Raw genomic sequence first — 54,994 nt, 5'->3', positions numbered from 1 at the left:
GATCAAGGCCTTGCGACGCACCACGATCAAGGGGAGGAAGCCGACGATCCGCCGGGAGCGCGACACGACGGAGAGGCGTCCACGGTGAGGTGAGGCCGTCGTCGTCGGTGGCGTGAGCGTCTTTTCCCCGGCCGGGCGGACGAGAGCCGGCCGGGCGCGGAAAGCGGAAGCCGGTTGCGGTTGATACCCATGTGACCGCCATCCGCGCTAAGGAAAGGCACCACATGACAGGGGACCCTCCGCCACACCCGGCCGAGTGTTTCGACGAGGTCTTCGACGCCTACTTCGCCGAGATCCACCGGTATGCGGCCAAGCGGCTCGGCCCGGACGCCGCCGCCGACATCGCGGCGCAGACGTTCCTGGAGGCGTTCCGGCAACGTCGTCGTTACGACCCGGAACGCGCGGGCGTACGCACCTGGCTGTACGGCATCGCGACCAAAGTGGTCGGCAGGCACCAGCGGACCGAGACACGCGCGCTGCGGGCGCGCTCCCGGCTCGGTCCGGGCCGGGGCGCCGAGGAGCACACCGAACGGGTCGACGCGCGGGTCAGCGCCGAGGGCCTGCGAGGTGAGCTCACCGGGGCGATCGCGGCGCTGCCGCGCGGGCAACGCGACGTGCTGTTGCTCGTGGCCCTGGCCGACCTCAGCCACGACGAGGTCGCGGCGGCGCTGGGGATCTCCTATGGCACGGTCGGCTCCCGGCTGAGCCGTGCCCGAACCACACTGCGCAAGGCGCTCGGCGGGACCAATCCGATGCTCACTTTGGAGGAACAACATGGATGAGGTCCGGATGGTCCGGGACTCCTACCCCGAGCCCGCCCCACCCACCGCCCGGGAGATCGCCCGGGCGAAGGCACTGCTGAACGACCCGCCGCGCCGCCCGCGGCCCCGGTTGCTGTGGGGGCTGGGCGGTGTGGTCGCCGCGGCCGCGGCGGCGGCCGTGGCGCTCACGCTCGTCGGCGGGAACACGACCGCCCCGTCGCGGCCGTCCGGCCCGGTGCACCTGGACGACAAGGGACTCGTCCTCGCGGCGGCGGAGAAGGCGGAACAGCAACCGGCCGGCAAATACTGGCACACCGACGTGGTCCAGGGGCAGGCCTTCATCGTCCGCGCGGAGACCGGGACCTATGCGATCACCGGTGCGCTCGATGAGACGTTCGGCTGGTGGGGCGCCAAGTCCGGCATGGGCGAGGCGCACTACGGCCGCGACCTCCCGGCCCACCCGGTGACCGCGCGGGACGAGGCGCTGTGGCGCAAGGCCGGATCGCCGTCGACCTTCCGCGTCTGGGCCGGCGACCACTACGACACCTACACCACCAAGGCGCAGAAGTGGCAGATGAACGGCGTGAACAAGGGCACGGACCCGCATGGCGGCGGAGAGTTCGTGGGTGCCCTGGGGATGTCGGTGGAGGACCTGCAGAACCTGCCGAACGATTCCGCCAAGCTCACCGAGATGTTCCTGAGCGACAGCGCCGTTAGCAAGAGGATGGCCCCGGCGGGTGTACGCGCCCGATGGTCGAAGCAGGTCCCGCCCGCCTTCAAGCTCCACCTGGCGGGGGCCCTGGCGGAGAACCCGATCCCGCCGAAGGTGCGGGCGGGCCTGATGCGGGCGGCGACCGCCCAGCCCGGCATCCACGCGATCGGCCGCGACACCGACCCGCTCGGCCGCCCGGGCGTCGCCCTGGCCGCCGATGACACCGCCACGACGTGGACCGGGGAATACGGCGGGGAGAAGGCCGCCCGGGGGACCTACCGCTCCCGCACGGTGATCGTCTTCGACCAGCGCACCGGAGCGATGCTGTCCGAACAGGAGGAACTGACCAAGCCCGGTGGCCCGTACGCGGAGATGAAGCCCGGGTTCATCATCAACTACACCGCCTATCGATCGGCGGGCTGGACCGACACCAAGCCCAGCCCGCAGGCCGAGCTGCCCTTCCGCTGACCGGTGCCTCGCCGCCCTCGCCCGGACCGCACGGGCGGGGGCGGCGAGGCGATTCTGCGGGCGTCCGGGGCTCGTCCCCCGATGGTCGAGGCGATCAGCCGGCGGGTGCAGGCCCGCCGGTCGAGGCGTCGTCGACGCGGTAGCCCACTCCCGGCTTGGTGATGATGACGGGTGGTTCGCCGAGTTTGCGGCGTAGCCGGCCGATGGTCACGGTGACCGTGTTGGTGAAGGGGTCGGCGTGCTCGTCCCAGACCTGTTCGAGCAGGTCCTCGGCGCGGAGAAAGGCGGGACGGGCCCGCAGGAGCGCCTCCAGGACGCCGAACTCCTTGACCGACAGGTCGAGCCGGCGTCCGTCGCGGGTGACGGTGCGCAGCAGCGGGTTCAGCTCGATCCCGGCCGCGCACAGGGTGCGGGCCCGCGCGGCCGGCCGGCGGCGGGCGAGGGAGCGGATGCGCAGGACGAGCTCGGGAAAGTGGAACGGCTTGGCGAGATAGTCGTCGGCGCCCAGGCTCAGCCCGCTGACCCGGTCGCCCGGCGCGCCGGCCGCGGTCAGCATCAGGACCATGACCCGGTGGTGGCGTTCGGCGATCATCTCGCAGAGGGTGTCGCCGTGGATTCCCGGCAGGTCGCGGTCGAGGACGACCACGTCGTAGGCGTTGAGGTCGAGCTTGGCCGCGGCCTCCAGCCCGTCGTGGGCGGCGTCCACGGCCATCCCCTGGTCCCGTAGGCCCTCGACCAGGACGTCGGCGAGGGACCGGGCGTCCTCGACCACCAGGACCCTCACGACGGCACGCCCGCCGGCGCGGAGTCCGCCGTATGTGCCGGCAGGGAGACGCCGACCCGCAGGCCGCCCTCGGGACGGGCCCGCAGGTCCAGTTCGCCGCCGTGCGCCGCGGCGATGGCCGCCACGATCGAAAGCCCGAGCCCGGCCCCGGTTCCGGTACGGTCGGCGCCGAGCCGCCGGAACGGCTGGGCCAGCTCCGCGACCTCCCCCGGGTCGAGCACCGGCCCCCCGGTCTCGACGACCAGATGCACGGTCGCGCCGTCGGTCGCGGTGGCGAGGCGGATCCAGCCTCCGTCGTGGTTGTGCGCGATCGCGTTGTCCACGACGTTGTCGATCATGCGGCGCAGGAGCGTACGGCTGCCGCGCACTCGCGCGTCGTCGCGGTCGATCGTCTCGTGCACGGTCAGGCCCTTGGCGGCGATGTCCGCGGCGCGGGCGGACAGGGCCGCGGACACGACGGGACCGAACGGAAGCGGCGTGCGGTCGGGCGGTTCACCATGCCGGGTGCGGGCCAGGACGAGGAACCCGTCCAGCAGCTCGTCGATCTGGTCGAGCTCGGCGCGCAGCCGGCCCGCCAGCGCGGTCGTCTGCGCCGGGACCGGCCCGGGCTTGGCCACCGCCACGTCCAGCGACGCTCGCATGGTGGCCAGCGGCGTGCGTAGCTCGTGGGAGGCGTCGGCGACGAAACGGCGCTGGGCCGCGAAGGCGTTCTCGAGCCGTTCCAGCAGCTCGTCGATGGTGTCGGCGAGGTCCTTCACCTCGTCGGCGGGGCCGGGCACGGCCAGCCGTTCGTGCAGGTTGTCCGCGGAGATCCGCCGGGTCGCCGTGGTCATCGTCCGCAGCGGGCGCAGCACCCGGCCCGCGATGAGGCGACCCAGCACGACCGACACCGCCGCCATGACGCCCAGCGCGATCAACGACGCCAGCAGAAGCTGACGCGCCTGGTCCGTGTGCATCTGGGCCAGCTCGTCCTGTAGCTGGTGGACGCGCGCCTGGGACTCCGGGATCGGCCCGTTCGCCGGCGCGGACTCGCTCACCCGCGACCCGCCCGAGGCCACGATGGCGACGATGGCCAGCAGCCCGGCACCGGACAGCAGGAACACGACGCCGTACAGCGCGGTGAAGCGCGACCGTACGGTACGGAGCGACGGCCTCGGCCGCATTCTCATCGGTCCTCCCCGCGCTGTCCGGCCCTGACGTCCCAGGATGCCCGGAGTGACCTAACAACGGTATGACGGCCTCCGTTCGGCCGGCGTTATGGCCTCCGGCGCATCGTTCGGCGTCATGACGACCAGAGCAGCCATCGAGGTCAACGGTCTACGCAAACGCTTCGGACCGGCCGTCGCGCTGGACGGGATGTCCTTCGCCGTGGCACCGGGGCGGATCACCGGCTTCGTCGGGCCCAACGGCGCCGGAAAGTCCACGACGATGCGCGTGATCCTCGGCCTGGACGCGGCCGACGAGGGTCACGCGCTGGTCGGCGGGCGGCCCTACGCGAGCCTGCGCCGTCCGCTGAGCCACGTCGGAGCGCTGCTGGACGCGGCGGCGCTCCAGCCGAGCCGTAGGGCCCGCAACCATCTCCTGTGGCTGGCCCACTCCCAGGGGCTGACCGCCAGGCGGGTCGACGAGGTGGTCGAGCAGGCCGGGCTGGGGTCCGTGATCCGCCGGAAGGCGGGCGGCTACTCCCTGGGCATGCGGCAGCGGCTCGGGATCGCCGCGGCCCTGCTCGGCGACCCCCCGGTGCTCATGCTCGACGAGCCGTTCAACGGCCTGGACCCCGAGGGCATCGTGTGGATACGCGGTTTCCTGCGGTCGCTGGCCGCCGAGGGGCGCGCCGTCCTCGTGTCCAGCCATCTGATGAGCGAGCTTCAGGACACCGCCCACCATCTGGTGGTGGTCGGCCGCGGCAAGGTCATCGCCGACGCCGGCGTGGCGGAGCTGCTGTCCGCCACCGCCGGCGACCGGGTGACGCTGCGCACCACGGCGGGCTCGGCGGCCGCGAGCGTGCTGGAGCCCGCGGGCGCCACCGTCACCGCCACCGGAGGGGACACGCTGACGGTCTCCGGGCTGGCGACGGAGCGGGTCGTGGCCCTCCTCAGCGCGCGGGCGGTGCCGTTCTCGGAGGTCTCGCCGCACCGCGCGACGCTGGAGGAGGCCTACATGGAGCTCACCCGCGACGCGGTCCAGTTCCGCGCCGCCACCGGCCGGGGGGAGGCACGATGACGAGCGGAACCGCCACACCGGACCGGCCGGGCGTGCGGGCCGGGCGAGACGGCTTCGTCCGGCTGCTGCACGCGGAGTGGACCAAGTTCCGTACGGTCCGCGGCTGGGTGATCGCCCTGGTGGCCGCGGCGCTGGTCACCGCGCTCCTCGGGCTGTTCTCCGCGCAGGGCAGCCACTCTTCGTGCAGCAACGGCCCGGACGAGATCGCCTGCCCCGCCGTCCCGGTGGGACCGGGCGGCGAGGCCGTGGACGACCGCTTCTCCTTCGTCCACCGGTCGCTCACCGGAGATGGGAGCATCACCGTTCGGCTGACCTCGCTGACCGGCATCATCACCTATCCCCCGCCGGACCACGACGAGATCGTCCCCGGCGTCGTGCCGTGGGCGAAGGCCGGAGTCATCGTCAAGGACGGCACCCGGCCGGGATCGGCCTACGCGGCGCTGGTGCTCACCGGCGAGCACGGGGTGCGGATGCAGCACGACTTCACGGAGGACACGGCGGGTCGCCCGGGTGGCGCCTCCACGGCGTCCCCCCGCTGGCTGCGGCTGACCCGCTCCGGTGACACGCTCACCGGCGACGAGTCCTCCGACGGCACGCACTGGACCAGGGTCGGCACGGCTCGCCTGGCCGGGCTCCGGTCCACGGTGCAGGTCGGGCTCCTCGTCACCTCCCCGGGCGACCTCACGGTGAAGCAGGGCACCCTCGGCGGCAGCGTCGAACAGGTGCGCTTCACCCAGGCCACCGGCGTGTTCGACCACGTCCGGGTGCAGGGCGACACACCCGGTGGCGCATGGAGTCACGGGGAGGTGGGGGCCACCGACATGAAGACCGACTGGGAGCGGTACCACCGTCCGGCCGGCGTCGACGAGTCCGGCGGTACGTTCACCGTCACCGGGAGCGGCGACATCGCGCCGCGCGGCCCCGGTGAGGGACTGCGCATCGAGAACACCCTCACCGGCACGTTCGCCGGGATGATCGTGCTGGTCATCGTGGCGGTGCTGTTCATCACGGCCGAATACCGGCGGGGCCTGATCCGTACCACCCTGCTCGCCGTCCCGCGGCGTGGCCGCGTACTGGGGGCGAAGGCCGTCGTGATCGGCCTGGTCACCTTCGTCGCCGGGCTGACCGCCGCCGTGGTCGCCGTCCCGGCGTGCACGCACATCCTGCGCGCCAACGGCAACTACATCCTTCCGGTGACCCGGCTCACCGAGCTCCGGGTGATGGCCGGCACCGCGGCGCTGCTCGCCGTCGCCGCCGTCTTCGCCCTGGCCCTCGGCGCTCTGTTCCGGCGCAGCGTCGCGGCGGTGACCGCCGCCGTCGTGGCGCTCGTCCTGCCCCACGTCCTGGCGACCGCCTCGGTCCTGCCCGAAGGCGCGGCGCAGTGGCTGCTGCGGCTCACCCCGGCCGCCGCGTTCGCGATCCAGCAGAGCATCCCGGAGTACCCGCAGGTGGCGGGCCACTATGTGCCGCAGGACGGCTACTATCCGCTGGCGCCGTGGGCCGGCCTCGCCGTGTTCTGCGGCTATGCCGCGCTCGCCCTCGGCCTGGCCGTCTTCCGGTTGCGGCGGAGGGACGCATGAGAGTCCACCTGCGCGCGGAGTGGACGAAACTGCGCACGGTGCCGGGCACCGCCTGGCTGCTGTTCGCCGTCGCCGGCCTGACGGTGGCGCTGAGCGCCCTGGCGACCGCCGCCGTGACCTGCCCGCCGGACGGCTGCGCCGTGGACAACACCAAGCTGAGCCTCACCGGAGTCGAGCTCGGCCAGGCGGCCGTCGCCCTGCTGGCCGTCCTGGCGATCAGCGGTGAGTACAGCACCGGAATGATCCGCACCACCCTGACCGCGATGCCGGGCCGGGTCACCGTCCTCACCGCCAAGGCGGCCGTCCTCGCCGGCCTGACGATGGCCGCGGGGACCGTCGCCGTCCTCGGGTCGCTGCTGGCCGCACGGCTCATCCTGCCCGGCAGCGGCCAGCCCCACCCGCCGCCGTCGCTGGCCGACGGAGCGACGCTGCGCGCGGCGGCCGGCTCGGTGCTCTACCTCATGTTGGTCGCCCTGCTCAGCGTCGGCGTCGCCACCGCGGTACGAGACTCCGCGGCCGCCATCGGGACCGTGCTCGGCCTGCTCTATCTCTTCCCGGTCATCGCCCACGTGATCTCCGACCCGCAGTGGCAGCGGCGCCTGTGGCAGATCTCGCCGATGGACGCGGGGCTGGCCGTCCAAGCCACCACCGATCTTCGGAGCCTGCCCCTCGGCCCGTGGGCCGGGCTCGGCGTCCTCGCCACCTGGACCGCCGCGGCCCTCCTGTGCGGCGGGCTACTGCTCCGCCTACGCGACGCGTGAACCCGCGATCGGCTAGCCCGGCTGCGGGCGCGGGGTTCGCTCGACGATCAGCCGCAGCGCCTCGACGTGTTCGAGGAAGCGGGTACGCCCCTGGTCGGTGGCTCGCACCGTGGTCTTGGGCACCCGGCCGAGATACGTCCGGCGCTGCTCGGCGTATCCGTCCTTCCTCAGTGTGGCCAGCTGCTTGGACAGTGCGGAGTCCGACAGGGACACCTCGTCGCGCAGGAAGGCGAAGTCACACCACTCCGCCGCACAGAGCACCGACATGATCGCCAGCCGGGTCGGGTCCGACAGCAGGCGGTCCAGTCCCGGTGCCCCGCCCGACGGAGATGTCATTGGTTCGTTCGCCGCTGTGAGACCGCGGTCAGCAGCCGGCCCAGCCCGAACAGCGCGGTGAACGCGACGCCGTAAAGCACCCCGTCGACCGTGTTGGGGTAGTGGCGCAGGCCGACCGCGTCGGCGACGTGGCCGGTGAGATCGGTGCCGTAGCGGGAGACCAGCCACGTGCCGAGGGCCGCGACGATGAGGACTGTTCCGAAGACCCGCGGGTCGAACGACTGCCGACGCTCCACTCCGCGCATCCTACCCAGCAGCGACGACCGGCCGGCGAAGGTGGTCACGAGCACGACGACCAGCGCGACCAGGACCACGATGGCGATCAGCTTGGCGCCGCCGAGACCGGCGAAGTCGTTGGCCGCCGTACCCCCGGCGGTCAGCACGAAGACCGCCGCGTAGACCCACCACGGGAGGCGGGCCGCCCGTCGGGTCCGCTCCTGATGCGTGTGGACCATCGCCAACGCCTCCGCCGCCTGCCGCTCGTCCCGTTCGTTCATGACAGCCTCCTTTGACTACTTGCCTATATGGAAACTACTCACTCCTTTCCGGATAGGCAAGTAGCCACGGGGGGTGCTGCCGCCCCGGGTCACTCACGGCTCAGCGCGTCGATGCACGCCAGGGCGTCGGAGACCGAGCCGGCCGGGTCGGAGATCGGGTACAGGACCGAGCGGATCGTACGGGCGCGGTCGATGACCAGGCTGAGCCGTTTGAGCCGGTCGACGCCGGCGGCGCGGAAGGTGGGCAGTCGCAGCGCCGTGGCCAGTTCCAGGTCCTGGTCGGACAGCAGCGGGAACGGGATGCGGTGATGGGCGGCGAACTCGTCGAGCTGGTCGGGCCGCTGCGTGCTCACTCCTTGCACGGTCGCGCCGCGGGCGGCGAAGTCGGGCAGCCGGTCGCGGAAGGTGCTCGATTCGAGCGTGCAGCCGGGCGCGCCGGGGATGGCGCCCCAGCCGGGCGGGTTCCCGGGGGTCCGCGGCGCCCAGGCACCGGGAAGGCAGTAGAGCACCGTCCACTCGGTACCGGCGACCGGGTCGGTGCGGCCGTTCCGGCGGTCGGCCAGCCGATGCGGCGGAACGCGATGACCGACGAGGCCGTGCACGCGCGCGGCCTCGGTCGACCCCGGCGTGGTGGTCGCGGTCAGGGACCCGTCGCCGAGCAGGAACCGGCCGCCCCAGTCCTGCAGCGCGACGAGAACGGGCAGCAGGCCACGCCCCTTCTCGGTGAGGTGGTACTCATAGCGGGGCGGACGGTCGTGGTACGGACGGCGTTCGACCACCTCGTGCTCGACCAGCGCGTTGAGCCGCTCGGCCAGAACCTTGCGGCTGATGCCGAGCTCGTCGGCCAGGTCGGAGAAGCGGGTGATGCCGCCGGCGAGGTCGCGGAGCACCAGCAGCGTCCACCAGTCTCCGACCACGCCGAGGGCCTGGGCTATCGCGCAGTCGCCGTCGGCGACATCGGGGTACCGCATCCGACCCGGCCTTCCGTGATGAGATCGACGTCATATAGTCAGTTCCGATTCGGAACTGACTATTTCACGGGGACGAGACCAGCGCCGGGGAACGACCCGGCCGGAGGCGGACTCGTTTCTCTTCCCACCGACCACCCGAACGGGAGACCTCTGTGAGCGGACCGATCGCCGGCGACTTCGACTACGAGACCCACGGCGCCGGCTACGCCGTGCAGCGACGCACCGATCCTCGTATCGCCGCGTACGTCCACGACGCGCTCGGCGACGCGCGCACCGTGGTCAACGTCGGCGCCGGCGCCGGGTCGTACGAGCCGGCGGACCGCCGGGTGACGCCGGTCGAGCCCTCCGCGTCGATGCGCTCGCAGCGTCCCGGCCGCCTGGCCCCCGCGGTCGACGCCGTCGCGGAGGACCTGCCCTTTCCCGACGACGGCTTCGACGCCGCCATGGCCACCGTGACCATCCACCAGTGGTCCGACACCGACGCGGGCCTGCGCGAACTGCGCCGCGTCAGCCGCGGGCCGGTCGTCATCCTGACCTTCGACGGCGACGCTCTGGACCTTCTGTGGCTGGCGGAGTACGCCCCCGAGCTGATCGCCGCCGAACGGCTCCGCTATCCGGACATCGAGCACGTACGACAGGTGCTCGGCGGCACCACCACCGTCACCACCGTCCCGATCCCGATCGACTGCGTCGACGGGTTCACCGAGGCCTACTACGCCCGGCCGGAGCGCTTCCTCGACCCTCTCGTCCGAAAGTCGCAATCCGCCTGGGGGTTCGTCGACCAGGCGGCGATCGACCGCACCGTCGAGCGGCTGCGGACCGACCTCGCCGACGGCGAGTGGGATCGCCGTCACGGTCACCTGCGCCGGCAGCCGCGCTTTCTCGGCTCCCTGCGCCTCATCACCGCACTGCCGGACTGATGGCCGCCGAAAGACCTGATCCGGTCGGTGCCGATCGCGTACTGTGCTCAAATTCCTGCCTTTCAACATCCTTTGTGGTGGAATATCGGACAGAACTTTTGATGATCGTTTCGGGGAGAAGCATTGCCGGGTGAGCTGAGCCTGGAGGCTGGGCTGGTGCTGGCCCAGCGGTATCGGCTGGACGCTCCCATCGGCGCGGGCGGCATGGGTCAGGTGTGGCGCGGGGTCGATCTCGGGCTGAACCGGCCGGTCGCGATCAAGATCCTCCCGGAGCGGATGGCGCAGGACCCGACCGGGGTCGCGCGGTTCCGCCGGGAGGCCGAGTCCGCCGCCGGCCTGCAACATCCGGGCATCTGTTCGGTCTTCGACATCGACACCGACGGTTCCGTGATGTTCCTGGTGATGGAGCTCCTCCAGGGCACCGATCTGGCCAGGCTCGTCGCGGCGAATCCGGGTGGGCTGCCGATCGACCAGGCGGTCGGGCTGGCGGAACAGATCACCGACGCGCTCGCGGCGGCCCACGCACGCGGGGTCGTGCACCGCGACATCAAGCCGGCCAACCTCTTCCTGCAGCAGGACGGCCGGGTGAAGGTCTGTGACTTCGGCATCGCCCGGCTGGTCGACCGTACGGCGCTGACCGCCACCGGCGGGATGCTCGGCACCCCTCGCTACATGGCTCCGGAGGAGTTCCGCGGTCAGCCGGTCGACCACAGCGTCGACCTCTACGCCCTCGGCGGGGTGCTGTACGAGCTGTTCACCGGGGCGCCCGCGTTCGACGCGGACGACCCGGGACTCGCCGCGATCATGTACAAGCACCTCAACGAGACGCCCCTGCCGCCCCGTTCACACCGTCCGGACATCCCCGCTCATCTCGAACGGCTGGTGCTGGACCTGCTGGCCAAGGCACCCGGCCGAAGGCCCGTCAGCGCCGCCGCCGTACGGGACTTCCTGCGCCGGTCCGGGCACACCGCCACTCCGCCCACCGGCCCGCCGCCGTACCTGCGCCCCGTGGAGCGGTCCCAGGAGGCGACGACGGTCACCGCGTCCGCCGTCGTCGAGGCGCCGAAGAGCCGGAGGCGCGTCGTCCTCGCCGCCGTCGGTGGTGTGGTCGCGGTGGCGCTGGCCGGTGCCGGGGCCTTCGCGCTGCTGAACGGCTCCGGCGGAGACACCCCGAAGGCGAAGACCACGCCGCACGCGTCCCCCACCGGAGTGCCGACGCTCCAGCCGGTCGGTGAGAGCGTGCCCGGTCAGGCCCGGCGCGGTCAGCAGTACCCGATCGGCCGGATGGCCATCGTGCCCGTCACCCATGGGGCGCGGACGGATGCGGTGGGGGTGACCGTGACCTCGATCGACAAGGGGTCCAAGGCCGACCTCGCCGACCTGGCGCTGCCGGGTTCGGGTAAGCGCGACACCCCGTACTACGTCCATTTCTCGCTGACCAATCTCGGCCCCGATGACCCGTACATCGACTTCTATCCCGCCAACAAGATGGTCGGGATCGACTCCGCGGGCCACTCGGTCACCAGCACCATCACGTTGGACGATCCGAAGGCGTACCCCAGCCGGTGTCGCCCGGTCGCCATCAACGACGGCGGGTTTCGTCACGGAGCCCGGTACGACACGTGCACGGTCATCCTGGAACCCGGGTCCCGGGACATCACCGCCGTGCAGTGGTGGGAGAAACCCTACGACCTTGGCACCGACCAGGGCGTCTACTGGAAACGATGAGGGACGATCGTGCACAGCACCCTCGGGCGGATACTGGCCGGGCGATACCGTCTCGACGCGGCCATCGGCACGCTCGGCGCCGGAGCCGGTGAGGTATGGCGCGGGCACGACCTCCGGTTGAACCGGGTCGTCACCGTCAAGACCTTCGCCGCGCCGGACGCCGCCGACCAGGCGGGCGTCACGGCGTTCCGGCAGGGGGCCGAGAAGGCGGCGGCCGTACGGCACCCCGCGGTCGAGGCGGTGCTGGACATCGGGACCGCCGAGTCCCCCGTGTTCCTGGTGACCGAACACCTCGAAGGACAGGACCTGAGAACGGTCCTGGCCACGCAGGGCGGCGGACTGCCCGTCGGCCAGGTCACCGATGTGGCCGTGCGTGTCCTCGACGCGATGACGGCCGCGCATGCCCAGGGCGTCGTCCACGGTGACCTCACATCCGCCGACCTGTTCCTGCTTCCCAGCGGGGACGTGAAGCTCTGCAACCTGGGCGTCGGTACGACGCACGCCGATCCCCAAGCGGATCTGCACTCCCTCGGGCGCGTCCTCTATGAACTGCTGACCGGCGCACCGCCGGCGGGATCGCCGCCGGAACCGCTCACGTCCCGCCGGGCCGATGTGCCGCCGTACCTGGAGCGCCTGGTGCTGGGCCTCCTCGCCGACGGACCGGCCGGACGGCCGCAGAGCGCAGCCGCCGCCCTCGCGGCTCTCCGCGGCTCGATGGGACCCGCCCCTCGGCCCACGACCGACTGGCCGTCGGCGACCGCCTCATCGACGGGCTCGACCGTCGATGACCACGTGCCGGGCGGCACCGCGAAGAAGAGCGGCCGAGGGCGCCTGGCGGCGGAGATCGCGGGCGCCGCCGTACTCGTGGTGGCCGCGGCGACCGCCGGTTACCTCGTGCACGGCGACAAGACGGCCAAGCCGCCGTCGCGCCCGGTGGCCGGCAAGCCCACCGCGGGCACGACGGCGTCGGCGCCGCCCGGTGTCGGCCCGAAGTCGCCACCGGTGGTCCCGGGCTGGCAGGTCGTGGTCTCCCCCGACTTCGGCGTGGTGTACGACGTCCCGCCGGGTTGGAAGGTGGAGGCCCCCGGCACGGGTGTGGGCCTCACCGACGCCAGCGGGAACGTCGCCGTCGGTTCCAACGGCGTCGCCGACATCAGCCGGGACGGCACCGACGGCAACACCTGCGCGATCGTCCAGTCGGGGCTGTTCGGTGGCACGGGCATCACCTCGGCCTCCTCCGGTCAGCTGGAGTCCCTCGACACGACCGCCACTCACAACGCGCTCCAGTGGGCGAACTTCGGTTACCAACTCGGCGGCGTGCTTCCCCGCACGGTGCTGAAGCCCGGGGGACATCGCACGATCGGCGGCCTCAAGGCCGCGGTCCAGGCGGTCGTCACGAAGACGAAGGGCGGCAAGGGGACCGCGTGCGAGCCGGACGGGGGCACGCTGTACATGGTGGAGTTCGCCTCACGGCAGGGCGCGCCCGTCAGCTTCTACGTCTATTCCAACAGCACCGGTCCGGGGAACGTGGACGACGCGACGCTGCGGCGGATCGTCGGCACGATTCGCCCCCTGGCCTGAGCCGGGGACCCATCACGTCCGTCGGTCACCAGGGCACCACCCCGGCATCGTCGAAGAAACCGCCGGTCGGGCCGTCGTCGGGCAGGGTCGCGAGCCGGATCGCGATCGCCGCGCCCTGCTCGGGGGTACGGACGCCGCGAAAGCCGTTGAGGTCGGTCGCGCAGTAGCCGGGGCAGCCGGCGTTGATCAGGATGTTCGTGTCGCTCAACTCCTTGGCGTACTGGACGGTGACGGCGTTGAGGAACGTCTTCGACGGCGCGTACGCGGCGGAGATCGGGCCCGTCTCGGCGGTGGGAGTGCTCTGCCGGGTGAGGGAGCCGACGGTGCTGGACATGTTCACGATCCGCGGCGACGCCGAGCGGCGCAGCAGCGGCAGCATCGCGTTGGTGACGCGGATGACACCGATCACGTTGGTCTCCACGGCCGTCCGTACGGTCGCGGGGTCGACCGCGGTGGGCTCCTGCGGCAGGCCGCCGGTCACTCCGGCGTTGTTGACGAGCACGTCGAGGTGTCCGGCGCGCTCCTCGAGCAGCCCGGCGGCGGCGGCCACGCTCGCGTCGTCGGTCACGTCGAGCGGCACGCCGAACGCGTCGACGCCGGCCGCGCGCAGCTTCGCCACGGCTGCCTCTCCGCGCCTCTCGTCCCGTGCGCCGACGCCGACGCTCCAGCCGAGGGCCCCCAAGCCGACCGCGATCTCACGGCCGATCCCCTTGTTCGCCCCGGTGACCAGCGCGATCGTCTGTTCGCTCATGCATTTGATCCTGTCCGCGCTTCGGCCGGGTCGCCAACATCGTCTGGGTGCGCGGCGATACCTCCCCGGTATCGGTCCGGGGTCATTTCCCGTACCGTGGCGGCATGGAGACGCGGGAGCTGCGGTACTTCGTCGCCGTGGCCGAGGAGCTGCACTTCGGCCGGGCCGCGCAACGGCTCGGGATCGCGCAGCCGCCGCTGTCGCGGGCGATCCAGCAGCTCGAACGCCGGCTCGGAGTGGCGCTGCTGAAACGCACCAGCCGCACCGTCACGCTGACCGAGGCCGGGTCGGTGCTGCTGCGCGAGGGCCGGGCGGCCCTCGACGCCGTGGACGCCGCCGACCGCCGTACCCGCCGCGCCGCGACCGGCCGGCCCGGCCTGGTCCTCGTGACGAAGGCCGGAGCGTCCGGCGACCTGCTGCGGAAGCTGCTCGACGCGTACGCCGCCGAACCCGGCGCGGTCACCGTCGACGTGCTCCTGTGCGGACCCGCCGAGCAGGAACCGCTGCTGCGCGACGGACGGGCCGACGTGGCGCTGCTGCACCGGCCGTTCGACTCGACGGCCGGGTTCGACACCGAGGAGCTGTGCGCGGAGGGGCAGGTCGCGATCCTGCCGGCCGGACATCCCCTCACCGCCCGGTCCCACCTGCGGATGGCCGACCTCACCGCGCTGCCCGGCCTGCCGATGCCGCGCTGGCCCGCCTCGGACGGCACGTACCCGGACGGCCCGGGCCCGCAGGTTCGGGACAGCGCGCAGCTGTACCAGCTGATCGCGCTCGGCCGTGCCTGCGCGGTCCTGCCGGATTCGTGCCGGACCCATCTGCGCGACGACCTCGCCGCCGTGCCGGTACTCGACGCACCGACGGTGACGACGGTGATCGCGTGGCCACCGCACAGCCGCTCCCGCACCGTCGCCGGCCTGGTACGGGCGGCGACCCGCCTCTAGGCGTGCTGTCCGGGAACGCTGGCGGCAGGCGACACGCCCTGGGTGGTCCTTGAACGAGGAGAGGGCCTTTTGCGGGCATCTGCACCGACTGTCCAGGTGGCCCTCATGCCCCGCCGTAATGCCCCGCTGACCCCGACCGGCCGCCTGCGCCTGACCCACTGTGTCCTCGAGGACGGCTGGCCGCTACGCCGGGCGCTTCGGCGTCCGCCACACCACTCTCGCCCGGCCGCATCGGCGGCCGACCGACCATTCCGGACAGCACACCTAGCGCTCGTCCGCCGTTCGGCATTAGCGTGCCGCAGTGGATCTCTTCTCGCGTTCTTGGGCGGCGTTGCGCGCGGCGGTCGCCGAGACTTCGGACGGCGACTTCGAACGCCCGTCCGGCTGCGTCGGCTGGCTCGTACGGGACCTGGTGTGTCACCTGGTCATCGACGCCCAGGACGTCCTGATCACTCTGGTCACGCCCGCCGAGGCGGAACCGACCGTGGACGCGGTCACCTACTGGCGGCTCGTCGACCCACCGACGGGTGAGGACCCGCTCGACGCGCTGATCCCCCGGCTGGCCGCCGCGTACGGTGAGCCGCGGCTGCTCAAGTTCCACCTCGACGACGTCGGTTCCGCCGCGGGCCGCGCCGCCGGACTCGCCGATCCCGCCGTCCGCGTCGGCACCCGCGACGAGGTGCTCACCGTCGGCGACTACCTGTCCGCGTACGTGCTCGAATGGACCTTGCACCACCTCGACCTGATCGCGCATCTGCCGTCGGCCGCCGGGCCGCCCGCCGAGACACTCGCGGCGGCACGCGCGTCGCTGGAGAGGATCGCCGGGGCGCCGTTTCCCGCTTCGTTCTCCGACCAGGACGCGCTCCTGATCGGCACCGGACGTCGCACACCGGCCGACGCGGAGAGGGCGGCGCTGGGCGATCTCGCCGGAAGGCTCCCCTTCATCCTCGGCTGAGATCTCCGCCGCGGGCAACCATCGGGCGGCTCTCGCCGGTAGTACCGGGCAGAGAGACGAACGGAAGGTTGGCCTATGCGAGATCGGGCGGAGTTCACCGCCTACGTCGAGGCGCGGTCGCCCAGGCTCCTGCGCACCGCGTACCTGCTCTGCCGTGACTGGGCGCAGGCGGAGGACCTGCTGCAGACGGCGCTGGTCAAGGTCTGGCGGGCCTGGCGGCGGATCGGCGACGATCCCGACCCCTATGTCTACCGGGCCCTGGTCAACACACACGCGTCGTGGTGGCGGCGCCGGTGGCGCGGCGAGATCCCGACGTCCGCGCCGCCGGAGACCATCGACGTCCGCGACGCGATGGGGGCCGCGGACAGCCGCGCCCTGCTGTGGGAGGCCCTCGGGAGACTCCCGCGCGGGCAGCGTGCCGTGCTCGTGCTGCGGTTCTTCGAGGATCTCAGCGAGGCGCGGGTCGCCGAGATCCTCAACTGCTCGGTGGGCACCGTCAAATCCCAGGCCAGCAAGGCGCTGGCCAAGCTGCGCGTCGATCCACAGATCGTGACGGTCACCGGAGACCTGAGGAGGAGCTGAGATGCCGACGATTGAAGAGCTGCGCCAGGTGCTGTATCGGGCGAGCGCGGGCGCCCCGGACAGGGGCGGCCGGGCGGCCGAGGTCCGACGGCGGATCCGCCGGGGCAACCGGCTGCGGCTGGCGGGCGGAGCGGTCGCGGGGGTCGCCGTGCTGGGGGTCGCCGCACTGCTGGTGCCGGACTCGGGTGCCGGCCCCGGCGACACCGGCCCCACGACGACCAGGGTGGCCGCGGTCATGTCGGCGTCGAGCGGAACGGCGCTGCCCGAAGACCACCTGGGGATGCCGCGCGTCACGGCCCAGCGGTTCTCGGTGAGTGGCAAGAAGATGCGGATCACATTCACCCCCACCGGACCCAACACCGAGATCACGGTCCAGTGCCGTCCCGGCTCCATCGCCGTCACCTGGCATAACGGTCGGCTCTCGGATAGTGGGGACTGCAACAGGCGGGGCAGTCTCCTGGGCGACACGACGATCAGCGCCCCGGGCGCGGGGTTCCTCCCCGTGGGGAGGCCGGTCGTGTTGGACGTGGCGGTGCTGCCCGCGGCGGTACGAAAGACGGTGGCCATCGTTCCCGGCGGCCTCAGCGCCGAGAAGATGCGAATCGAGGGTTATGCGGGCAAGAAAACCATCGGCCAGTACATGAAGGACGCACCGGTGAAGAAGGCCATCTGGTCGCTCGCCGTTTACAGCGGGACCTGCAAGGGCGCCGCCTGCCCTCCGGTCCTGTCGCCATCGGGCCGGCCGACGGGGTAACGCCGGACGCTATCCCTGGTAGGCCCCGCCGGCGGCCAGCCGCTTGCGTTCCCTCCACAGCGCGGGCAGGCCGGTCACCTCGTAGGTCTCGACGTGGCGCCCGTTGCGGATCAGGTCGAGCCGGTAGGAGACCGCGCCGACCAAGCGCAGCACCATGGCCACCGGGGCGAAGAGCAGGCGCAGAACGAGCTCCACCAGCCACAGGGCCAGGACGACGAGGAAGACGACCAGACCCGGCAGGCCGATGATCGCGGAGATCGGGTCATCACCGAGCCCACTGGGGATCATGCCGGCGGCCGACTCCAAAGGCATCTTCGCGGACCAGGCAAGCCGTTGCTGCCGGATCCGCCATTTGTCGCCATTACCGTCGCGCCATCGCATCGCCGCGAAAACTATCAGACCGGTTCAATCGGACGGCGAGCCGCCGTGCCCGGCAGAGTGGGCACGGCGGCTCGCGGGATCACCGCGGTGAGGTGTTCGTCCACTCGGCCACCGCGAACAGCTGGTACGAGGACACCTCGCCCGGCCGGTGGAAGCGGTCCGGCATGTGGTCGGCCTCCAGGCGGCGGGGCTTGCCGTCGTCTCCCGACGGGAGCGGCCGGCTGCCGTGCGGTGGCGTGGCCACCAGGTCGCGGATGGCCAGGAGGTGCCCGCCGGCCGGATCGATGATCCACTGCCGCTGGTAGGTGCCCAGCTGCTTGGGCGCGGTGTACAGGCCGAGCGGGACGGTCGTCGTCAACGGCAGGGAGATCACCCTTCCCGTACGGCCCATCGGGTCGGCCGCCGTGCCGCCGGCCTTGACCCCGGGCAGGGTGGCGAGCATCCGGAACGCCGCCGCCCGTACCCGCGGCGGGGCGGGTGCCTGCGACAGCAGGGTTCCGGCGACGTCGCTCAGCGCCCGGGTCCGTTCCGCACCCCGCAGGGCCCGGATGGGCTCCTTCCCGGGCTTGGACGTGTAGGCGTGCCAGTCGCCCTTGAGGGTCAGCAGGGCGTTCTCGAGCGCCTTGGCGTCCGTGGGCAGCTTGGCCACCTGCGCGGCCGTCAGGCCGTAGTAGTCGCCGCCGTACGAGCGGAAGGCGCGCCGGCCGTTGGAGAGCGCCTGCATGTCCAAGGACACGCTCCCGGGGCCCTCGGGGTTGGGCACCTTCACCATCTTGGGGGAACCCGCCTGCCGCCACTTGGCCATGTCCTGGGGCGTCATCGGATGACCGCCCTCGTCCACGATCGCGATGCGCCGCTTGCCGTCCGGGCCGACCCAGCTGATGCTCCGCTGCCTGAGGTCGACCGTGTAGTGGTCCGCCGCGCTCTTCCCGACGTCCTGAACCGTCCCCGTGACGGTCTCGGTGTGCCAGTACCGGCCGGTCGGCGTCTTCTCCGCGTTCGACGCGGCCACCAGCAGCACGTTGCCGGCGGTGACGGTCCGGCGGGGTACGACGCGGTCGCCCGAACCACCGGGCACGAGCAGGGCGATGGCGGTCCCGGCGGCGGCCGTCGCCGCCACGCTCACCAGCGGGATCGTGAAACCACGCCGACGACGACGTGGCGTGCCGTCGGACCGCCAGTCGGTGCGTAGGGCGAGCCGGTCCGGGTGCTCCTCCTCGGCCAGCGCGGTCCGCATCTGCCGCAGGGCGTCGATCTCATCCATCGTTTCGCTCCTTCGGAAGGGCCTTGCGGAGCTTGATCCGGGCCCGGTGGATTTTGGCCTTGACGGTGCCGATGGGCAGGTCGAGGGTCGCCGCGATCTCGGAGTAGGACATCTCGCCCCAGGCGAGCAGCAGGACGGCGTTGCGATCCTGGGCGCCCAGGGAGGCCAGCGCCTTGGCCAGGCGGGGACCGAGCGCCGCGGCCGACGCCCGGTCGCTGGCCCGCTCGGCGACGCCGTCCTCGGCCGGGTCCACGCCGGTCCGGGCCAGCGCCCGGTACATGCGGGTCTCCTGGCGATGGTGCTTGGCGATCAGGTTGGCGGCGATGCCCCACAGCCACGCGCCGAAGTCCGCCCGGCCATCGAACCGGTCCCGTTGCCGGAACGCGGTCGCGAACGTCTCCGACACCAGATCGTCGGCGAGGGTGAGTCCCAGGCGTCGCTTGATGTAGGCGTGAAGCCGTGGCGCGTGGCGGCGGAACAACTCACCGAACGCCTCGGCGTCCTCGAGAGAAGCGGCGACGATTCCCCGGTCGTCGCGGTCATCCCTGGTATGGGTCACCATGGCCATGGGCCGGGATATTCCTTCATGGGCGAATGTCCTTCGCGTCTAGGGGTGCTGACACCCTCCTCTATCCCGAAGCCCGCCGGCCGGTTGCCGAGATATCGCGGCGGGGCCGGCACCCGGTCATGCATGCCGGGCCCGGACGTCGCCGGTCCGTTTCCCCGGGACGGGCAGAAACGCATTCGTACTGCCTCTCGTCCTCGGCGGGAAGTAGGGTTGCGCGATGATCGAATCAACGGGGTTTGACGCCGCGGTCGAGGTGGGGATCGCCGCGTTCTGTGCGGGTGAGGAGCCGCCGGGTGACGAGGAGGTCTGGGACCGGCTGACCAAGGCCGGCGTCGAGCCATGGCTGGCCGAGCGGCTGCTGGTCTTCCTGCCGATGGCGTACACGCGGCGGTTGCTGCCGGACGTCTCGTACCAGGACGCACTGATGGCCCCCGGCGGACGGCTGAGCCTTTCGGCCGAACCGGTGTTCGTGGCCGCGTTGGACCGCGCGCAGCACGCCGGCCGCAGCGAGGTCGGACGGATCGCGGTGCGCAGCGCCGAGTTCAACGCGATCAACAGCGCGCTGCACTCCGGGTCGCAGCTGTCGGACCTGGTGCTCAGCGAGTCCACCCTGATCTCCGACCTTCCGCCGGTCGAGCAGGGCGACGGCGGCGTACCCTCGCCGCGAGCCATATTCGAGGACTTCCTTCGCGGGCACGGCGTGCGGCTCGACGGCGAGACGCGGGTCGACGCGAAGCTGTTCGTCCACCCCGCCCCGCCCGGTTTGGTGATGGCTCAGGTCGACTTCGCCGTGTCGCACCCGGCGCTGGCCAGGCCATGGCTGGTGGAGAGCTTCGCCGGGCACGGCACCACCTGGCGTGACGCGATCGGCGAGGCGGTGAACAAGCTCAAGCTCGGCGCGCTGCACCCGATCGTCGACGGGCTCCTGAACCCCGCCGCCTCCGGCCAGGTCGAGCGAGAGCGTTACCAGCACCCGAACGGCGCGTTCGAACTGGTGCTGGGCACCCAGATCAACCTGTTCGCCGACCGGCCGGTGCCCTCCGCCGGGCCCCTGCTCGACCGGCTGCTGGAGGCGTTGCGCGCGGAGCCGCTCACCCGGAAGGTGCACGGGTTGCGCCTGTTCGTCGTGTACGGCGACGGCCGGCTGCAGACCAACGAGGTGCTGCTGGACAGCGAGGAGTGGCCCGGCGGCGAGGCGGCGATCGCCGGCGGCCGGGCGCCGCTGCCCGACGGGAGGGTCGCGATGCGGATCTTCGGCCTGCTCGTGCCGGCCGGCGACGCGTAGCCGCCCAGGCGCCCACGCGGGCGAGGTCCGGGCCGGGGAACCGCCAGGTCAGGCCTTCATCAGACGATGCCGCGCGAGTCGAGTGAGGCCTCGACGATGCGCAGGTTCCCCAGGCCCGGCAGTTTCCGAAGGTGCGCGTCGATTCCGCGGGCCGCCCGGCGGCCGTCGGGTCCGCTCATGAGGTGTCGCAGCATGTGTCGCACGGCCACCTCGGGCATGACGCCCGCTCCGACCGGAGCCCAGAACCTTCGCAGGGCGAACCGCGCCAGCTTCCGGGCCTTCTCGCTGCGCGCCAGCCGATCACGCGCCTGCGTCGCGTAGAAGGCGACATGGCGGGCCTCCTGCCGGACGATCCGCTCCAGCAGCGCCGACAGGACCGGGTGGTTCTCGAGTGCGGCAAGGCGTTTGTACGCGGCGATCGCCGACCATTCATTGACCGCGCCCCACGCCATATGGACGGCGACGAAGTCGTCGCCGACGATATTGGCGATGAGCGACTGCTTGATCGGGTCCAGCCGGTCACGCCAGCCCCCCTTGCGGCGAACGGCCATGAGGTGCTCATGGCCGACGCGGACGGCATGCAGGTCGAGAACCGCCGCAAGGGCCTCACCGTGCCAGTATTCCTCGACGTTCCACATGGTCATGAACGCCGTCACAGCGGGATCCCGGTGTGAGGGCGTGACGAGCATGTCGCGCAGGTAACAGACCGTGTGGTACTCGACGTCGCACATGTACCGCAGGCTCAACACCGCCCGTGGCGACAGGGGACGATCGCGAAAGTCGTTCAGCGGAAGGTCGTCCCAAGTGATGCCCCGAGACGTGCGGGTGTAGTCCTCAATGTCGAAAGCCATGCGATTGCCGGGGCCCGCTCGACGTGGGCCCCTACCTCCCCACTTTCGGTCACCGCGATACGTGTCATCCGTCGGCCATGCGTAATGCCGGTCGTCGACCACCCTCACGCACGGACTTGCCGTTTGCCTTACGCATTAATTTGCTTTCCTAATGAGCTGATCGTCCCATATATCAAACCAGGCCGGTAGGGAGGCGTGACCTTGACAATCGGGAAATGACCGTGCCACCGGGGCCGGTGAGACCGGGCGGACATCGGGCCGGCGGCGAGGCCACCAGAACGTCCAGGGACCTCCGCTGTTCGCATCGCGTGCCCCGGCACAATCGTCGTTTTGTCCAGGCGAGCCGTTCCTTCAGACATGTCGGGCCGGCGAAACCGTCCTTATGCTCTGGATCACATCGGCCGGATCAACACCATTGACGAGACGGGAAAACGCCGGTCCGGCCGTGCCTCCGCGGTGATCAACATTCTGGAAGCCTCAGACTCCCGAGAGGAGCAAAGGTGATCCGCCCGACCCGCCACACCTCTCTCACCTCGCTCATCGCCCTCGTCGCGGTGCTGCTGACCACACTGGCGCTCGCGAGCCCCGCGTCCGCCCGCCCGCTCGGCCACCCGCCCCGAGCCGCCACCCCCGCCCCCGTGGCCGCCACGCCCCCGATGGGCTGGAACGACTGGTACACGTTCTTCTGCGACGTCAACGAACAGCTCGTCGAGCAGACCGCCGACGCGATGGTCAGTTCGGGAATGCGCGACGCCGGCTACCGCTACGTCAACCTCGACGACTGCTGGGCGGCCTCCACCCGCGACGCGAACGGGCAGCTGCGGGCCGACCCCACGAAGTTCCCGCACGGGATGAAGGCCGTGGCCGACTACGTGCACGCCCGGGGCCTGAAGCTCGGCATCTACGAGGACGTCGGCACGAAGACCTGCGCCGGCTACCCCGGGAGCTACGGCCACGTCCAGGACGACGCCGACACCTTCGCGTCCTGGGGCGTCGACTTCGTCAAGGTCGACTGGTGCAACGTGCCGTTCAATGACTTCCCCGGCCTGTCGCAACAGCAGGTCGCGGTCAAGCTGTACACCGCCTACAGCCAGGCGCTGAAGGCGACCGGCCGGCCGATGTTCTTCAGCATCTGCGAGTGGGACCCCAAGCTGCAGCCGTGGACCTGGGCGCCCGCCATCAGCAACATGTGGCGCACCAGCAACGACTACGGCTCCCAGTGGAGCCAGACCCTCGCCAACATCGACCAGGAGGCGCCGCTGGCCCCGTACGCCGGGCCCGGGCACTGGAACGACCCGGACATCCTCATGGTCGGCAAGATGGCGAGCGACGCCGAGAGCCAGGCGCACTTCAGCGCTTGGGCGATGCTCGCCGCTCCCCTGCTCGCCGGCAACGACCTGCGGAACATGTCCGCGGCCACCAAGGCGATCCTCACCAACCGCGAGGTGATCGCCATCGACCAGGACCGGCTGGGCGCTCAGGCGACACGCCTGACGCACACCGACGCCGCCGACGTCTGGATCCGCACCCTCGCGAACGGCGACCGCGCCGTGATGCTCCTCAACCGGGGCGACACCACGGCGAGGATCTCCACCACCGCCCAGGCCGCCGGCCTGCGCTCCGTCGGCGCCTACGCCGTCCGCGACCTGTGGGCGCACCGGACCGCCGAGTCGGCCGGAGTGATCGCGGCCTCCGTGCCGGCCCACAGCGCCGCGCTGTACCGGGTCTCGCCGCTGAAGGGCGAGGTCGATCGCTACCCGCCGGTCACCGAGGTCTCCGTCGACCCGCAGGTGCCGCCGGCCTACCCCGGCTCCGACCTGCACGTCGCCAAGGCCGGCGAGAAGATCACCACGACGGCGACCTTCGGCGACGACGGGAGGACGGCGGTCACGAACGCGACGCTGAACCTGACCGGCCCGTCCGGCTGGAAGATCGACGGCGGACCGGTCGGCGCGCCCGCCGTGCCCACGGGCAAGCGGCTGTCCGGCACCTGGCAGGTGACGGTGCCCCCGGATGTGGGCCCCGGCTCGTACACCCTGACCGGGACGGCCACCTACCGGTGGGGCGACCGCGCGCACACGTCGACGGCGAAGAGCGACACCACCGTACGGGTGCTCGTGGGGCCGTCCGGGTCGCCGTACCTGAGTGACCTGTCCTGGCTGTCGGCGACGAACGGGTACGGGCCGGTGCTCGTCGACAAGAGCTACTTCGGCGGTCCGCTGACCATTCACGGGACGACGTACCAGCACGGGCTCTGGACCAACGCGGTCGCCTCGATCGACTACTACCTCGGCGGGCGGTGCTCGCGGCTCACCGCGGACCTCGGCCTGGACGACTCGGTCCAGGGACAGGGCTCCGTCACGTACCGCATCAGCGCCGACGGCCAGTCGATCTACGACAGCGGCGTCGTGACCAACAGCACGCCGACCGTGCACGTCGACGTGCCGCTGACCGGCGCGCAGGTCGTGCGGATCGACGTCGGCGACGCCGGTAACGGCGTCACCTACGACAACGCCGACATCGCCCAGCCGCAGCTCACCTGCGCGGACTCGTAGCGGTCCGGCCTACGCGGCCCCGGCGGGCGACCGCCGGGGCCGCGTCACGCGCGCGCGGACGTTCCACGGCGATGATCGGGTAGGTCCTCTCCAGAGCACTCCTTCGCGATGCACGGTCTGCTGCCATCGGCCGTCGAGACCATCGATGAGCAGGCCCGCAGGGTGTACGCGCAGTACGGGGCGCAGTCGACCGATCTGCTGAAGAACATCTACCTGGAGGCTCTGCGCGACCGCGCGGTCTACACCGCCGCTGCCGGGGTCGACCCGGCCCGGGCCGTCCCGGTGGCGCTGGATGTCGGCACGGACAACGAGGCCCTTCTGAACGACCCGGGCTACGTCGGCAACCGGCACGCGCGCGTGCGCGGTCAGCGCTATGACGCGTTCATCGACGCCTATGTGACCGCGGCCACCCGTATGTTCCCGCACGCCATGCTGCACTGGGAGGACTTCGGCCCCTCCAACGCGCGGCGGATCCTGGAGAGATACACCCCGCACATCCCCACCTTCAACGACGACACGCAGGGCACCGGCGCGATCGTGCTGGCCGCGATGCTGTCGGCCGTACAGGTGTCCGGCACACCGATGCGGGACCAGCGGATCGTCGTCTTCGGCGCCGGGACCGCGGGCGTCGGAATCGCCGACCGGTTGCGTACCACGATGATCCGGGACGGGCTCGACGAGGAGATCGCCACCCGGCGGATCTGGCCGGTCGACCGGCAGGGCCTGCTGCTGGACGACATGACCGGCCTGCGGGACTTCCAGCGGCCCTACGCCCGTCCCTCCGCCGAGGTCGCCGGCTGGAAGAGGGACGACGGCGGCATCGGCCTGCTCGAGGTGGTCCAGCGAGTCGAGCCGACGATGCTGCTGGGCACCTCGACGGTCCACGGTGCCTTCACCGAGCCGATCGTCCGCGCGATGGCCGCCGCCGTGAACCGCCCCGTCATCTTCCCGATCTCCAACCCCACCTCGCGGATCGAGGCGATGCCCGATGACCTGTTGCGCTGGACCGACGGCCGGGCCCTGGTCGCCACCGGCATCCCGGTCGACCCGATCACCCGTGACGACGTGACGTACCGCATCGCGCAGGCCAACAACGCGCTGGTCTATCCCGGGATCGGGCTGGGCGCGATCGTGTCTCGGGCCCGCCGGATCAGCGATGGCATGCTGCACGCCGCGGCCGAGGCCGTCGGTGGCATGGTCGACGTGACCGCCCCGGGCGCGTCGCTGCTTCCCCGGGTGGAGGATCTGCGGGAGGTCTCGGCGACCGTCGCGGTAGCAGTCGCCGGGCAGGCCACGCGCGAGAACCTGGCCCGCGTGAACCTCAAGGAACCGGTCGAGGCCGTGCGGGCCACGATGTGGCAGCCGGCCTACCGCCCGGTCAGGGCACGGCGTCCATGACCGCCGACGACGGCCCGCGGGTCGACGAAGGCCAAGCCTCCTGCGACGCGCCGAGACCAGTGGGCGGCGACCGGTGCAGATCACTTCATTTACGGGCGTCCCGCGAGAAGGTCGGCGATCGCCTTTCCGATGGGCTGGCCGGTGGCCTGCTCGACGTACGCCCACTGGCCGTTCGGGTTGTTCTCCAAAAACCAGTACTCCCCCGCGCTGTCCACGAGTAGGTCGATCGCGCCGAAGCCGAGTCCCAGTTCCTTGAGCAGGCGGACGCACTTCCCGGCCAGGTCCGCCGGGAAATCGTGCGCCTCGGTGATCGTCATCCCTCCCTCGTAGTGGCCGATGCGAGAGTCATAGACCTGGGAAAGGCCGTCCGACCTGCTGGTGGTGACGTCGGCGGGGAACACCTTCTCGCCGACGACGGTGACGCGGAGGTCCCGTACGACGTCGGGCGCCACCTGGAAGATGGACGGCGCCAGGTGCAGGTTGGACAGGTCCGGGAGCCGGTCCTCGTCGAGAAGAGTGGTGAAGAGAACCTTCTTCTCGCCGTTCACCGTCGGATGCACGATCCCGATGGGCTTGCTGACGACACGCCGATGGGCGCCGATGAACTCGGCCGCTCTCTTCGGCTCGGAGGTGAAAATCGTCGGCGGTGTCCGGAGCCCGATGCGGTCGGCGACCGAGAGTTGGTAGAGCTTGTTACTCGCCCGGAGGATCGCGAAATAGTCGGAGACCCACTGCGCGCCGGGAAACTCGGTGAGCAGCTGGGAGTACTGCTCGCGCATGGCGCTGGCCGAATAGGGCGCGACCTCCTGGTCGACGGGCAGGTCGGCGGGTGAGACGTTGAGCGGCTTGCGGAACCACACGCCCGCCACATCCGTCAGGACCTGCCCGTCGACGATGACGACGGTCCCCGCGCTCCCCGGCCGGTAGGTCAGCTCGCCCCCGTTCAGCAGGGTCCGCGGATCGGCGACCACGATGGGATCGTCCAGATGCCGCTGGACGAACGGCAGGTGAGCGTCGCGGCGATCGGTCAGCGCAAGGACGGTGGGTCGCATCGACGATGACCTCTCGGATCAGGCCAGGCCGGTGATGTCGGCGGCGGAGTCACCGGGGACGAAATGGGGCTCGGCGGCGCAGTTGTCGATGGCACCGGCCGTGTCGACGCATCCGGGAGAGTGCACACCGCCGACGACCGAGGCCAGGTGATCGGGCGCCTGGACCGAGGTCGAATGGGCGAGCAGGTCGATACCGAACGGCACAACGGCCGCGACGAACAGACCCGCCAATTTGACGTAGACCCGACTGAGCATCTTTCTCCCTCTCGTTGGACGATGACTTTCGAGAGTCCCTCGGAAGAGTCGGCCCAACGATAGGAAGCGCCGGTACAGGTCGGGTACACGCACCGGCCCGCCGGCTCAGCCGGCGGATCCTCGTGCCTTGGGCGGTGGGCTGCCCGGCGCCGGGACGTCCGTCGGCCGTTCGCCCGGTTTGCTCGCCGATGGCCGCTTCGGCCTGGCGGTCCGGCCGGCCGATGCCGGCGGCGTCGTCCTGGCCGGTGTGGGCTGCGACGGGGCGGCCGGCGGCGGAGACGGCGGGACGAAGTTCTGCGTCGACCCGACCCAGGCGGGCGGCGGGAAGGGACGGGAAGGCGGGCTCGGCTCGGCGTTCTCGGTGACCGCCTGCCAGATCTCCGCCGGTACGTCCGCGCTGCTCCGCCGGGGTGCGTCACCGACGTTGACCACCGGCCGGTTGCTGGCCCGGTACACGACGACGGCCGTGGCGGTGTCCGGCGTGTAGCCGCAGAACCAGCCCGCCGCGTTGTGGTCCGTGGTGCCGATGGTGCCCGCCGCCGGCCGGACCCGGGCCGAACGGCCCGCCTTCGCCTCGTGGGTCGCCTTCTCCTTCTCCCCTGCCCGGAACGCCCTCTGCAGGGCGAAGGTCACGTCCGCCGCGACCTCCGGGGAGAACGCCGCACGCGTGCGCGGCCGGACGTCGAGCAGCACCTTGCCCGATCGATCCGTCACCCTCGCGAGGATGTGCGGTGCGGCGTAGGTCCCGTTCACCAGCGCGCCGTACGCCGCCGCCTGGTCGACGGCGTGCACACCCGAGGGCGGCAGGCGGCCGGGCAGACCCACCCGCGCCGCCGCGGACGCCCCCACCTTCGCGCCGAGCCGGGAGAACACCGTGGCGTACGGGCGGGCGGTCGCGGTGAGCAGGTCCGCCGACGTGGCCTGGGCGTCATCGTCGTTGACGACCGGTCCGTCCGGCGTGGCGGCGAACGTGCTGCGCAGGCCGATCCCGGCGCGCAGGCCCGTCGCCAGCACGAAGGGAGAGAAGGACGAGCCCGGCGGCAGCGCGGCGAGGAAGGCGTTGTCGTACTGGTGGGTCAGGTAGTCGCGGCCTCCGTAGGCGGCCAGGATCTCACCGGTTCCCGGCCGTACGGAGGCCAGCCCGACCTCCAGGTCGTGGTCGCGGCCGGTGGCGCGGTCGACCTCCCCCGGCAGCGCCGCCTGCATCCGCTGGTCGATCGTGCTGGTCACGCGCAGGCCGCGCCGGTAGATCTGGTCGTCGTCGAGGCCGTGATCGTGCAGCTCGCCGATGATCCGCTCGATGAGGTACCCCCGCTGCCCGGCGTAGGTCGACTCGGTGTGCGCCGGAGCGACCCGGGGGAACGCCGGCAGCGGGCCCTTGGGCAGTGCGCCGGTGCTCATCATCCCGTCGATCACGTATCGCCATCGTGCCTGGGTCTGCGCGGTGTGCCCGAGCGCGGGGTCGAGGTAGGAGGGCGCCTGGATGAGCCCGGCCAGCAGCGCGCCCTCGGCGGGGGTCAGCGCTCCCACGTTCTTGTGAAAGTACGCCTGCGAGGCGGCCTGGACGCCGTACGCGCCCCGGCCGAAGTAGACCGTGTTGAGGTACTGCTCGAAGATCCAGTCCTTGGATCGCGAACGGCTGAGCTTGACCGCGATGAACAGCTCCTTCACCTTGCGCGACAGCGTCTGTTCCGGGCTGAGGTAGGCCACCTTGACGTACTGCTGGGCGATGCCGGAGCCGCCCTGGCGCGACCCGCCCGACACCGCCGCCCAGATCGCACGCGTCAGCCCGGACGGCGAGACGACGGGGTCGCGGTAGTAGCCGCGGTCCTCGGCCGCGAGCACGGCGCCGCGCACGTACGGGGGCACGTCCCGCAGCGGCACGGCCACCCGGTTCAGCCTCCCGACCTCGGCCAGCGTGGTGCCGTCGCGGTAGGTGAACGTGCTCGACTGGGCCCGCGCGGCGGCGTTCACCGGCGGCACCCTGGTCCGCGCGTACATGATGCCGACCGCCACGCACAGGGCCCCGGCGCCGACGGCCAGGACGTACAGGGTGCGCCGGACCAGCCGCCACCGCCGGCCGCCCTTCCGTGTTCGTGCCATGTTGATCAAGCCTCGGCGCGGGACGTCCGGCTGGTGTCGCGGCGCCGTCACACTTTCCGGGTAATGTCCGGATTCTGTGACGTAGCGTCGAGGGCCTGATGCCCGGCCCGATAATGGGGCGATGTCCGCGATTCTGCTCGTCGAGGACGATCCCTCGGTCCGTACGGGGCTGGAGCTCGCCCTCACCCGCCAGGGGCACTCGGTCACCGCCTGCGCGACCGGCGAGGCAGGGCTGGAACACGCGCGCGCACGGCGGCCGGAGATCGTCATCCTCGACGTGATGCTGCCCGGCATCGACGGGTTCGAGTTCTGCCGCCGCGTCCGGCGTACCGACCAGATGCCGATCATCCTGCTGACCGCCCGCAGCGACAGCCTCGACGTGGTCGTCGGGCTGGAGGCGGGCGCGGACGACTACGTGATCAAGCCGGTCGAGCCCGCCGTGCTCGACGCCCGCATCCGCGCCGTGCTGCGGCGGGCCGTGGGCGGCACCGCGGACCGGTCGACCTACGGCGACCTGGTCATCGACCGCGGCGCGCTGCGCGTGTCGCGCGCGGGCGCCGACGTCCATCTGACACCGACCGAGCTGCGGCTGCTGCTCGAGCTGACCCGCCATCCGGGCCAGGTGCTCAGCCGGAGCCACCTGCTGCGGGCGGTGTGGGACCACGGGTACGCCGGTGACTCGCGGCTCGTGGACGCCTCCGTGCAGCGGCTCCGCGCCAAGGTCGAGCGGGACGCCTCGGCCCCCGTACTGATCCAGACGGTCCGCGGGTTCGGCTACCGGTTCGTGGCCCCTTGATCACCGGGCTGCGCGGACGGATGTTCGCCTCGTTCATCGTCGCCTGCCTGGCCTCGACCGCACTCGTCGCCGGCATCGGTTACGTCCTCGTCCGCCGGACCGTGCTGCAGCGGACGCAGGACCTGGTGCTCACCGAGACCCGCGACACGCTCGCCCGCGTCGTGCCCGGCACACTCGCCGACCCCGTGCCGGAGAACACCCTGCGCGACGTGGCCCAGGCCCTCGTGCGCCCCGACCGCACCGTGGTCGTCACCTCCGGCACCACGACGTTGAGCACCGGGGAGTTCGGGACCGCGGACGTGCCGCCCGCGCTGGCCGCCCGGGCGAAGGACGGCCTGTACTTCCAGCGCGTCGTCCGGCACGGCGAGCCGTGGCTGGTGATGGCCACCCGCGTCCGTACCGCCGATCGGGAGCCGTCGCCGCTGACGGTGTACGTGTTCGCCTCGCTCACCGGGGAGCGCGACGACCTCGACGGCATCCAGCGCGCGCTCATCCGCGCGGGCGCGCTGACCCTCGTGCTGGCACTGGTCCTCGCCCTGCTGCTCGGGGGCAGCGTGCTCCGGCCGCTGCGCCGGCTCGGCCGGGCCGCCCGTGCCCTCGGCGCCGGCGATCTCGGCGCGCGCGTCGAGGTGCGCGGCCGGGACGAACTGGCCGACGTCGCCCGGGCCTTCAACGAGAGCGCCTCCTCCCTGGAGTACACCGTGCGCGAGCTGCGCCGGATGGAGGCCAACGCGCGGCGGTTCGCCGCCGATGTGTCACACGAGCTGCGCACCCCGATCGCGGCGATGACCGCCGTCACGGACGTGCTGGAGGAGGACGCCGCGGCCCTGCCCGCCGACACCGGCACGGCGGCCCGGCTCATCGCCGGCCAGACCCGGCGGCTGGGCGCGCTCGTCGAGGACCTGCTGGAGATCAGCCGGATGGACGCCGGCACCGCCCACCTCGACCTGGACGAGGTACCGCTCGCCGGCCTGGTCCGTGAGTGCGTGGAGACACGTGGCTGGACGGATCGGGTCGTCATCGAGGTACCGGCGGGTCTGCGGGTTCGCGTGGATCCCCGCCGGTTCCAGGTGATCCTCGCCAACCTCATCGGCAACGGGCTGCTGCACGGAGCGCCGCCGGTCCGCGTCACCGGACGGCCTGGACTGGAGGTACGCGTCATCGACCAGGGCAAGGGAATCCCCGACGACCTGCTGCCACGGGTGTTCGACCGGTTCTTCAAGGCGGACCAGGCCCGCCCCGCGGGCCGCGGCAGCGGCCTCGGCCTGGCCATCGCCCAGGCCTACGCGGAGCTGCACGGCGGCCGTATCGAGGCCGCCCACGTGCCGGGCGGCGGCGCCGTCTTCACCGTACGGATCCCCGCGTGAGGCGCCTGGCCGCCGCCGCCCTGGCGGTCCTGTCGCTCGCGGGCTGCGGCGTGCGCCCGACCGGCGTGGTGTACGCGGGCGACGCTCCGGTCGCCACCGCCCCGGTGTCGCCCCGGTCCCAGGTGTACTTCCTGTTGCGGGGGATGCCATCGCCGGTGGGCCGCGCGACCAGTCCCTGGGACGCCCAGCTGGTCTTCGACGACCTGGTCCGCGGCCCCACCCCGGAGGAGCGCGCCAAGGGCCTGACCACGGAGCTGGGCGGGATCAAGCAGCTCGCCGTACGCGACATCGGCGGCCGGGCGCTCATCATCGACACGATCCCGCCCGTGCCCAAGCTCGCCCCGGCGGCGTACGCGCAGATCTACTGCACCGGGCTCATGCTGGCCGGCCGACCCGTCATGAGGCTCTCGTTCCCCTACCCGGTCCATCGCGAACCGATGTGCTCCTCGAACGCACCACCTCCGGTGCCATCGCCGAGTACGGACGCTCGCTGACGTCGTTCGCCACCGAGGTGGCGCCGCACCAGGGACCTCGGCCCGGACGGTCCCGAGACCACCACGGATGATTCCACCGGCACTCCGGTGACACCGGAGGCGACGCTTCACTGAAACGACTAATTGAGCGATGCTGAAATTCCCGAACAGCCCCCTAAGGAGAGAAACGTGGAACTCGACACCTACCGTCTGCTGGGACGATCCGGTCTGCGCGTGTCGCCATTAGCCCTGGGCACGATGACATTCGGGACCGAGTGGGGGTTCGGCGCGGACAAGGCCGAGGCCCGCCGGATCTTCGACGCCTACGTCGACCGGGGTGGCAACTTCTTCGACACGGCCGGTGTGTACAACAACGGGACGGCCGAACGGCTGCTCGGCGAGTTCGCCGGCGACGATCGTGACCGCCTGGTGCTGGCCACCAAATACACCATGGCCGGGCGTCCGGGCGATCCGAACTCCGGCGGCAACCATCGCAAGAGCATGGTCGCCTCGGTCGAGGACAGCCTGCGCCGGCTGGGCACCGACTACCTCGACCTGCTCTACCTTCACGTCTGGGACGGCACGACGCCGGTCGAGGAGGTGCTGCGCGGGCTCGACGACCTCGTCCGCGCGGGCAAGATCCTCTACGTCGGCATCTCCGACACCCCCGCCTGGCAGGTCTCCCGCATGCAGACGATCGCGGACCTGCGCGGGTGGGCGCCGTTGATCGCACTGCAGGTCGAGTACAGCCTGCTCGAGCGGACCTCCGAACGCGACCTCATCCCCATGGCACGCGAGATGGGCCTGGGCGTCGTCCCGTGGTCGCCGCTGGGCAACGGCGTCCTGACCGGCAAGTACACCCACGCCGACCTGGCGCGCGAAGGCGGCATGGACGACCTCGGGGGAACGCGCAAGGACTTCGCCCACGAAGCCGGGTCGCTGACCGAACGCGGCCTGGCCATCGCCGACGTGGTACGAGACGTCGCCGCCGAACTGGGCCGTACGCCGGCGCAGGTCGCGCTCGCCTGGACTCTGCTCGACCCGGCGGTGACGGCGCCGCTCATGGGGGCCCGCACGCCCGCGCAGCTTGAGGAGAACCTCGGCGCGCTCGACGTGCGCTTCACCGAAGGCCAGCTCGCCGACCTGGAAGGGGCCAGCGCCATCGCGCTCGGCTTCCCGCACGAGGTCCTGGCCCGGCCCATCATCCGCGGCCTCGCCTCCGGCGGCGCCCGGATCGAGAACTTCTAGCCGAGCGCGGCGCACTATCCGACGAGGTGGATGCGATCATCCGGCCTGGAAGCGGTACGGCGTGAGGTAGCGCGGGAGTACGACCTTGGTGCGCGGGCTGACCTTCCGTACCGTCGCGACGAAGGCGTCGAGGTGCGGCTTGACCGTGGGATCGGGTTTCGGGGGGTTCGTCAGCTCGGTCTCGAAGTCGTCCCAGTGGACCGGGACGACGACCGAGGGCCGGCCCAGGGCCGTGATGATCCGCTCGGCGTACGCGTGGGTCGCGTCGCTGGCCTGCATCGCGATCATCGCGACATCCGGCGACAGGCCGGTCACATTGCGTTCGACGAAGTCGCTGCCGCCCATGAAGAACACCGAGGGGCCGTTCTTGACCCTCACCTGGTAGGCGAGGGTGTCGCCTTCGGGCAGGTCGGCCACGGTCCGCGGCTTCTCCGGCCGGGCGAGCCGCACGCCCGGCAGCGCGACCGAGTACGCCGAGTTGCGGCTGTGCAGGGAGGCGATGACCTCGACGGTGTAGGAGCCGAAGTCGAGCACCTCGCCGCCCTTGACCAGCCCGACCTGGCCGGAGGGGACGTCGGAGGCCAGCGCCAGGTTGTAGGTCGTCATCGTGCCGATGACCCGCGCGCCGGTCTGCTGGGCGATGTACGGCACGTCGTTGAAGTGGTCCCAGTGCGAGTGGGTCACCAGGACCGTCTCCGGCTTGCCGATGTGCTGGTCGACGGTCCCGGTGGCCACCGTCAGCCTGGTCGCCGGATCGAACGACCCGGTGAACATGCCGGTCTCGTACCGGCTGAGGTACGGATCGACGAGCAGAGTCCGCGACCCGATGTCGATCCTCCACCCCGCCGTTCCGAACCAGCGGAACGTCGCGGCCGCGCTCGTGCCGGTCGCGCCGGTCACCGCCGCCCGCTTCTCGTCGGTCGCCGATGCCGCGTACGCTCCCGCGCTCGCCACCGACACGACGGTGGCTCCGACGGTCGCGCTTCGCAGGAAACGCCGCCGGTCGACTCGCTGTCCGGACACGCTGAATCTCCCCCTTGTGATGGGCGCATGCTGATCAGGCCGCATTCGACCATCGGTCCACCGGCCGCGTCCAAGATCAGCGAGACGGACCGCGCATAGGAGAACGAATATGAGAGCACGTCGGCGCGGGTGCGGGCCGCCGACGAACGCGCGTCATTTCGCCGCCGTCGCGGGTCATGGCGCGCGCAGCGCCTCGACGGCGGTGCGGGCGGCCTCCCCCATCGCCAGATCGACGTCGATGCGGCGCGGGTTGAGCCGTTCGGTCCGCGCGAAGATCGCGATGGCGTACCGGCGTCCGTCGGGATACTCGGCCACTCCCGCCTCGTTGTGCAGGCCGGGCAGACTGCCGGTCTTCGCGGCGACGCGCACCGCGGGCGGGAAGCCGCTGGGGATGCGGGTCCAGAAGACCTGGTGCCTCATCAGCTCTCGGACCATGGCGCACGCCGCCTGCGGACCGGCCTCGTCGCGCCAGATGAGGCTCAGCAGCCGGGTGATGTCCCGCGGAGTGCTCGAGGTCGTGCGCTCCGGGTCGAACACGCGCAGCGCCCGTACGCGCTCCGCCGGAAGAGTCGGGAAGATCTCGGCGAACTCCGCCTCGGTCCGCGCGCCGACGTCGGCGAACACCGACGCGAGATGCTCCCGCGGCCCGCCGGTCACCCGGGTGCGCGTCATACCGAGCTCGCCCGCGAGCAGCGGGAGGGTGTCCGGGCCGATCCGGCGCATGAGCAGGTCGGCGGCCGTGTTGTCGCTGATCGACATCGCGAAGTAGGCGAGGTCGCGCAGCGACGCCTCGACATCGTCGGCGCATCCCGCCATGCCCCAGCCGCCGAGCCGGTCCTCGGCGCGTACGAGGAGACGCTCGGTCGGGTCGATCTGGCCCGCGGCGACCTGCCGGGCGAACTCCAGCACGAGCAGGATCTTGAACACCGACGCGATGACGACCTGCTCGTCGGGCTCGACGCCGACCTGCCGGTCGTCGTCGACGTCGACCACGTGGAGCCCGGCGGTGACGCCCACCGAGGTGAACGTCCGGGCGATGAGATCCTCCGTCCGCACCCGCTCACCGTAGCGCCGCGGCGCCGGCCGCCGTACCGCCCCGGCGCCTCCCATACGCGATCGCCTATCGTGGCGGCGTGGACCTGTCGCGGCATCTGCGGTACTTCATCGTCACGGCCGAAGAACTCCATTTCGGCCGGGCCGCGGAGATCATCGGCATCGCCCAGCCGCCGCTCAGCCAGTCGATCCAGCGGCTCGAACGGGAGCTCGGCGTCACGCTGTTCGACCGGTCCCGGCGCCGGGCGGAGCTGACGACCGCCGGTCGCCTCCTCCTCGACGAGGCGCGGGATCTGCTGGCCCGCGAGCAACGGCTGCGCACGCTGATGCGGAAGGCCGCCGACGGCACGCTCGGCACGCTGCGCGCCGGCGTCCCACCGGAGACGCCCGCGGTGTCGCTGCAGGCACTGTCCCGCCGGCTCGACGAAGAGGTCCCCGAACTCGACGTCGACCTGCAGGAGCTGACGACCGCCGAGCAACTGCGCCTGCTCGCCTCGGGCCACCTCGACGTCGGCCTGGTGCACCATCCGGTGGAGGCCGCCGACCTGCGGTTCGGCCCGGCCGTCGACGTGCCGCTGGGAGTCGTCCTGCCCCGCGCGTCACCGCTGGCGCGGCTCCGCGAGGTCGAGTTCGGCGACCTCGCCGGCCACGGCCTCATCCTCGCCCCGCGGGCGACGGCACCCGGCTGGCACGACCACGTGCTGGAGGTCTGCCGGAAGCACGGCTTCACGCCGTCGGCGCTGCGGCACGCCCGCAACCCGGAGTTCCTGCTCGGCCTGGTGCTCGGCGGGCACGGCGTCGCGTTCGAGCAGGAGGCGATGGCCCGTCGCGAGCCGCGTGTGGCGTGGCGCCCGCTGGCGGACCGTCCCCTGCTGCGGAGCGTGTCGGCCGCCTGGCCCGCCGACACGGCGCACCCGGCGGCGCCGAGGTTCGCGTCGATCGCCGCGAACGTCGTCGCCGCCGACCACGTTCCGTCTCCGCCCGTCGCTCCCGTCATGTCCCGGCCGTGGTCGGTGGTCTACACCGCGAACCGGTGACCGAGGCCCGGCCTGCTCAGGAGGTGCGCTGTCCCGGTTCGTCGACGATCCCGGCGGCGGTCCGGACCATCAGGTTCTGCAGGACGCCCTTCTTCACGTACCCGGCCAACGCCTTGGGGTTGTCGCCGACCCCCTTGAACGTGTGGCCCTTGATCGAGATGGTTCTCTCCCCCAGGTAGGCATAGGACTTCGGATCGAGCATCACCTCTTCGTGGAGCCAGCCTTCGGCGATCCGGCCGAGCGCGATCGCCGGCCGGCCGGCGGCGTCGGCGGAGTTGTCCACCAAGGTCACGCCCGGGAGTTTCTTCATGGCCCGGAAGATCGCCGCCTCCGTCCGCGGGGGCAGGAGGTTCTCCCTGAGAATCACCCTCAGCGTCTGGAACGCCAGCTGGTAACCCCCCTCCGAGCCCGGCTTCTCACCGTTCTGCGCGTAGACCCATCGGAGCAGCGCGTCCGGGTCGGTGGGAAGTGCCGCCAGCGACGGATAGTCCTCGGGCGGAATCGTCCTGCCGAACTCGTTGAAGATCTTGACCTGGCCGTTCTCGATCCTGGCGCTCTTCTTACCGTCGGCCCGCTTCCAGGCGCGCATGACGATCGTCCGGTACGGACCGCCCGTCACCCCCCCACTCTCTTTGACGGTCGTTCGAAGCCGGATCTCGGTGTAGATCCACTGGTCGGGCCGTGGCGGGGTGAACGGACGGGAGTCGGCGGCCGCGGCGGCCCGGTCCAGCGCCTGCGCGGCGTTGGCGACCGGGTCGGCGGGCAGGCCCGGCAGGACCGTACGGCGATGACCGTTGTCCTCCACGCCCCCGAGGTTCTGGGCCACGGTCACCCCGGCCGCGATCGTGACGGCCAGGGCGCCGACCGCCACGATCCGTACGCCCATGCGTGGCAGCCGGACGCGCGGGCCCCGTTCGCCGAACCGCGCGGTCACCTGGGACCGGACGCCGGCAAGCCGTACCGGCTCGGACTCGGACTCGGCCAGTGACGCCCGCATCCGCCGCAACGTGTCCAGTTCGTTCATGGTCAGTCCTCACTCGTCGAAGTAGGAGAGCCCAGAGCCGCGCGCAGTTTCCGGCGGGCCCGGTTGAGGCGTGAGCGCACCGTGCCGATCGGGACGTCGAGTGCGCGAGCGACCTCCTCGTACGACAGGTCGCCCCAGGTGAAGAGGAGCAGCGCGTCGCGGTCCCGTTTCTTCAGCGACGCGAGCGCCGCGGCCAGCCGGGTACCCTCCGCCTCGGCGGAGACCGACTCGGCCACCTGGTCGGCGTGCCCCTCCACGGCCGGGTCGGTCCCGGACCGGGCGTACGCGCGGTACATCCGTACCTCGGCGCGCCGTCGTTCGCCGATCAGGTTGGTCGCGATGCCGTACAGCCACGGCCCCGCGTCCGTACGCGAGAGGTCGTAGCCGCCCCGGCGGCGGAAGGCGATGAGAAAGGTGTCGGCGACGATGTCGTCGGCGGCGTCCGGCCCGAGGCGACGCGCCACATATCCGCGCAGCGGGCCGGCATGGCGATCGAAGATCGCCGCGAAGAGTTCGGGCTCGCTCCTCGACCGCTCGATCAGGCTCGCGTCATCGTCTCCTGTCGACGACGCGGCCTCCGTTCCTGGCGGTGCCACGGCCATAGAGGGGTGTCCATTCGTCAGGCCCGCCGTACGGGCACCGGGTTCTGTCACCATCTCCTTGGCCGAAGGGCCGACCCGGGTTCACGCCGTGGGCATGACGGTACGCACCTCGTGTCGTCAGTGATCGCCGCCGGACTCGTGTTCGAGCGCGGTGGCGCGTTCGAGGGCTGACGCCATCGGCGAGACCGCACGCGGCGGTGGGCGAGCGGCGGCGTACGGCGCGCTCTCCAGCGCGGCGATCACCTGATCGAGGAGGACGATCTGGGCCTGCGCGGCGGCGCGGTACACCGGATCGAGGATGTACTCGCGCGCCCGCTCGGCGTCGTCAGGTCGAGGACGCCGCCGTCGCCGGTCGTGTAGAGATAACCGCCGGACACGACCGGGACGCCACCGGTCACCTCGTCCTGACCCTGGTTCCACAGCAGGCGACGGGACGCCGGGTCGATGGCGGAGACGCCGAAGTCGCCGGCGCCGTAGAGCGTACGACCGTCGGAGCACGGCGTGATCGGGTCGATGCGCTGCCCGTTCTCCCGTTGGACCAGCAAGGTCTGCCAGAGCCGGCGCCCGTCCTGGATCCGGTGGGCGCCGAGGATGCCGGTGGCGTCGACGACGTACGCCACGCCGCCCTGCGGGAGCACCGTCGACCCGTTGCCGGGCAGCGTCTGCGACCAGAGCACGGCTCCGGTCGCGACGGCGTGGCCGCGAATCTGCTCCAGATCGGTGACGATGACCACCCCGTCGGCGACGGCCGGCGCCGGGAGCACCTGAGGGCCGCCGGTGTCCTCGCCGGCCTGCCACCGTATGCCGCCGGTCAGGGCGTCCCAGCAGCACAGCACGTTGCGGCTGTTCCAGCCGTAGAGGTTGCCGCCCGCGACGACGGGACTCGGAGCGGCCGGGTTGTTCCTGCTGAGCCAGGCGCTGCCGACCTCGGCGAGCCCCTTCCCGATCTCCAGGACCGCTCCCCAGAACCCACCGCGATTGACAGTACGTCGAATCGACGATCAGGAGCGGAAAAGGGCGACCGCTCTCGCTGCCGTATCCGTTCGGGCGATGTCATCACCCTGCCAGGGGAATCCCAGGTTGCCCCCGGCTGGTGACGCCGCCGCGGGCCGCGCGGGCGTGGAGTGGTGCGTGACATTCGACGTACTCACCGGAGGTGCCTGATGGACGCACGCGCGAAGACCCCGTGGCGGACCGTGACCGTGTGGGCGGCCTGCCTGGCCGCGCTGGCGATGCCGATCACTTCGGCCCGTGCCGCAGGCGGCCGGGCGCCGGAATCGCCGGTCCCGGGAGGGCGGTTGCAGCGGTCGCTGGACGCGGTGGCGACCGCGGGGGCGGTGGGCGCGCAGGCCGAAGTGATCGGCGCCGACGGCCGATGGCGGGGAGTGAGCGGGCACGCCCGGCTGGGTGGCACGCGACCGGTGCCCCGGCAGGGACGCTTCCGGATCGGGAGCATCACCAAGACGTTCACCGCGACGGTCCTGCTCCAACTCGCCGCGCAGGGAAGGGTGGGCCTGGACGACCCGGTCGAGCGGTACCTGCCCGGCCTGGTGCCCGGCGGGCGGCACATCACGCTGCGGCAGCTCCTGAACCACACCTCCGGGATCGCCGATTACCTCGACGACGCCACGACCTATCCGACGGCCGGCCGGGAGTTCCTGGAGAAGGTGCGGTACCACACGTTCCCGGCCGAACAGCTCGCCCGCAGCGGCGTCGCGCTTCCGCGGTACTTCCCGCCCGGCAAGGGCTGGCACTACTCGAACACGAACTACGTGCTGGCCGGTCTCATCGTCGAAAGGGTCACCGGCCGGTCCTGGCAGGACGAGATCACCCGCCGGATCGTGCGGCCCTTGGAGCTGCACGACACGACCGTGCCCTACGGCGACCCCGACATCCCCGGCCCGCACGCGCACGGATACATGGCGATCGACGGCCGGGCCCTGGACATCACCCGCATGAACCCCTCGATCGCGGGATCCGCGGGCGCGATGATCTCCACCACCGGCGACCTCGACCGGTTCTACGCCGCGCTGCTCGGCGGCCGGCTGCTGCCCGCGGCGTGGCTCGCCGAGATGAAGAAGACGGTCCCGAATCCCGACGGCGGCCCGGCGGAGGAGGCCGACGGGCTGGGCATCGACGGCATGCGACTCCCGTGCGGCGTCACGGTCTGGGGCTACGACGGAGGCATCGTCGGCTACGGCAGCCAGAGCTGGCACACCGCCGACGGCCATCGGGGCGTCACCCTGTCCGTGACCCTGCGCGACCTCTCCGACCCCCACACCACGCAGATCCTGGACGCGATCCAGCAGACGGTCGGCACCGCCTTCTGCGGCACTCGCTGAACGGCCCCCATGCCCGGGTCAGGTGCACGATTCACTCACCGGGCCGGCAGCGGGGCCTCGGCCGGCCGGGGGCGGGCCAGTGCCGCCCTGGCCTTGAGCTGGAGCAGGACCGTACGGGTGAGCATCATGATCACTGCCATGAAGATCAGGGCGTCGGTGAGCGCGTCCGGGGAGACGGAATGGGCGGCCATCCATTCGCCGAGACGCCGGCCGAAAACGTGCGTGCTGCCGTAGGAGAAGGCCAGGCGTGCGCCGACCACGGCGGTCCACGTCAGTGCGTAACCGATCCCGGCGCGGGATCTGGCGCAGCGGCGGCCCTTGGCCACGCCTTCGTGTACGGACATGAAGGCGCTGGCCAGCAGCCCTGTCAGCAGCCCGGCGGCGATGCCGGCGATCTCCAGCAGCAGGCCGTACCCGCTGGTGGCGAGTTGGGCGATGAAGAACGGCACGATGGCCGCGGCGCTGATGATCGGGCGGAGCACGCGGATTCGGGTGACTTTCCGCGTGCCGATGTCGGATTCCAGCACGATGAGGAGTACGGCCAGATTCAAAATCCATACGCCCACGTCCATGGCTGCGGCCTTTCAGGTTCGCGATTTCGTTCTGCGATGGCCGCAAATGTAGGAATTCGAGCGTGTTCCCCACATCGGGTGGGAGACCGAGATGGGGTGGAGGCCGGGCGAGCCCGGATCCCTCCACCCGAACTCCACCCGGCCGATGCGCCGGGCCGAGCCTGCGTGATCCGCTCGGCGATGACAGGTTCTTCTTCTGACGGACGCCGTACGGCGCGGGGTCAGACCGAGCGTCCGTCCTCCCGCCTGCTCCCGGCGAGGGTGAGGGCCAGCCGTACGGCCTCCGCGCGAGAGTGCAGATCCGCCTTGGCGAACAGGTTGTTGATGTGGGTCTTCACGGTCGCCTCGGTGATGTAGAGACGCCGGGCGATCTCGTTGTTGCGCAGGCCCTGGCCGATGAGGTCGAGGATCTCCCGTTCGCGCGCGGTCAGCGGCACGGCCGTGGCCGGGTCGGGCGCGGGGGCGCGGGTGGCGAGGGTGAGCAGCCGCGACTGCACCTCGGGGTCGAGGACCGCCTGCCCGGCGTGTGCGCCGCGCACGGCCTGGACGATCTTCGTCCGGTCCGCGTCCTTCGTGAGGTAGCCGCGGGCGCCGGCGCGCAGCGCGGCGAGGATGGACTCGTCGTCCTCGAACGTGGTCAGCACGACGACCGGCAGGCCGGGCCGGGCGGCCCGGATCCGGCCGGTGGCCTCGACCCCGCCCATGACCGGCATGTGCAGGTCCATGAGCACGACCTGCGGGTCGTGCTCGTCGACCGCGGCGACCGCCTCCTCGCCGTTGGCGGCGGTGCCGACGACGGCGATGTCCGGGTCGAGGTCGAGCATGACCGCGAGCGCGTCCCGGATCGCGGCCTGGTCGTCGACGACCAACAGCCGGATCGCGGTCATCGCGGCAACTCCAATCGCACTGTCCAGCCCGGGGCGGGCGGTTCGGCGGGGCCAGCGTACAGAGTGCCCCCGAGGAGACCGGCACGTTCGCGCATCCCGACCAGCCCCATCCCGCTGCCGGAGCGGTCGGGCCGGGCGCCGGGATCGGCCGTTCCGGTGTCGGTGACGGTGAGCCGGATCAGCCGGTCGGTGTAGTCGAGCAGCAGGTTCACCTGGGCGCCGGGCGCGTGCCGATGTGCGTTGGTGATCGCCTCCTGCGCGGTGCGGATGACGGCCTGGGCGACCTCGACCCGAACCTCGCCGGGCTCACCCTGGAGCCGGAATCCGGCCGTGCTCCCGTGCGCGATCCGAGCGATGGTCTCAGGAAGCGGCAACGTGTCCTCGCGCAGCGCGTGGATCGCGCGGCGGGTCTCCCCGATCCCCGACACCGCCAGGGCCCGTGCTCGCCGTACGGCCTCGTTGGCGTCCTGGTCACGGCCCCCGGCGTGCAGGGCGTCGGCCATGTCCAACTGGACGGCGATGCCGGACAAGGCGTGCCCGAGCACGTCGTGGATCTCCCGGGCGATGCGCCCGCGTTCCTCCAGCGCGGCCTCCCGAGCCTCGGACGCGGCCGCGCGCCGGCTCTGCCGGGCGGCGAGGTCGGAGGCCGCCAGCGCGTCGGCCCGCTCCCGGCGCGCGAGGCCGACGTAGAGGGGCACGCCCACGGTGAGCGAGAACCACCACGGCGACTCGTGCGGCAGGTGCAGAGCGGTGGCGACCCAGTTCACGGTGGCCGTGGCGACGGTCCCGGCCCCGACGATGGTGAACGCGGCCCGCCGGGAGGCCAGTTTCTCTCCGGCGGTGACGGAGGCGAGGAAGACCAATCCCGGGGCCGCCGTGTCCTTCGCCAGCGAGAACGACACCGCTCCGGCGGCCATGAACACCGACACCAGCGTCGTCCGCGTCCAGCCCGGCAGGCGACGCCAGGGCAGGACCGACGTCGCGGCCCCCGCGGCGATGGCGACCACCGCAAAGCCCCAGGTGAGCCAGGCGATCCGGACCGGCGGGCGCTCGGCGAACTGAATCAGGGTGAGTACCGAGAGGGTCCCGATGACGAACGGGCGGATCAGTTCGTCGGCGAACCGCGCCGGGGGTCCCGCCGGCGCGTCGTCGGTGGGACCCCCGGCCGGGCGTGTGTCGTCAGGTTCGGCGTCCATCGCCGGACATTGTCCGCCTCCGCCGATCGTGATCATCGACGGTACGGGTCGTTCCGCGCCTGATCTTCGGACGAGCCGCTGCCGTTCGGTCGCGGTCCGTTGCCCGGCTGCCGGAAGTCGAGGTCGCGCACGTCCTCGATCAGCGCCGTGAGGCCACCCCGCCGGCGCGGACGGCGTGTCCGGGACCAGTCGGTGGTACGCACCTTCTCCTGCAACCCGTCCAGCAGGGGCGACATCGTGTGCGGTGCGCCGTCGCGCCCCTTCGCCCACATGACCCGGCCCTCGGTGCGCATCGCCTTGGACAGCACGGCCAGCCCCTCCACCACCATGCCGGCGCCGAGCGTGAACATCAGCCCGCTGCCGCCCGCATGGTCGGCGGACGGGTCCACCATGCCCAGCACGACGCTCGCACCGAACCTCGCCGCGAGGTTGATCCCCCACAACACGACGGTCGTGGCCGTGTAGCGCAGGTAGACGATGCCATCCCGGTCGAACACGCGGATGCTCGCGCCGCGCAGCAGGCCCAGCACCAGGCTCAGCGCCGTGGAGCCGACGAGGAACCCGATGGACACCGGAGACTGGGACACCTTGGCCAGATCGATGAACCCGACCACCGCGAGCACGGCGGGAAGCAGCAGCATGCGCTTGGCCTCGGCGGGCTCGCCGAGCAGCCGGCGGGCCAGGACGTAGCCGACCGCACCGATGATCAGAATGATCTCGACGGGACCGCTCACCGATCCCACCTCCTCCACGGGACACTTCAGCTGGACGCCGTCGACGTTAGAAAGCCGGCGGCCCGTCGTCGTGCGTCATCCGCCGTATCCCGGGTGGACATCCGGCTCCACCCGGGTCGGCGGCCGAAGGCGGCGAGTTCGCCGGCGGGGACCGGTCAGGATGTCCGTCCCGGCTTGTCGACGGTTCTGGAGGCGGTGCGCACCTGGAGATTCAGCACGCCGCCCTTCTTGACGGTCCAGGTTCCGTCGAGGGCGTGACCGGTGTGGTCTTTGATCGCGATGGCCTTCCGGCCCTCCAGGTCCACCGCGTTCTTCTTCAACGTCACGCCTGGCAGCAGCGTGATCGCTCGAAAGATCACCGCTTCGGCCCTGGGCGGAGCCGCTCCGTCCCGAAGGAGCGCGGCGTACTCGTCACAGAGAGCGGACACCCGCTCCCCGGCGCTCGCGACGCGGCGGTGGTCCATCGCCGGCACCCGGTCGGCGAGCCGGCTCGCATAAGCCGCGGTTCGCTTCCCGGCACCCGCGGCGACCGGCGAAGGTGTCCCGCCGGTCGCCGCGTTCGCGCTACCGGTCCTGGCCGAGCCAGGCGGACAGGCGCTCCAGGAAGACGGCGCCCACCGGGGGCCGCGGGTCCGGCAGGACCGCGAGGTGGAACGCGTGCGGCATGCCGTCGTAGATGTCCAGCGTGACCTCGACACCTGCGTCGGCCGCCGCCTCGGCGTAGCGCCGGGAGTCGTCCAGCAGGGCCTCGTCGCCGCCCACCGCCAGGAGCATGCGCGGCAGGCCCGTCAGGTCGCCGTGGATGGGCGACTGCGGCGCCCCGTCGTTCGGCCGCCCGTTCAGGTACTGGCCGACGACGTGTTCGACGACCTCCCGGCCGACGACGTCCCGGCCCGCCGGAGCGTCGATCGACGGGTTCGTCAACGTGAAGTCCGTGATCGCCGAGACCGCCACCACCGCGCCCGGGAGCGGCACGCCCTCCGCCCGCAGCGTGAGGAGCGTCTCCAGCGCGAGCGTGGCGCCCGCCGACTCGCCGAACAGGACCGTCCGCCCGGCCGGTACGCCCTCGGCCAGCAGCGCGCGGTACGCGGTGACCACCTCGTCGTGCGCGACCGGGAAGGCGTGTTCGGGGGCCAGCGAGTAGTCCACGTTGAACGCCGGACGGCCCGCCGCCTTCGACAGGTGGCCGGCCATCGGGTGCTCGAACTCGGGGTTGCGCTGCTCGAAGCCGCCGCCGTGCACGTACAGCACGACACCCGCCTCCCCGGGCGTACGGTCCGAGGCGTTCGCCCAGCGGCCCGGCACCGGCAGCGCGAACGGCTCGGTGGTCTCGACGCCCGGCGGCAGCTGCGGCGGGCCCGCGCTCATGCCGGCCAGCACGGTGTCGAAGGTGTCGGGGCCGGTGACGCGGTTGGTCGTCAGGCGGCCGTCCGCCCTTCGCAGAGCGTTCAGCACCGGGACGAGCCGTGCCTCCTCCTCGTCCAGGTGCGCCTCGATCTCCGTTGCCAGGCGGTCGACGGCGGCCGCCGGGTCGCCGGACGCGACCGTCTCCCGCAGATCGTTCAACAGCCCGGCGAGGACCTGATGCTGTTCGTGCAGGCGGTCCAGGATCGGTGCCAGGTCCGGACGGCGTCGGCGCAGGTACGGGAACAGGTCGCCGTCCTCGTTCTGGTGATGGTGCTCCATTCCGCCGCAGAACATCAGGCAGTTGATCCGCAGTTGCGCGCCCAGCACGCGCCCCTGGGCGACCTCGTCGCGGATCAGCCGTAGGTCGCGCCGGAACGCGTCGTGCACGACCTGGAGGAGGTCGCCCTCGGGCAGGTCGGCGTAGCTCATCCGCACCGGTCGCAGCGCGACGATCGGAATGACCCGCGCGGTCTTGCGCTGGTACCGGGCCCAGCCCGGGTCGGACTCGACGGCGCGCGCCCAGATCTCCTCGCGCTCGGCCCCTTCGACCGCGACGGCGTCGGCCTCCAGCGTGAACGGGCCGGTCTCGACGGTGACGCGCGGATTCGCCACCAGATTGTGGTACCAGGCCGGATGCCGGTCCGCGCCGCCCGCCGACGCGATCACCAGGAGTCTGCCGGGGTCGGGGAGGAAGCCGACGGGGGTGGTGTGGGGGCGGCCGGTACGCGCGCCCGTCGTGGTGAGCAGGACCAGCCGGGCCCCCTCGAACATGCCGCCCACACGCCCGTGGCCGGCACGGAACTCCTCGATGATCTGTTGGTTGAAAGTGGTCAAAACTCTCCTTTGCCGATTTACGGCATGCCAAAAAGAACGACGAATGAATGGGGGGTGATCGCGCGCCCGTTCGACGAACGGCACGGAACAAGAAAGCAGCGAAAGGCAACGACGGGCGCGAATGTCGGGACGCGTTCGAAACGGCGCTCAGGGCGCAGACCAGGAACGACGCGAACGGCGTCGGATGCGGCTAGGCGCGATCCATGCGGTAGACGGCCACCTGCATCATCCCCTTCGGGCTCTTCCGGTGCTCGCCCACTCGTACGCGGTCTGGCCCGCCGTCCTCTGTCGGGGCACTCTTGCGTACGCCACGCGGCACCGGCCTACATTCAACGCAAGACCCGCGCCGAGCGTCAAGGAGCCATGAGTCCCCACGCCCTCGGAAGATCAACCGAGCGATCGCGCCCGGCTCGGGCGGCGCGCGACCGGGCTGCGTTTCGTGATCATTTGCGGTATCGTCGGGTGCAGCGCGATGGAGCAGTTCGGTAGCTCGCTGGGCTCATAACCCAGAGGTCGCTGGTTCAAATCCGGCTCGCGCCACTCACCGGAACAACGCCGCCCCACACCTCTCCAGAGGGTGGGGCGGTTTCGTCTTTCCCGAGATCAGATGCATCCCGGTCGGGTGCGGATCTCACCACAACTGCGGGTCGTCCGGGATATCCCGGGGCGGGCGGTCGTAGGGATTGGCCATGGCGCGGGCGGCGAGTCCGGCGGCCCCCGCGATGCCGCTCGCGACCATCGCCGTCTCGATCTCTCGCAGCAGATCCTCCGGCCGGTCCGTGCCGAACATCCAGCGCATCACCGGCTGGTCGTTGAACACGAGCACCGGCCGCAGTTCGGGCCGGTCGAGGAGCACCCGCAGAGTCCCCAGCACCCACTGCGCGCGGGGCGGGTGGTCCCGGACGGCCGGCCGCGCACGCCACCACGGGCTCGCGAAAACCGGGTGGAGTGCACGGAACGATATTCCATGCCGGCTGTACGGAGCCCCCCAGATGTTGAGCGGCTGGCCGTACGGCGGGCCAACAGAGATCTTGGGCCGCAGCGGACAGGCGGCGAGCACGAAGCGGTCCAGCCCTGGCCAGGGGTATCGCCTCGTGGCCGCGGTCAGCGGCTTGTACCGGTAGGCACCTCCCCGGCTCGGGATCGGATGCACCATCGCGCTGTCGCTGTCGATGGTCGAGTAAGGGATGAAGAAGCGGCGCGACCTCCCCGGCACCGAATCGACGATCAGGCCGTGCCGGCATACCCGGATTCGCGTCCGCGTCAGCACGAGAACGGGAGGGCACACGCCCAGAGTCGCGATACCCAGCATGATGAAGAAGGGCACCAGCGCCCCGAGCGATATCACGAGAACCGCGACGGGCAGGAAAAGCCAGAACGCCGCGATTCCCGCCCAGCCGCGCCCGTTGGGCTTCAGCGGGTAAATGGTCGATCGCACCGCGCCCGCTTGAGCCACGCTCTGAATGAGAGGTTCGGGTTCCGGAACGCGCGTTTCAGACACCTTGGGCGTCACCCCATCGTCGTGCGTCGATCGGATCCGGATCCATCCGACCGTACTCGCCCGTCCGAACGACGGTGTGATGCTTACACTGTTACCACGATTACAGCGAGGCGGACCGCGGTCCATCGCAGGGAGGGGACGGGAGCCGATGAGCCTTCGTCAGTTCGAGTACGCCCTGGCCGTTGCCGAGGAGGGCTCGGTGACGGCGGCGGCAGAGCTGCTGCATGTCGCCCAGCCGTCGATGTCCCAGCAGATCCGTGGCCTGGAGCGGGAGCTCGGCGTGAGACTGTTCGCCCGCACGCCGACCGGACTGGTGCCCACCGTGGTCGGCCGCGCGTTCCTGCGGGAGGCGGAGGTCGCGGTGAGCGCGGCGCGACGAGCGAGGGCGACGGCGCGGGCCGGTGCCGACGATCTGGTGGGCGAGCTGGTGGTGGCGGCGCAGATGGGACTGGGCACGCGGCAGCTGCCGGGCGCGCTGGGCGCCCTGCGCCGCCTCTTCCCACGGCTGGAGGTCACCGTCTTCGAGGAACCGAACCCCGCCGAGCTGGAGCGGCTGGCGCGCCGAGGCGTGCTGGACCTCGCCCTGATGGCCTCGCCGTGCGAGGAGGGCCTGTACGAAGGCCACCACCTCGGCGACGAGGAGTTCGTCGTGGTGCTGGGCGCCGGGCACCCACGGCTCGCCGCGGACCGGGTCGAACTGCGCGAACTGGGGCGGGAGCCGTGGGTGCGCTTCGACCGCGACAGCGCGCTCGACGGCGTGCTGCGGGACGTGCTGCGGGACAACGGGCTGACCCCGACCACGGTCGCCCGCGTATCCCAGACGTCGACGGCCGTACGCTGGGCCGCCCACGGGCTGGGGGTGACGCTCGTCCCGGCCTCCGCGGTGCCCGACGGTCATTGCCACCTCGTACGCCCGGTGTTCCCGGTCGTGTCCCAGCCCGTCGTCGCCGCGGTCCGGCCCGGGGCGGGCCCTGCGGAGACGGCCCTGCTCGAACTCCTGCGCCAGGAGAGCTGGTGCGAGTCCGTTTCTCTTTCACCGGTGTCCTGACGGCTGAGAACGAGATCGGCACCACCGAATTCTTTGTGCCGAAACCGGAATTCCGAAATGCCGCCGGCGTCAGCCCCTGGGGAATTCGCCGCCGTCCACGAAGAGATTGCTTCCGGTCAGCCAGCTCGCCCGGCCGGACACGAGGAACAGCACCGCGTCGGCGATGTCGTCGGGCCGGCCATCGCGCCCCAGCGGCACGGTGGCGCTGTCCTGGCCCGTGCCCTCGTCCAGGCGCGCCCACTGCTCCCGCGTCGCCTCGCCGCCGGGCGTGGCGACCCTGCCGGGGCTCACGGTGTTGACCCGGATTCCGTACGGGGCCGATTCCGAGGCCAGTCCCCTGCTGTAGTTCTCCAGCCCCGCCTTCGCCGCCTCGTAGTGCAGGAACTGCGGGATCGCGGCGGGGACCGCGGCTGAGGAGACGTGCACGATCGCCCCCGAACGCCGTTCCCGCATCCCCGGGACCAGCAGCGAGTCCAGCCGCACCGCCGCCAGGAGGTTCAGGTCCAGCGCGTCCTGCCACTCTTCGTCGGGGATGGCCAAGGCGCCTGTGAACGGTCGTGCCCCACCCACGTTGTGGACCAGGACGTCCACCCCGCCGAACGTCTCCTGAGCGGCCGCCGCGAGGGCCTCCGCTCCAGCCCGTGTCCGTACGTCGGCCGCCACGAACGTGGCCCCCTCCGGCACCGTGCTCGTCGCCGACCTGGCAGTCGTGAGCACCTCGGCGCCCGCGTCCAGGAGCCGGCGCACGACGGCCGCGCCGATTCCGCGAGAACCGCCCGTGACCAAGGCCCGCCTTCCCGCGAGCTCCCGCGTTTCCCATTCACTCTCGATCGTGGTCATGCCACCGGTCCTCTCGATCGCGTGTTCGTCCGCTCGACGAATAAACGCGCGCAGAGCGCGAATTTTCGAAGAAATCGCGGTGAGCACCTCGTCGAGCCGTTTCACGGTACGGCCGGAAAAGAACACGAGGCAAAGACGAAGTGTCAGCAGGCGCCATAGGAGATTCCTATGGCGCCCGGGCTTGCTGGGCTCATAGCCCAAAGGTCGCTGGTTCGGCTCCCGCCCCACACCTCTTCGGAGGGTGGGGCGGTCTCGTCTTTCCCGAGGCCCTAGTGCGCGCCGACCTCGTCGAGGTGCCGGAGTGCGATCCGGTACGACTCGATCAAGCCGGTCTCGGTGTAGGTGATGCCGTGTTCGAGGCAGTAGTCACGGACGACCGGCTGGGCGCGGCGTAGCGCGGGCCGGGGCATCGACGGGAACAGGTGGTGCTCGACCTGGTAGTTCAACCCGCCGAGTACGAAGGCGGTCAGCCGCCCGCCGCTCACGTTGCGGGACGTCAGCACCTGCCTCCGGAGGAAGTCGATCTTCTCGTCCTCACCGAAGATGGGCATGCCCTTGTGGTTCGGCGCGAAAGTGGCGCCCATGTACAGCCCCCACACCGCCTTGTGCACCAGCAGGAACACGATCGCCTTGCCAGGAGGCAGCACCCAGAACAGCACGCCCAGGTATGCGGCGCCGTGTATGGCCAGCGCCACCGCCTCGGCCCAGCGTCGCCGCGACATGGCCCTGATGCTGGACACGTGCAGGTTCAGGCCTTCGAGCAGCAGCAGCGGGAAGAACAGCCATCCCTGCAGACGCGCGAACGCGCGTGCGAAGCCGCTCCGCCGTGCGGCCTGCTCCGGCGTCCAGACGATGACGCCGTCACCGATGTCCGGGTCCTGGCCGACGTGGTTGGGGTGGCTGTGGTGCCGGTTGTGCTTGTCCACCCACCAGCCTCGGCTCACCCCGATCGCCAGGTTGCCGCAGATCAGGCCGGCGACCGTGACGGCACGGCGCTTGGCGAACACCTGGTGGTGCCCGATGTCGTGGCCGAGGAATGCGATGTGCGTCCACATCAGTCCCAGGTACGCGGCGACCGCGAGCTGCCACCACGAGTCGCCCACCACGGCGAACGCCGCCCACCCGCCCGCGAACAGCACGGCGTCGACGATCATCTTCATCGTGTAGTAGCCGGGTCTGCGGCGCAGCAATCCGCGCTCTCGAACCAGACGGGACAATCTCGCGTAATCGCTACCGCGTGCGGCGGTGATGGTCTGCACCATGTCCGCGACGTTAGGGGCACGGCGTTCTAGAGCGCCTCACCCGCAGGGAGGGGTGCCCCTATCCCCCTCAGGTATCGGGTCCCGGCCGGCGAGGCCGTTCTCGTACGCGTAGACGACGGCCTGTGTACGATCGCGCAGGGAGAGCTTGGTGAGCACGTTGCCCACGTGGGACTTGACGGTCTGCTCGGCCAGGTACAACTCGCCCGCGATCTCCGCGTTGGACAGCCCGCGCGCCAACAGCCGCAGCACGTCGCCCTCGCGCGGAGTGAGCCCGGCCAGCGCGTCCTGCCTCGGCCGTTCGTGGCGGCGCCTGCGTGCGAAGTCACCGATCACCCGCCGTGTCACCGAGGGCGCGAGCAGCGCGTCGCCGGCGGCGACCACGCGTACGCCGGTGATCAGGTCCGCGGCGGGGGCGTCCTTCAGCAGGAATCCGCTGGCTCCGGTGCCGAGCGCCTCGTAGACGTACTCGTCGAGGTCGAACGTCGTCAGCACCAGCACACGCGGGCCCGGGGTATCCGGATCCCGGTCGCGCATGATCTCAGCGGTCGCGGCGAGGCCGTCCATCTCCGGCATCCTGATGTCCATGACCACGACGTCGGGCACCAGGCTGCGGGTCAGCTCGACGGCCTCCCGGCCGTTCGCCGCCTCCCCCACCACCTCGATGTCCGGGGCGGCGGACAGCAGGGAGACCAGCCCGTCCCGGATCATCTCCTGGTCGTCGGCGATCAGCACGCGGATCGTCATGACATGACCCTATTCGGACCTGGCGTACGGTAGCTCCGCGACGACCGAAAAGCCGTCGCCGGATGGCCCTGCGGTGAGGGTGCCACCGAGCATGGTGACCCGCTCGCGCACGCCGACGAGGCCGTGGCCGCCGCCCGGCTCCGAGGCCACCTCGCCCGCAGAGCCGTCGTCGCTGACCTGAACCGTCAGCGCCCGCGCGCCGTACTGCACCCGTACCTGCACCCGCGAGCCCGGCGCGTACCGGCAGGCGTTGCTCAGTGCCTCCTGCACGATCCGGAACGCGGACAGATCGACCCCGGTCGGCAGCCGTCGCGGCATCCCGTCGACACGCGTGTCCACGACCAGCCCGGCGTGGCGGGCGCGCTCGACCACCTCGTCCAGGCGTTCCAGCCCGGGCTGTGGCAGCCGCTCGGCCGTCTCGTCCTCCTCGCGGAGCAGACCCACCACCCGCCTGGTCTCGGCCAGTGCCTCCCGTGCCGCGTCCCGGATCAGGACGAACTTGCCCAGCGCCGCGTCGGGCAGATCGTGGATCTTGTACGGCGCCGCCTCGGCCTGCAACACGATCACCGACATGTGATGGGCGACGACGTCGTGCAACTCGCGGGCGATGCGGGCGCGCTCCTCCAGGACGGCCTGCCGTGCCCGGTCGCGCTCGTGCAGCGCCGCCTGCTCGGCCAGTCGGGCCTCGGCGGCGTACCGGCCGCTCAGCGCGTCGGCGAAGATCAAGACGAACGCGCTGATCCCACACAGGATCAGCGCGAACCAGAACGGCATCCCGGAGACCGGCACCGCGGGCAGCACCACGACCACCGCGGTGATCATGCCTACGGCGGCCGAGATCCGCCGCTCACAGCAGACCCCGACCTGGAACAGCACGACCAGCATGGCCAGCCACGTGGTCACCGGCCACGGCCAGATCCCGCCGGTGGACCTGATGGACAGGTTGCCCGCGACCATCCCCAGGGCCATGATCCGCCACGAGCCGAGCGGCCAGCGCCCGGCCCCGGCCAGCGGCGCCGCCTGCGCCAGGCCGAGCAGCGCGGCCAGGTTGGCGTTGACGTGCATGGACACGATCATGATCGCGATGGCGCCCGCGCTGAACCCGATCGCCATGGCGCCCAGGATCGCCGTCACGACCGCCGGCCAGACCGGCCCCCGCTGCCAGCGCCATCGGCGCCGCGCCCGCGCCGGTGCTCGGAGCACGGCGTCGATCAGCGCTCCCACCAGAGCCGCGTCGTCAGTCACCCTCCGAGGGTAGGCGTCCGGGCCCGCGCTCAGCGCGCCGGGAAGGCAATGCCGATATCGGCCGACGCGTCACTCACGCCTTCGGCCGCGGCCTGGCGACGGCTCGCTCGGCAGGCGACCTCCCAGGCCGCCTCGATCATCTGGAAGATCTCGTCCACCGCCGCCTCCGGGTCGGCCGCCTCACGGGCCAGCGAATAGGCGTCGATCGCGAACCTCGCGATCGTCCGGCAGGCCGTTGTGGTCGCTGACCGGCCGGGATCGGCGGCGATGGCCGCCGCCAGCGACTCCGCATGGCGCAGCCTCATCGTCTCCTCGTACTCCCGCAGGGCAGGCGACTCGTCGACCATGCGCCAGATCGGGGCGGCGCTGTCCACCGCGCAATGTCGTACCAGGGCCTGGATCTCGCGGCGCAGCGCAGGGATGAGCGGCTCGTGCGGCGCCCGGCCGGTGACCGCCTGCGTGAGGCGGTGCTCGAAGTCTTCGTCCTGCTCGAACACCAGGGCCTCTTTCGAGGCGAAGTGGGAGAAGAGCGTGGTGACGGCCACGTCGGCCTCGGCGGCCACGTCACGGATGCCCACCGCGTCGTACCCGCGCTCCAGGAAGAGCCGCAGGGCGGCGTCGGCGATCTTCTGGCGGGTCGCGGCCTTCTTACGCTCACGGCGTCCGGGCGGCACGGTCATCCCCTAACACTATCAGGTACAAATGCGTACCGGTTTTTAAAAGCTAACGGTTAGTGTTACGGTCGGCCGCATGAGGAGAGTGAGCTTCGCCGAGTTCGGCGGTCCGGACGTGCTGCGACTCGTGGACGCCGAGGAGCCCCACGCGGGCCCCGGTCAGGTGCGCATCGCCGTACGGGCGGCGGGTGTGAACCCCGTCGACTGGAGGATCCGCGAAGGCCAGTTCCAGAAGGTCCATCCGATCGAGTTGCCCGCCGGAGTCGGGCAGGACGCCTCCGGGGTGGTGGACGAGGTCGGCGAGGGCGTCGAAGGGGCCGAGGTCGGCGACCCTGTGTTCGGCGAAGGCACGAGCACCTATGCCGAGTTCGCCGTGCTGTCGGCCTGGGCCCGCATGCCCGAGGGGCTGACGTTCGAAGCGGCGGCCGGGTACCCCTCCGTCGTGGAGACCGCGCTGCGCATCATCCGCCAGTCCGGTGTGCGGTCCGGACAGACGCTGCTGGTCAGCGGCGCGTCCGGGGGCGTCGGATCGGCGGTGCTGCAGATCGCCCGCGACCGCGGCGTCACGGTGATCGGTACGGCCGGGGCCGCGAACCAGGACTATCTGCGGAGCCTGGGCGCCGTCGCCACGACGTACGGAGAGGGCTGGGTCGACCGGGTGCGGCGGCTCGGCCGTGTCGACGCGGCTCTCGATCTGGCCGGCTCGGGCGTGATCCGCGAGCTCGTCGAGCTGACCGGGGATCCGCAGAAGGTGATCTCCATCGCCGATCTCGGCGCGCCGGAGCTCGGCGCCCGCTTCTCCGGCGTGGCCGGGAGCGTGCCGGAAGCGCTCGCCGAGGCCGCCGACCTCATCTCACGGGGAAGGCTCCACATCCCGATCGAGAGGTCGTACACACTCGCCGAGGCCGCGGCGGCGCACATCGACAGCCACGCCGGTCACACGCGCGGGCGCCGGGTCGTGCTCGTCTGAGCCGTTTCCCGAGACATGCGCTCTCCCGGCGGCGCGAGGATCGGCGGGTCATCCTCGGCGGGACCGCGCGAGTACGCGGCCGAGCCACCGGGTCCGGGCGTGGCGGGCTTCGCGAGTGAGGGCCGCGGCGGGGGCGACGGAGTCGAAGCCGTGGAAGGCGCCGGGCCAGACGTGGAGTTCGGCGTCGCCGCCGGCACACCAGATCGCGTGGGCATAGGCGACGTTCTCGTCGCGGAAGGTCTCCGCCGAGCCGACGTCGATGTAGGCGGGCGGCAGCCCGCTCAGGTCGGTGGCGCGGGCGGGGGCGGCGTAGGGCGGCAGGTCCGGGAGCCCGTACCTGTCGCCCAGGTAAGCCTGCCAGGCGACGGCGGTCGAGGACCTGTCCCACAGCCCGACGCCTGACATCTGGCGGGCGGAGGGGGTGTCGAGGCGGTCATCCAGCATCGGGCACTGCAGGAGCTGCCCGATGGGCATCGGTCCGCCCCGGTCCCGGTTGAGCAGAGTCAGGGCCGCGGCGAGGCCGCCGCCGGCGCTCTTGCCTCCGATGATCAGGCGCTCGCCGTCGATGCCGAGCTCGTCCGCGTGACCGACGGTCCACCGAAGTCCCGCGTGGCAGTCGTCCAGCGGCCCCGGATAGGGCGTCTCCGGCGCCAGCCGGTATTCCACGGACACGACGGCCAGGCCGAGCGGGGCGGACCAGTCGCGGAGGATCTTCGGCAGGACGGACCAGGCGTTGCCCATCATCATCCCGCCACCGTGCATGTAATACAGCACCGGCAGGATCCCGGTGGCGTCGGCGGGCCGCGCGTACACCAGCGTGACGTCCGGGCTCCCCTCGGCGCCGGGGACGCTCAGTTCCTCGACGGCGAAGCGGCCGTCGGCCCGCAGCTCGGCCGCGGTGGGCCGGGGCCGGCTCGCGGCGTCTCGTTCTCGCTGGGCGGTGAGGTTCTCCGGAGTGAGCCGTTCTCTGGACGCGTCGCCCAGGGCCGCCAGCGCGGCGCCCAGCTCAGGGTCGAACGGCGGCGCCGTCCCCACGACGACCGCTTCGGCGGCCGGGGAGCGCCGGAGCCCGGTCATGACGCGCCGCCCCGGCAG

General features: G+C 71.5%; 56 protein-coding genes, 1 tRNA gene and 1 pseudogene (1 of these 58 cut by a window edge). 26 read left to right on the top strand and 32 right to left on the bottom strand.

Translation table 11 applies throughout. From position 1 onward, the window contains the following. From ACFFNX_RS01720 to ACFFNX_RS01710, 3 genes are all read left to right on the top strand, one after another. Positions 1 to 88, top strand: partial view of a DEAD/DEAH box helicase gene (locus ACFFNX_RS01720; protein ID WP_378193932.1) — the end only. The gene continues 1,604 nt to the left of window position 1, outside the view; the window shows 88 of its 1,692 coding nt (coding positions 1,605-1,692); the start codon falls outside the window, past its left edge; the stop codon is at positions 86 to 88. A gap of 136 nt (positions 89 to 224) precedes the next feature. Beyond that, the gene (locus ACFFNX_RS01715) at positions 225 to 782 is read left to right on the top strand and encodes an RNA polymerase sigma factor (protein ID WP_378193929.1); all 558 of its coding nucleotides are present in this window, start codon (positions 225 to 227) and stop codon (positions 780 to 782) included. Next, complete coding sequence (locus tag ACFFNX_RS01710) at positions 775 to 1,941, top strand: hypothetical protein (protein WP_378193926.1); 1,167 nt, start codon at positions 775 to 777, stop codon at positions 1,939 to 1,941. Before ACFFNX_RS01715 ends, ACFFNX_RS01710 begins: the two co-directional genes overlap by 8 nt. Positions 1,942 to 2,035: 94 nt before the next feature. Here ACFFNX_RS01710 and ACFFNX_RS01705 read toward each other — a convergent pair whose 3' ends face one another. Continuing rightward, on the bottom strand, positions 2,036 to 2,725 hold the full coding sequence (locus ACFFNX_RS01705) for a response regulator transcription factor (RefSeq protein WP_378193923.1): 690 nt from the start codon (positions 2,723 to 2,725) through the stop codon (positions 2,036 to 2,038). Beyond that, the gene (locus ACFFNX_RS01700) at positions 2,722 to 3,894 is read right to left on the bottom strand and encodes a sensor histidine kinase (RefSeq protein WP_378193920.1); all 1,173 of its coding nucleotides are present in this window, start codon (positions 3,892 to 3,894) and stop codon (positions 2,722 to 2,724) included. The genes ACFFNX_RS01705 and ACFFNX_RS01700 overlap by 4 nt, the downstream gene beginning before the upstream one ends. 115 nt (positions 3,895 to 4,009) lie before the next feature. Here ACFFNX_RS01700 and ACFFNX_RS01695 point away from each other — a divergent pair, with 115 nt between their 5' ends. The 3 genes from ACFFNX_RS01695 to ACFFNX_RS01685 are packed head-to-tail and all read left to right on the top strand — an operon-like array spanning position 4,010 to position 7,289. Then, the gene (locus tag ACFFNX_RS01695; protein ID WP_378193917.1) at positions 4,010 to 4,948 is read left to right on the top strand and encodes an ABC transporter ATP-binding protein; all 939 of its coding nucleotides are present in this window, start codon (positions 4,010 to 4,012) and stop codon (positions 4,946 to 4,948) included. After that, the gene (locus ACFFNX_RS01690; RefSeq protein ID WP_378193914.1) at positions 4,945 to 6,528 is read left to right on the top strand and encodes an ABC transporter permease subunit; all 1,584 of its coding nucleotides are present in this window, start codon (positions 4,945 to 4,947) and stop codon (positions 6,526 to 6,528) included. Before ACFFNX_RS01695 ends, ACFFNX_RS01690 begins: the two co-directional genes overlap by 4 nt. Beyond that, positions 6,525 to 7,289, top strand: a complete 765-nt coding sequence (locus tag ACFFNX_RS01685) for an ABC transporter permease (RefSeq protein WP_378193911.1) — start codon at positions 6,525 to 6,527, stop codon at positions 7,287 to 7,289. Before ACFFNX_RS01690 ends, ACFFNX_RS01685 begins: the two co-directional genes overlap by 4 nt. A 12-nt stretch (positions 7,290 to 7,301) precedes the next feature. Here ACFFNX_RS01685 and ACFFNX_RS01680 read toward each other — a convergent pair whose 3' ends face one another. The 3 genes from ACFFNX_RS01680 to ACFFNX_RS01670 all read right to left on the bottom strand — a co-directional run bounded on the left by ACFFNX_RS01680 (position 7,302) and on the right by ACFFNX_RS01670 (position 9,093). Then, positions 7,302 to 7,625: a winged helix-turn-helix domain-containing protein gene (locus ACFFNX_RS01680; RefSeq protein WP_378193908.1), complete on the bottom strand. Its 324-nt coding sequence runs from the start codon at positions 7,623 to 7,625 to the stop codon at positions 7,302 to 7,304. After that, positions 7,622 to 8,122, bottom strand: a complete 501-nt coding sequence (locus ACFFNX_RS01675; RefSeq protein ID WP_378193906.1) for a hypothetical protein — start codon at positions 8,120 to 8,122, stop codon at positions 7,622 to 7,624. Before ACFFNX_RS01675 ends, ACFFNX_RS01680 begins: the two co-directional genes overlap by 4 nt. Positions 8,123 to 8,211: 89 nt before the next feature. After that, a complete protein-coding gene (locus ACFFNX_RS01670; RefSeq protein WP_378193903.1) occupies positions 8,212 to 9,093 on the bottom strand; it encodes a winged helix-turn-helix transcriptional regulator in 882 nt (293 codons plus the stop codon). A gap of 152 nt (positions 9,094 to 9,245) precedes the next feature. Between ACFFNX_RS01670 and ACFFNX_RS01665 the strand changes: the two genes are divergently transcribed. The 3 genes from ACFFNX_RS01665 (at position 9,246) to ACFFNX_RS01655 (ending at position 13,322) form a co-directional block, all read left to right on the top strand. Next, positions 9,246 to 10,013 carry a class I SAM-dependent methyltransferase gene (locus tag ACFFNX_RS01665; protein WP_378193900.1) on the top strand — a complete coding sequence of 256 codons (768 nt, stop codon included), beginning with the start codon at positions 9,246 to 9,248 and terminating at the stop codon, positions 10,011 to 10,013. Between the two features lie 123 nt (positions 10,014 to 10,136). Next, positions 10,137 to 11,741: a serine/threonine-protein kinase gene (locus tag ACFFNX_RS01660; protein ID WP_378193897.1), complete on the top strand. Its 1,605-nt coding sequence runs from the start codon at positions 10,137 to 10,139 to the stop codon at positions 11,739 to 11,741. 9 nt (positions 11,742 to 11,750) lie between these two features. Beyond that, entirely contained in the window at positions 11,751 to 13,322 is a 1,572-nt protein-coding gene (locus ACFFNX_RS01655; RefSeq protein WP_378193894.1) for a serine/threonine-protein kinase, read from the top strand. Positions 13,323 to 13,347: 25 nt separating this feature from the next. Here ACFFNX_RS01655 and ACFFNX_RS01650 read toward each other — a convergent pair whose 3' ends face one another. After that, positions 13,348 to 14,073: an SDR family oxidoreductase gene (locus ACFFNX_RS01650; protein ID WP_378193891.1), complete on the bottom strand. Its 726-nt coding sequence runs from the start codon at positions 14,071 to 14,073 to the stop codon at positions 13,348 to 13,350. 104 nt (positions 14,074 to 14,177) lie between these two features. On the opposite strand from ACFFNX_RS01650, the gene ACFFNX_RS01645 reads away from it, so the two are divergent. From ACFFNX_RS01645 to ACFFNX_RS01625, 5 genes and pseudogenes are all read left to right on the top strand, one after another. Further along, entirely contained in the window at positions 14,178 to 15,017 is an 840-nt protein-coding gene (locus ACFFNX_RS01645) for a LysR family transcriptional regulator (protein ID WP_378193888.1), read from the top strand. Between the two features lie 105 nt (positions 15,018 to 15,122). Continuing rightward, a pseudogene (locus tag ACFFNX_RS01640) lies at positions 15,123 to 15,221 on the top strand (IS481 family transposase); the annotation flags it as partial. A 97-nt stretch (positions 15,222 to 15,318) separates the two neighbouring features. After that, entirely contained in the window at positions 15,319 to 15,972 is a 654-nt protein-coding gene (locus ACFFNX_RS01635) for a maleylpyruvate isomerase N-terminal domain-containing protein (protein WP_378193885.1), read from the top strand. A 75-nt stretch (positions 15,973 to 16,047) separates the two neighbouring features. Next, a complete protein-coding gene (locus ACFFNX_RS01630; protein WP_378193882.1) occupies positions 16,048 to 16,554 on the top strand; it encodes a SigE family RNA polymerase sigma factor in 507 nt (168 codons plus the stop codon). A 1-nt stretch (position 16,555) separates the two neighbouring features. Next, entirely contained in the window at positions 16,556 to 17,308 is a 753-nt protein-coding gene (locus ACFFNX_RS01625) for a hypothetical protein (protein ID WP_378193879.1), read from the top strand. A 9-nt stretch (positions 17,309 to 17,317) separates the two neighbouring features. Here the strand turns inward: ACFFNX_RS01625 and ACFFNX_RS01620 are convergent, their stop codons facing one another. The 3 genes from ACFFNX_RS01620 to ACFFNX_RS01610 form a co-directional block, all read right to left on the bottom strand. Beyond that, positions 17,318 to 17,620, bottom strand: a complete 303-nt coding sequence (locus ACFFNX_RS01620) for a hypothetical protein (protein WP_378193876.1) — start codon at positions 17,618 to 17,620, stop codon at positions 17,318 to 17,320. A gap of 148 nt (positions 17,621 to 17,768) precedes the next feature. Then, on the bottom strand, positions 17,769 to 18,953 hold the full coding sequence (locus ACFFNX_RS01615; RefSeq protein ID WP_378193873.1) for a CU044_5270 family protein: 1,185 nt from the start codon (positions 18,951 to 18,953) through the stop codon (positions 17,769 to 17,771). After that, entirely contained in the window at positions 18,946 to 19,521 is a 576-nt protein-coding gene (locus tag ACFFNX_RS01610) for an RNA polymerase sigma factor (protein ID WP_378193870.1), read from the bottom strand. The genes ACFFNX_RS01615 and ACFFNX_RS01610 overlap by 8 nt, the downstream gene beginning before the upstream one ends. Positions 19,522 to 19,738: 217 nt before the next feature. On the opposite strand from ACFFNX_RS01610, the gene ACFFNX_RS01605 reads away from it, so the two are divergent. After that, the gene (locus ACFFNX_RS01605; RefSeq protein ID WP_378193867.1) at positions 19,739 to 20,806 is read left to right on the top strand and encodes a DUF6348 family protein; all 1,068 of its coding nucleotides are present in this window, start codon (positions 19,739 to 19,741) and stop codon (positions 20,804 to 20,806) included. Between the two features lie 59 nt (positions 20,807 to 20,865). Here the strand turns inward: ACFFNX_RS01605 and ACFFNX_RS01600 are convergent, their stop codons facing one another. Continuing rightward, entirely contained in the window at positions 20,866 to 21,657 is a 792-nt protein-coding gene (locus tag ACFFNX_RS01600; protein WP_378193864.1) for a hypothetical protein, read from the bottom strand. A 500-nt stretch (positions 21,658 to 22,157) separates the two neighbouring features. Here ACFFNX_RS01600 and ACFFNX_RS01595 point away from each other — a divergent pair, with 500 nt between their 5' ends. Further along, on the top strand, positions 22,158 to 24,212 hold the full coding sequence (locus ACFFNX_RS01595; RefSeq protein WP_378193861.1) for an NPCBM/NEW2 domain-containing protein: 2,055 nt from the start codon (positions 22,158 to 22,160) through the stop codon (positions 24,210 to 24,212). A 108-nt stretch (positions 24,213 to 24,320) separates the two neighbouring features. Beyond that, positions 24,321 to 25,610, top strand: coding sequence for an oxaloacetate-decarboxylating malate dehydrogenase (gene maeA / locus ACFFNX_RS01590; RefSeq protein WP_378193858.1), 1,290 nt, complete (start codon positions 24,321 to 24,323; stop codon positions 25,608 to 25,610). Between the two features lie 89 nt (positions 25,611 to 25,699). On the opposite strand, the gene ACFFNX_RS01585 is transcribed toward maeA, so the two are convergent. From ACFFNX_RS01585 to ACFFNX_RS01575, 3 genes are all read right to left on the bottom strand, one after another. Then, positions 25,700 to 26,662, bottom strand: a complete 963-nt coding sequence (locus tag ACFFNX_RS01585) for an MvdC/MvdD family ATP grasp protein (RefSeq protein ID WP_378193856.1) — start codon at positions 26,660 to 26,662, stop codon at positions 25,700 to 25,702. 18 nt (positions 26,663 to 26,680) lie between these two features. Beyond that, on the bottom strand, positions 26,681 to 26,917 hold the full coding sequence (locus ACFFNX_RS01580; RefSeq protein ID WP_378193853.1) for a hypothetical protein: 237 nt from the start codon (positions 26,915 to 26,917) through the stop codon (positions 26,681 to 26,683). A gap of 105 nt (positions 26,918 to 27,022) precedes the next feature. Then, positions 27,023 to 29,020, bottom strand: coding sequence for a transglycosylase domain-containing protein (locus ACFFNX_RS01575; protein ID WP_378193850.1), 1,998 nt, complete (start codon positions 29,018 to 29,020; stop codon positions 27,023 to 27,025). Positions 29,021 to 29,141: 121 nt separating this feature from the next. Between ACFFNX_RS01575 and ACFFNX_RS01570 the strand changes: the two genes are divergently transcribed. From ACFFNX_RS01570 to ACFFNX_RS01555, 4 genes are all read left to right on the top strand, one after another. Continuing rightward, positions 29,142 to 29,816 (top strand): response regulator transcription factor, encoded by a 675-nt coding sequence (locus ACFFNX_RS01570; protein WP_378193847.1) that lies wholly within the window; start codon positions 29,142 to 29,144, stop codon positions 29,814 to 29,816. Beyond that, complete coding sequence (locus ACFFNX_RS01565) at positions 29,813 to 31,183, top strand: sensor histidine kinase (protein ID WP_378193844.1); 1,371 nt, start codon at positions 29,813 to 29,815, stop codon at positions 31,181 to 31,183. Before ACFFNX_RS01570 ends, ACFFNX_RS01565 begins: the two co-directional genes overlap by 4 nt. Next, a complete protein-coding gene (locus ACFFNX_RS01560; RefSeq protein WP_378193842.1) occupies positions 31,180 to 31,677 on the top strand; it encodes a hypothetical protein in 498 nt (165 codons plus the stop codon). Before ACFFNX_RS01565 ends, ACFFNX_RS01560 begins: the two co-directional genes overlap by 4 nt. Before the next feature lie 168 nt (positions 31,678 to 31,845). Then, on the top strand, positions 31,846 to 32,904 hold the full coding sequence (locus ACFFNX_RS01555; protein ID WP_378193839.1) for an aldo/keto reductase: 1,059 nt from the start codon (positions 31,846 to 31,848) through the stop codon (positions 32,902 to 32,904). A gap of 36 nt (positions 32,905 to 32,940) precedes the next feature. Here the strand turns inward: ACFFNX_RS01555 and ACFFNX_RS01550 are convergent, their stop codons facing one another. Continuing rightward, on the bottom strand, positions 32,941 to 33,927 hold the full coding sequence (locus ACFFNX_RS01550; protein ID WP_378193836.1) for an MBL fold metallo-hydrolase: 987 nt from the start codon (positions 33,925 to 33,927) through the stop codon (positions 32,941 to 32,943). Between the two features lie 174 nt (positions 33,928 to 34,101). Next, positions 34,102 to 34,983, bottom strand: coding sequence for a serine hydrolase (locus ACFFNX_RS01545; protein WP_378193833.1), 882 nt, complete (start codon positions 34,981 to 34,983; stop codon positions 34,102 to 34,104). Positions 34,984 to 35,060: 77 nt separating this feature from the next. On the opposite strand from ACFFNX_RS01545, the gene ACFFNX_RS01540 reads away from it, so the two are divergent. After that, on the top strand, positions 35,061 to 36,017 hold the full coding sequence (locus ACFFNX_RS01540) for a LysR family transcriptional regulator (RefSeq protein ID WP_378193830.1): 957 nt from the start codon (positions 35,061 to 35,063) through the stop codon (positions 36,015 to 36,017). A gap of 16 nt (positions 36,018 to 36,033) precedes the next feature. Here ACFFNX_RS01540 and ACFFNX_RS01535 read toward each other — a convergent pair whose 3' ends face one another. The 4 genes from ACFFNX_RS01535 to ACFFNX_RS01520 form a co-directional block, all read right to left on the bottom strand. Then, positions 36,034 to 37,041 (bottom strand): CU044_5270 family protein, encoded by a 1,008-nt coding sequence (locus ACFFNX_RS01535; RefSeq protein ID WP_378193827.1) that lies wholly within the window; start codon positions 37,039 to 37,041, stop codon positions 36,034 to 36,036. Positions 37,042 to 37,043: 2 nt separating this feature from the next. Beyond that, positions 37,044 to 37,643 (bottom strand): RNA polymerase sigma factor, encoded by a 600-nt coding sequence (locus tag ACFFNX_RS01530; RefSeq protein WP_378193824.1) that lies wholly within the window; start codon positions 37,641 to 37,643, stop codon positions 37,044 to 37,046. 117 nt (positions 37,644 to 37,760) lie between these two features. Further along, positions 37,761 to 37,931 (bottom strand): hypothetical protein, encoded by a 171-nt coding sequence (locus ACFFNX_RS01525; protein WP_378193821.1) that lies wholly within the window; start codon positions 37,929 to 37,931, stop codon positions 37,761 to 37,763. Then, the gene (locus ACFFNX_RS01520) at positions 37,883 to 38,590 is read right to left on the bottom strand and encodes a PQQ-binding-like beta-propeller repeat protein (protein WP_378193990.1); all 708 of its coding nucleotides are present in this window, start codon (positions 38,588 to 38,590) and stop codon (positions 37,883 to 37,885) included. The genes ACFFNX_RS01525 and ACFFNX_RS01520 overlap by 49 nt, the downstream gene beginning before the upstream one ends. 216 nt (positions 38,591 to 38,806) lie before the next feature. Between ACFFNX_RS01520 and ACFFNX_RS01515 the strand changes: the two genes are divergently transcribed. Further along, on the top strand, positions 38,807 to 39,985 hold the full coding sequence (locus tag ACFFNX_RS01515) for a serine hydrolase domain-containing protein (RefSeq protein WP_378193818.1): 1,179 nt from the start codon (positions 38,807 to 38,809) through the stop codon (positions 39,983 to 39,985). Between the two features lie 35 nt (positions 39,986 to 40,020). Here ACFFNX_RS01515 and ACFFNX_RS01510 read toward each other — a convergent pair whose 3' ends face one another. From ACFFNX_RS01510 to ACFFNX_RS01485, 6 genes are all read right to left on the bottom strand, one after another. Then, positions 40,021 to 40,557, bottom strand: a complete 537-nt coding sequence (locus ACFFNX_RS01510) for a hypothetical protein (RefSeq protein WP_378193815.1) — start codon at positions 40,555 to 40,557, stop codon at positions 40,021 to 40,023. A gap of 221 nt (positions 40,558 to 40,778) precedes the next feature. Continuing rightward, positions 40,779 to 41,444, bottom strand: coding sequence for a response regulator (locus ACFFNX_RS01505; RefSeq protein WP_378193813.1), 666 nt, complete (start codon positions 41,442 to 41,444; stop codon positions 40,779 to 40,781). Beyond that, positions 41,441 to 42,640, bottom strand: a complete 1,200-nt coding sequence (locus ACFFNX_RS01500; RefSeq protein WP_378193810.1) for a sensor histidine kinase — start codon at positions 42,638 to 42,640, stop codon at positions 41,441 to 41,443. Before ACFFNX_RS01500 ends, ACFFNX_RS01505 begins: the two co-directional genes overlap by 4 nt. Before the next feature lie 32 nt (positions 42,641 to 42,672). Further along, positions 42,673 to 43,374 (bottom strand): DUF1453 domain-containing protein, encoded by a 702-nt coding sequence (locus ACFFNX_RS01495; protein WP_378193807.1) that lies wholly within the window; start codon positions 43,372 to 43,374, stop codon positions 42,673 to 42,675. Positions 43,375 to 43,529: 155 nt separating this feature from the next. Then, positions 43,530 to 43,838 (bottom strand): hypothetical protein, encoded by a 309-nt coding sequence (locus tag ACFFNX_RS01490; RefSeq protein ID WP_378193804.1) that lies wholly within the window; start codon positions 43,836 to 43,838, stop codon positions 43,530 to 43,532. Positions 43,839 to 43,938: 100 nt separating this feature from the next. Then, on the bottom strand, positions 43,939 to 45,615 hold the full coding sequence (locus tag ACFFNX_RS01485) for a nitroreductase/quinone reductase family protein (RefSeq protein ID WP_378193801.1): 1,677 nt from the start codon (positions 45,613 to 45,615) through the stop codon (positions 43,939 to 43,941). 466 nt (positions 45,616 to 46,081) lie between these two features. On the opposite strand from ACFFNX_RS01485, the gene ACFFNX_RS01480 reads away from it, so the two are divergent. Continuing rightward, positions 46,082 to 46,155, top strand: a tRNA-Met gene (locus ACFFNX_RS01480). A gap of 91 nt (positions 46,156 to 46,246) precedes the next feature. Here the strand turns inward: ACFFNX_RS01480 and ACFFNX_RS01475 are convergent. After that, positions 46,247 to 47,128 (bottom strand): hypothetical protein, encoded by an 882-nt coding sequence (locus ACFFNX_RS01475; RefSeq protein WP_378193798.1) that lies wholly within the window; start codon positions 47,126 to 47,128, stop codon positions 46,247 to 46,249. 136 nt (positions 47,129 to 47,264) lie between these two features. Between ACFFNX_RS01475 and ACFFNX_RS01470 the strand changes: the two genes are divergently transcribed. Beyond that, positions 47,265 to 48,164, top strand: coding sequence for a LysR family transcriptional regulator (locus ACFFNX_RS01470; protein ID WP_378193795.1), 900 nt, complete (start codon positions 47,265 to 47,267; stop codon positions 48,162 to 48,164). A gap of 69 nt (positions 48,165 to 48,233) precedes the next feature. On the opposite strand, the gene ACFFNX_RS01465 is transcribed toward ACFFNX_RS01470, so the two are convergent. From ACFFNX_RS01465 to ACFFNX_RS01445, 5 genes are all read right to left on the bottom strand, one after another. Beyond that, positions 48,234 to 49,004, bottom strand: a complete 771-nt coding sequence (locus ACFFNX_RS01465; protein ID WP_378193793.1) for an SDR family oxidoreductase — start codon at positions 49,002 to 49,004, stop codon at positions 48,234 to 48,236. Positions 49,005 to 49,273: 269 nt separating this feature from the next. Further along, positions 49,274 to 50,221 (bottom strand): fatty acid desaturase family protein, encoded by a 948-nt coding sequence (locus ACFFNX_RS01460; protein ID WP_378193789.1) that lies wholly within the window; start codon positions 50,219 to 50,221, stop codon positions 49,274 to 49,276. An 81-nt stretch (positions 50,222 to 50,302) separates the two neighbouring features. Further along, positions 50,303 to 51,010, bottom strand: a complete 708-nt coding sequence (locus tag ACFFNX_RS01455) for a response regulator (RefSeq protein ID WP_378193786.1) — start codon at positions 51,008 to 51,010, stop codon at positions 50,303 to 50,305. A 9-nt stretch (positions 51,011 to 51,019) separates the two neighbouring features. After that, complete coding sequence (locus ACFFNX_RS01450; protein ID WP_378193782.1) at positions 51,020 to 52,255, bottom strand: sensor histidine kinase; 1,236 nt, start codon at positions 52,253 to 52,255, stop codon at positions 51,020 to 51,022. 29 nt (positions 52,256 to 52,284) lie between these two features. Beyond that, positions 52,285 to 52,935, bottom strand: a complete 651-nt coding sequence (locus ACFFNX_RS01445) for a TetR/AcrR family transcriptional regulator (protein WP_378193778.1) — start codon at positions 52,933 to 52,935, stop codon at positions 52,285 to 52,287. Positions 52,936 to 53,005: 70 nt separating this feature from the next. Here ACFFNX_RS01445 and ACFFNX_RS01440 point away from each other — a divergent pair, with 70 nt between their 5' ends. Next, a complete protein-coding gene (locus ACFFNX_RS01440) occupies positions 53,006 to 53,899 on the top strand; it encodes an NADP-dependent oxidoreductase (RefSeq protein ID WP_378193774.1) in 894 nt (297 codons plus the stop codon). 48 nt (positions 53,900 to 53,947) lie between these two features. On the opposite strand, the gene ACFFNX_RS01435 is transcribed toward ACFFNX_RS01440, so the two are convergent. Further along, a complete protein-coding gene (locus ACFFNX_RS01435; RefSeq protein ID WP_378193987.1) occupies positions 53,948 to 54,976 on the bottom strand; it encodes an alpha/beta hydrolase in 1,029 nt (342 codons plus the stop codon). Positions 54,977 to 54,994 lie beyond the last annotated feature (18 nt).

It is taken from the genome of Actinoallomurus acaciae (assembly GCF_042429965.1).
Taxonomy (GTDB): Bacteria; Actinomycetota; Actinomycetes; order Streptosporangiales; family Streptosporangiaceae; genus Actinoallomurus; species Actinoallomurus acaciae.
The sequence above is the reverse complement of the archived record's forward strand: the minus strand, read 5'-3'. Positions and strand labels throughout refer to the sequence as shown.

Bases quoted from the DNA above. Each gene is read 5' to 3' on its own strand.
- ACFFNX_RS01715 (WP_378193929.1), top strand. From the start codon at position 225: ATGACAGGGGACCCTCCGCCACACCCGGCCGAGTGTTTCGACGAGGTC.
- ACFFNX_RS01710 (WP_378193926.1), top strand. From the start codon at position 775: ATGGATGAGGTCCGGATGGTCCGGGACTCCTACCCCGAGCCCGCCCCA.
- ACFFNX_RS01700 (WP_378193920.1), bottom strand. From the start codon at position 3,894: ATGAGAATGCGGCCGAGGCCGTCGCTCCGTACCGTACGGTCGCGCTTC.
- ACFFNX_RS01695 (WP_378193917.1), top strand. From the start codon at position 4,010: ATGACGACCAGAGCAGCCATCGAGGTCAACGGTCTACGCAAACGCTTC.
- ACFFNX_RS01690 (WP_378193914.1), top strand. From the start codon at position 4,945: ATGACGAGCGGAACCGCCACACCGGACCGGCCGGGCGTGCGGGCCGGG.
- ACFFNX_RS01685 (WP_378193911.1), top strand. From the start codon at position 6,525: ATGAGAGTCCACCTGCGCGCGGAGTGGACGAAACTGCGCACGGTGCCG.
- ACFFNX_RS01680 (WP_378193908.1), bottom strand. From the start codon at position 7,625: ATGACATCTCCGTCGGGCGGGGCACCGGGACTGGACCGCCTGCTGTCG.
- ACFFNX_RS01675 (WP_378193906.1), bottom strand. From the start codon at position 8,122: ATGAACGAACGGGACGAGCGGCAGGCGGCGGAGGCGTTGGCGATGGTC.
- ACFFNX_RS01670 (WP_378193903.1), bottom strand. From the start codon at position 9,093: ATGCGGTACCCCGATGTCGCCGACGGCGACTGCGCGATAGCCCAGGCC.
- ACFFNX_RS01650 (WP_378193891.1), bottom strand. From the start codon at position 14,073: ATGAGCGAACAGACGATCGCGCTGGTCACCGGGGCGAACAAGGGGATC.
- ACFFNX_RS01645 (WP_378193888.1), top strand. From the start codon at position 14,178: ATGGAGACGCGGGAGCTGCGGTACTTCGTCGCCGTGGCCGAGGAGCTG.
- ACFFNX_RS01630 (WP_378193882.1), top strand. From the start codon at position 16,048: ATGCGAGATCGGGCGGAGTTCACCGCCTACGTCGAGGCGCGGTCGCCC.
- ACFFNX_RS01625 (WP_378193879.1), top strand. From the start codon at position 16,556: ATGCCGACGATTGAAGAGCTGCGCCAGGTGCTGTATCGGGCGAGCGCG.
- ACFFNX_RS01620 (WP_378193876.1), bottom strand. From the start codon at position 17,620: ATGCCTTTGGAGTCGGCCGCCGGCATGATCCCCAGTGGGCTCGGTGAT.
- ACFFNX_RS01615 (WP_378193873.1), bottom strand. From the start codon at position 18,953: ATGGATGAGATCGACGCCCTGCGGCAGATGCGGACCGCGCTGGCCGAG.
- ACFFNX_RS01610 (WP_378193870.1), bottom strand. From the start codon at position 19,521: ATGGCCATGGTGACCCATACCAGGGATGACCGCGACGACCGGGGAATC.
- ACFFNX_RS01605 (WP_378193867.1), top strand. From the start codon at position 19,739: ATGATCGAATCAACGGGGTTTGACGCCGCGGTCGAGGTGGGGATCGCC.
- ACFFNX_RS01600 (WP_378193864.1), bottom strand. From the start codon at position 21,657: ATGGCTTTCGACATTGAGGACTACACCCGCACGTCTCGGGGCATCACT.
- maeA (WP_378193858.1), top strand. From the start codon at position 24,321: ATGCACGGTCTGCTGCCATCGGCCGTCGAGACCATCGATGAGCAGGCC.
- ACFFNX_RS01585 (WP_378193856.1), bottom strand. From the start codon at position 26,662: ATGCGACCCACCGTCCTTGCGCTGACCGATCGCCGCGACGCTCACCTG.
- ACFFNX_RS01580 (WP_378193853.1), bottom strand. From the start codon at position 26,917: ATGCTCAGTCGGGTCTACGTCAAATTGGCGGGTCTGTTCGTCGCGGCC.
- ACFFNX_RS01575 (WP_378193850.1), bottom strand. From the start codon at position 29,020: ATGGCACGAACACGGAAGGGCGGCCGGCGGTGGCGGCTGGTCCGGCGC.
- ACFFNX_RS01570 (WP_378193847.1), top strand. From the start codon at position 29,142: ATGTCCGCGATTCTGCTCGTCGAGGACGATCCCTCGGTCCGTACGGGG.
- ACFFNX_RS01535 (WP_378193827.1), bottom strand. From the start codon at position 37,041: ATGAACGAACTGGACACGTTGCGGCGGATGCGGGCGTCACTGGCCGAG.
- ACFFNX_RS01530 (WP_378193824.1), bottom strand. From the start codon at position 37,643: ATGGCCGTGGCACCGCCAGGAACGGAGGCCGCGTCGTCGACAGGAGAC.
- ACFFNX_RS01515 (WP_378193818.1), top strand. From the start codon at position 38,807: ATGGACGCACGCGCGAAGACCCCGTGGCGGACCGTGACCGTGTGGGCG.
- ACFFNX_RS01510 (WP_378193815.1), bottom strand. From the start codon at position 40,557: ATGGACGTGGGCGTATGGATTTTGAATCTGGCCGTACTCCTCATCGTG.
- ACFFNX_RS01505 (WP_378193813.1), bottom strand. From the start codon at position 41,444: ATGACCGCGATCCGGCTGTTGGTCGTCGACGACCAGGCCGCGATCCGG.
- ACFFNX_RS01500 (WP_378193810.1), bottom strand. From the start codon at position 42,640: ATGGACGCCGAACCTGACGACACACGCCCGGCCGGGGGTCCCACCGAC.
- ACFFNX_RS01490 (WP_378193804.1), bottom strand. From the start codon at position 43,838: ATGGACCACCGCCGCGTCGCGAGCGCCGGGGAGCGGGTGTCCGCTCTC.
- ACFFNX_RS01470 (WP_378193795.1), top strand. From the start codon at position 47,265: ATGAGCCTTCGTCAGTTCGAGTACGCCCTGGCCGTTGCCGAGGAGGGC.
- ACFFNX_RS01465 (WP_378193793.1), bottom strand. From the start codon at position 49,004: ATGACCACGATCGAGAGTGAATGGGAAACGCGGGAGCTCGCGGGAAGG.
- ACFFNX_RS01455 (WP_378193786.1), bottom strand. From the start codon at position 51,010: ATGACGATCCGCGTGCTGATCGCCGACGACCAGGAGATGATCCGGGAC.
- ACFFNX_RS01445 (WP_378193778.1), bottom strand. From the start codon at position 52,935: ATGACCGTGCCGCCCGGACGCCGTGAGCGTAAGAAGGCCGCGACCCGC.
- ACFFNX_RS01440 (WP_378193774.1), top strand. From the start codon at position 53,006: ATGAGGAGAGTGAGCTTCGCCGAGTTCGGCGGTCCGGACGTGCTGCGA.
- ACFFNX_RS01435 (WP_378193987.1), bottom strand. From the start codon at position 54,976: ATGACCGGGCTCCGGCGCTCCCCGGCCGCCGAAGCGGTCGTCGTGGGG.